Here is a 53,702-nt window from a genome sequence, read left to right on the forward strand (position 1 = left end):
GCTGTGGAGCCGTCCCAAGAAGGACGTCACGACCGAGCAGTACGAAGAGTTCTACAAGAGCATCAGCCACGACTTCGAGGCGCCGCTGGCCTGGAGCCACAACCGCGTCGAGGGCAGCACCGAGTACACGCAGCTGCTCTACATCCCCGCCAAGGCGCCGTTCGACCTCTGGAACCGCGAGAAGAGCGCGGGCGTCAAGCTCTACGTGAAGCGCGTCTTCATCATGGACGACGCCGAGGCGCTGATGCCCAGCTACCTGCGCTTCGTCAAGGGCGTGATCGACTCGGCCGACCTGCCGCTCAACGTGAGCCGCGAGCTGCTGCAGGAAAGCCGCGACGTGAAGGCGATCCGCGAAGGCAGCACCAAGCGCGTGCTCGGCATGCTCGAGGACCTGGCCAGGAAGCAGAAGACCGGACCCGAGAGCGGCGAGGGCCGCATCGACGTGGGCTCGGGCGAATCGGTGCCCACGCCCGAGCCGACCGAGGCCGTGACGGACGTGGTCGACAAGAACGCGCCGACCGCGGCCGAGACCGCCGCCGCGGCGGCCGACGACGCGGGCAAGTACGCCAGGTTCTACGCCGAGTTCGGCGCCGTGCTCAAGGAAGGCCTGGGCGAGGACTTCGGCAACCGCGAGCGCATCGCCAAGCTGCTGCGCTACGCCTCGACCACCACCGATGCCGTGAGCGTGAGCTTCGCCGACTACAAGGCGCGCATGAAGGACGGCCAGGACGCGATCTACTACATCACGGCCGACACGCTGGCCGCCGCCAAGAACAGCCCGCAGCTCGAGGTCTTCAAGAAGAAGGGCATCGAGGTGCTGCTGATGACGGACCGCGTCGACGAGTGGGCGCTCAACTACCTCAACGAGTTCGACGGCACGCCGCTGCAAAGCGTGGCCAAGGGCGCGGTCGACCTCGGCAAGCTGCAGGACGAGGACGAGAAGAAGGCAGCCGAGGAGGCCGCCGAGTCGTTCAAGCCGCTGCTCGAGAAGCTCAAGGAAGCGCTCAAGGACAAGGCCGAGGACGTGCGCGTCACCACGCGCCTGGTCGACTCGCCGGCCTGCCTCGTGGTGCAGGACGGCGGCATGAGCACGCAGCTCGCGCGCATGCTCAAGCAGGCCGGCCAGCCCGCGCCCGAGCTCAAGCCGGTGCTCGAGGTCAATGCCGAGCACGCGCTGGTCAGGAAGCTCGAGGGCTCGGCCCACTTCGACGACCTCGCGAACATCCTGTTCGACCAGGCGCTGCTCGCCGAGGGCGGCCTGCCGGCCGATCCCGCGGCCTACGTGCGGCGCGTGAACGCGCTCCTGGTGTGAACACGCGGCCGCGCACCCGCATCGCGGCCGCCGGCCTTCCGGCCGGCGTGCTGCTCGCTCTGCTGGTGAGCGGCTGCTCGCACTACCGCATCGGCATTCCGATCGCGCCCGGCCTCGCGATCGGCCTGGGCGCCACCAAGGACGGCAACTTCTCGGTCGGCCTCAACACCGGCTTCGGCCCGCTCGGCGCGGGCGTCGCGGTGCACAACAGCGGCGTGGTCGCTGGCTCGGTCGGCATGGGCGCGGGCATCGGCCCCGCCGGTGTCGGCGTGGGCCAGAGCGTGGTGCTGCACGATCCCAACGCGGGCCAGGCCAATGCCCTGCCCACCGCGCCCGTGACCAGCATGAGCGCGGGCGTCGGTGGCGCCGGGCTCGGCATGGGCGTGACGAAGACGCTGCCGCCGGGCGATGGCTCGCAGCCCGCGGCCGAGCCGCTGCCCTTGCCCTCGACCGCCACCGCGTCGACGGCCCTGCCTGCCGCCGCCTCGGTGCCGGCCGTGCGCGGCCGTGGCAACGGCGTGGTCGTTCGCCGCGGCACCGGCGGCGCATCCTCCGCGGCGGCGCCGCCGGTGCGCATCGTCCACAGGCCGCCCGAGGCCGTGGCGTCCGCGCCCGCGGCCTCGGGCGCCGGCCCGGCGCGCGAGATCGTCCCCGCGCTCGGTTCCCCGGCCAACCCGATCGCGCCCTGAAGCGATGGCATCGAACGCGGCACGCACGGCATCGGCGCGGTCCGCGGAATCGACGGCGATCGACCCATGCCGCCGCCGCGCGGCCCTCGCGATCGGCCTCGCGCCCGCCTGGCTGCTGGCCGGCGTGCCCGCCACCGCGCATGCCCAGCGCGAATTCCCCGAGCGGCCGATCCGCTGGATCGTGCCCTACCCCGCCGGCGGCGGCTCCGACTTCCTCACGCGCATCGTCGGCCACCAGCTCGCGATCGACACCGGCCAGCCGGTGGTGGTCGAGAACCGCACCGGCGGCAACACCGCGCTCGGCGCCGCCGAGATCCTGCGCGCGCCGGCCGACGGCTACACCGTGCTGTCGGCCGACAACGGCACGCTGGTCTTCAACCCGCTGCTCTACCGCAACCTCGGCTACAACCCGCAGCGCGACTTCGCGCCGGTCACGCTGCTCGGCCGCTTCCCGATGGTGCTGCTGGTCGGCCCCGCGAGCGGCGTGCGCGACGCGCGCGCCTTCCTCGAGGACGCGCGCGCCTACCCCGGCAAGCTCAGCTTCGCCTCGGCCGGCACCGGCAGTCCGCACCATCTCGCGATGGAGCTGCTCGAGCGGCAGGCCGGCCTGCGCATGCAGCATGTGCCCTACCGCGGCGCCGCGAACGCGGTGGCCGATCTCGCCGGCGGCCAGCTGCAGACCATGATGTGCGACCTCGCCGCGGCGCTGGGCTTCATCCGCAGCGGCCGCGTGCGCGCGCTCGCGGTCGCCGACAGCGTGCGCCTGCCGCAGCTGCCCGGGGTGCCGACCTTCGCCGAGCTCGGCATCGCGGGCGTCGAGGCCGCGGCGCTGGTCGGCGTGGTGGCCTCGGTGCGCACGCCGGCCGAGCTGGTGGCGCGGCTGCAGCAGGCGATCGCGAGCGCGATCCACAACCCCGCGGTGCATCGCCGGCTCGCGGCCTACGGCATCGAGCCGGTGGGCGGCACGCCGGCGCAATTCGCCACGCTGTTGCATCAGGAATCCGAGCGCTGGGACGGCCTGATCCGCGAGCTCAACCTGACGCTCGACTGAACCGCCCGCGTACTTTGCGTGCCGTTCACGCACGGCGCGCGCTTTACGCGGCCTTTGCATGAACTTTGCGCGCGCGGGACGCGCGGCTCACCGCCCGCTAAGAGTGCGGTCCTAGATTGGCGCCTCCACCTCAGCCACCGGCCGGCGAGGCGGCCCGCAGGGCCTCCGGCACCGACCGTCCCACGCCATGCCAGCACGCCGGTTCCACCAGGTCATCTTCGCGGACGATCTCTTCCGCTCGCCCGCCAACGGGCTCAACCACTTCCCCGCCAACCGCCGTTTCCTCAAGGGCTTCTTCGGCTCGGCGCTCGGGCGGCTCGGCCTGCCGATGCGCGAGATCGCGCCACGCTCGCACGGCGGCGCGATCGACGTGGCGCGCGCGATGGCGCTCCTGGGCCTGCCGGCCACGCCGGCGGGCTGGGCCCGCGCCTGCATCGCCGACCTCGCGCCGCTGCGGGAGCTCGAGGGCTGGCCCGCCTTCGGCCCCGGCTGCCTGGTGATCGGCTGGGGCCTGACGCCCGCGCTGCAGCACGCGATCGACCGCGGCGGCGCGAGCTACCTCGACATCGAGATCGACCCGCGCCGCTTCACCGAGCACCTGCACTTCTGCGCGCGCACCAACGACGCGCGCATCCGTGCCGCGCTCGAGGCCCGCGCCATCGGCGAGGAGCTGTTCTGGAACCACGCGGCCTCGCTGCAGGGCTTCTTCGCGCGCCGCGGCACGGGCGCGCTGTTCGATCCGCGCCTGCGCGTGGGCGTGTTCTTCGGCCAGAGCCTGGTCGACCTGTCGCTGGTGAGCGGCGGGCGCAGCCAGCATCCGTCGGCCGTGATCGGCGCGCTGCGCACGCTGGCGCAGGAGGTCGACCTGCTGGTGGTGAAACCGCATCCCTACGAGCCCGCGCTGCACGACCTCGCGCCGATCGCGCGCGCCATTCCCAACGTCGCCTGGACGCGCGAGAACAGCTATGCGCTGCTGTCGGCCGACAACGTGCGCTTCGTCGCCGGGCTGTCGTCGAGCGTGCTGACCGAGGCGCGCTACTTCCTCAAGCCCACGCGCGCGCTGATCCGTGCCGACCGCAACGCGCCCGAATGCCTGCCCGCGGGCTGCTCGCCGTGGATGCCGGTGGGACCGGAGCTCGGCTCGCTCGACTTCGTGCTGGAGGCCTGCCAGGCGCCCGAGTCGCAGGGGCTGATCGCGGCATCGACCGGCGATGCCGGCGCCTGGCCCGCGGATGCGATCGAACGCGCCTTCTCCACGCGCTGGGGCCTCGACGACGACAGCCCGGGCCTGCAGCCGCTGCCCGAGCTCGTGCTCGGCCGCGACTACGCCTTCCGCACCGGCAATCCGGCCACGGCCTGGCTGGCCCATGGCTGGGCGGCACCCGACGACGTCGACACCTGGAGCGAAGGCGCGCTGGCCTGCCTGGCGATCCCGCTGCCGCCCGCGGCCGTGTTCGCGCACCCGCTGCAGGCGCCGGCGCAGCGCTTGCGCGTGCGCATCGACTACCGCTGCGAAGCCAAGGGCACGCGCGTGGTGGCGCTGCTCGACGGCGCGATGCTGCCGGGCCAGCGCACGACGGGCGCATGGCGGCGCAGCCTGGTGTTCGAGCTCGTGCCCTCGCCGCAGCGCAAGTGCCTGGTGCTGCAGTTCTTCGTCGGCGAGGCGGCCGGCGCGGAGGTGGCCGACGGCACGCAGGCGCCGGTGGTGCGCTCGGGCTTCACCTTGCGCCGGCTGCGCGTGTCGATGAACGCGACCGGCACGGGCGGGGTCGCGGCGCTGCCGCAGCCCGAGGCCTCGACGGCGGCGCCCGGTCGCGTGCTCGACCGGATGCTGCGCGTCTTCCTTCAGTCCGGCCGGCGCGCGGCAGGCTAGGAGTCTGCGCGGGCCGGGGCGGCCTGCGTGGCCAGCTCCAGCAGCAGCTGGCGCCACGGCTGCAGCCGCTCGAGCGCCGCTTCACGGCCCTGCGCGGCGGTGGCCTCGGTGCGCGCGCCCAGCTCGCGCGCCGCGGCCGCCACGTCGTTCGCGAACGCGGCCGCATCGCCGCGCCACACCACCGTGCGGTGATGCAGCCCGAGTTGCGCGGCGCGCTCGGCATTGCTCGCCTGCTCGGGCTGGTCGGTCAACAGCAGCAGGATCGGCTTGCGGTAGACCTGGGCCACCGACAGCGCCGCCATGCCCGGGGCCGAGACGATGAAGGCGCTGCGCGCCGCGCTGTCGATCCAGTGCGCGTCCTGCGGCTGCCAGCCGGCGCGCCCGGCATAGCCCTCGCCCACGCAATGCGCGTTCAGGCCCGCGGCGGCCAGGCCGCGTTCGAGGCCGTCGGCCAGCGCCGTGTCCCTGAAGTGCGGGTTGAGGTAGACCGCGGCTCGCGGGGCAACGGGCCCGGCCTCCTCGCCCGAGGCCACGGCCACCGGCGTCGAGAGCCGGTGCGTGCCATGGCCCTCGTGCGCCGGCGCTCCCTGCGCGAAGTCGTGCGCGATGCGCGCGCGGCTGCGCCCGATCTGCCAGGCCACGATGCGGCCGAAGGCGCGCGCCGTCCAGCCCGGCAGCCGGCCGCTGAAGTTGCCTTCGAGCGCGCGTCGCAGGCTCGCGCCGTACACGTGCACCACCTTGTGCCGCCACGGCGGCAGCGCGCCCATGAACAGCAGCGCGGGATGAAAGGAGTCGTTGACCACCAGGTCGGCATCGCGCAGCCGGCCGTGCAGCCGCACGATGTCGCGCAGCATGCGGCCGGGCCGGAACACGTAGTGCGCCACGTTGCGGTCGGTCTCGCGGCGCAGCATGTTCTGCCGCGCGTCGAACTGCACCGCGTAGTGGCGCGAGAGCACGGGCGCCTCGATGCCGAAGCCGGCGAGGAAGAGCGCGCCCTCGTCGGAGGTGGTCAGCACCTGCACCTGCGCGCCGGCCGCGCGCAGCGCGTGCGCGAGCAGCTGCGAGCGCATCAGGTGGCCGCGCGCGTCCGCGGTCGCGAGGTAGAGGATGCGCGGCATGGCTCAGCCGACGCTCAACCCGCGTGCGGCGCGAGCCGCAGCGCCGCGCCCGCGCACCACATGCCGAGCGCGCCCGTGACGCCGAAGCCGCGCTCGATGGCGCGCACCTCGTCCATCAGCCGCGCGAGCCGCGCGCGCTCGTGCGGCGCCACGCAGCGCCGCAGCGTGTGGCTGCACAGCCGCACATGGCGCTGCTCGTCGGCCCACACGCGCGCGAGCAGCGGATGCAGCGCATGCGCGGGCCCGATCAGCGCGCAGTGGCGCTCGAGGATGCGCGAGGCCATCTGCTCGGCCGCGAGGCCGATCGCATAGGCCGGCACCAGTCCGCCATGCGCGAAATGCGGCGCGTGGCGCCGGATCAGCGCCTGCCAGCGCGCGAGCTTGCGCCGGCTGAACCAGTCGGGCCGCGGCTGCTCGCCATCGAGGGCACCGGCCCGTGCGCGCCCGCCGCGTTCGGCGATGGCCTCGGCGAACAGCCGCGCATGCAGCTGCTCGTCGGCCAGGTGCTGGTCGAGCTGGCGCGCGAGCCAGTCGGGCGCGGCGGCGCGCAGTTCGCGCTGCAGCGCCTGCTCCGACGATTCCTCGCCCACGAGGTAGAAGCGCAGCAGCAGCGCCTCGCCCGCGCGGCTGGCATGCAGTTGCCGCAGCGCGGCGCGCTTCACGCGGTGCACCAGCGCGGCCTGCAGCGCGGGCCAGCCGCGCAGCGATGGCGGCGCGAGGCTCTCGAAGCCCGGGGCTTCGGTCTCGGCCTGCGCGTACGGCTCAGCGGCCATTCGGCCGCGCCTTCGCGTCCAGTGCCACGGGCTGCAACTGCTGTTGCTGCCAGCCGAGCACCAGCCCCAGGAAGCTGCCCTGCAGGAAACCGCGCGCCGTGGCGTCGGCGCCCGCGAACTCGCGCTGCTGCCCGTCGTAGCGCACGAAGCCCTTGCCGCCGGCGGCACCGATCGCGAGCGTCTCGTTCTTGCGGAAGCCGCGCTGCAGCAGCGGCTGCAGCAGCGACTGCGATTCGAGCCCGTAGAGGAACAGGTCGCGCTGCACCACCTGGCGCGGGATCCGGCCGCTGAGCGCCTGCAGCTCGAGCGACCAGTTGCCCTCGCGCATCGCCTCGGCCAGCGGCTGGTTGCGCGTCGTGGCGAAGCGCGTGCGCGCCACCCACTTGACGGCCTTCGACACGCCGAGCCCGACCGTGATGTCGGCGTCGCGCGCGGCGCTCTCGCGGTTGTCGCGCACCTGCACCAGCTCGTCGGCCAGGCGCGCCGTCAGCGAGGGCCTGGCGAGCGCCTCCATGACCTGCGCGCTGCTGAACAGCACGCGCTCGCCGCCGGCCTCGCCGACCACGAGCTGCCAGGGATCGATGCGGATCTCGGAGAACTCGCCGCGCACCGGCGCATGCGCATGGCTGCTGAACGACCAGTCGTTGCCCGAGCGGCTCAGCAACGCATGGAAGCTCAGCGGCACGCGCTGGCCGTCGGCCGTGCGGCCCGAACCCTGCAGCACCACGTCGCCGACGATGCGCTTGCTGTCGTAGCCGAAGCCATTCGAGAAGCGCAGCGTGTGCGTCGCCTCGTCGAGCGTGGCGCGCGTGTGCTCGTCGTCGAGCGCGAGCCGGTTGCAGTCCTCGCCGCCGTTGGCGAGAGGGCAGCCGCTGCCCGAGCGGAAGGCGAAGACGCCGCGGCCCGAGAACTCGGCCGAGGCCGCGAGTCCGGGGGCGAGCAGCGCGAGGGCGGCGAGAACGAGCATGCGTGCCATGGTCGCGGGCCTCAGGGGCGGTGGTATGACAGCGCCTGCGCATCGGCATGCGCGCGGCCCGTGGTGTGCAGGCCGATGCCGCGCGCGAAGGCGCCGAGCATGTCGACGGCCGAGAAGCCCAGGATCAGCAGCACGCCGAGCGCCCAGCGCGCGCCGCGCAGCGGCGGCAGGTCCTGCCGGTTGAGCGCGCGCAGGCTGAAGCCCAGCCGCGTGACGAGCACGCACAGCGGGCCGATCGGACCGCTCTTCGCGAGCCATTGCCAGCGCGGCGAGACGTAGCTGCGCAGCAGGTGCGGCGTGAGCGAATACGTGTCCTGCCCGCGCATCCAGCGCAGCTTGAGCGCCTCGCGCCGCGTGTCGGGCAGGCGGTGCTCGGTGTGGGCGCGCGCCGCGTAGTGCAGCGGGATGCCGGCCGCGCGCAGCCGCATGCCGAGCACCTGGCAGTGGGCGCGGTACACGCCGTCGAGCGCCTGGTAGCCGTGGGTGTCGAAGACCTCGCGCCGGAACGCCACGTTGTTCGCGTAGAAGTTGCTCGTCGCGCCCGCGTGCTCGTTCGGGAAGTACATGAAGTCGATGGTGGTGAGCGCGGTGCCCACCACGTTGGCCGCGTAGCTGGTGCGGCCCGCCACCACGGCCGGCGCGTCGGCGCGCGCGAAGGGCGCGAGCAGCTCGCGCAGCCAGTCCTCGTCGGGCAGGCAGTCGGCATCGGCGAACACCACCCAGTCGCAGCGCGCCGCGTCGGTGGCCGCGAAGCCGGTGTTCTTGGCGTCGTAGTAGCCGGTGCTGGCGTCGATGCGCACGAAGTCCACGGGCCGCTGGGCCAGTCGCTGCACTTGCTCGCAGGTGGCGGCATCGAGGCCGTCGTGCGTGATGACCACCTGGGCCAGCGTGGACAGCGGCTGCTTCTGACGCGCGAGCAGCGCGATGAGCCGCTGCAGGCTGGCGGCGGCCCTGGCCTGCGCATCGGCGCCGCCGCGCAGGTTGTTGGTCTCGAGGACCAGCGCGGTGCGTGCCGCCACGCGCGCGATGGCGCCGTCCGTTCCGGGAGGAACCGCAGGAGTGGATTGCATCCCGCCTTTATCGCACAAGGCGGGAACGGCGGGGGCTTCAGCGCGCCGGCGTGTCCGCCTCGCGCGGCAGGAAGGCATCGCCCGGCGTCAGCGGCGCATGCCGGTAGCTCGCGGGCGTGCGGCCCAGCTTCACGGGTGCACCGATGCCGCGATAGCCTCCTTCGAGCTCGACCACCATGCCGCGGTGCGCCGTGTGCGGATGCTCGAGCGCGGCGGCCACGGGCAGCACGGGCGCGGCCGGCACGCCCGCTGCCATGAGCTGCTCGACCAGCACGCGGCCGTCGAAGGCGGCCATGGCGGTCTCGAGTTGCTGCTTGAGCGCGTCGCGGTTCACCGAGCGCGCGCCCGCGGTGGCGAAGCGCGGATCGGTGGCCAGCGCGGGCAGGCCGATGCAGCCGCACAGGCTCGCGAACTGGCGGTCGTTGCCGACGGCGACGAACACGGGGTCGGTGCCGGTGGCGAGGGCGTCGTAGGGATAGATGTTGGGATGGGCGTTGCCGGTGCGGCGCGGCGCGCTGCCGTCCATGAACCAGTTGGCGGCGTGCGGATGCAAGAGCGAGATGCCGCTGTCGTAGAGCGCGGCCTCGACGAACTGGCCGCGTCCGCTGCGCTGGCGTTCCTGCAGCGCGAGCAGCACGCCGATGACGGCGTTGAGGCCGGTCACCATGTCGACCACGGGCAGGCCCACGCGCAGCGGCCCGCCCTCGGCCTCGCCGTTGACGCTCATGATGCCGGTCATGGCCTGCACGGCGGCGTCGTAGCCGGGCAGCGCACCGAGCGGACCGTCGGCGCCGAAGCCCGAGACGCGGCACCAGACCAGGCGCGGAAAGCGCTGCGACAGGGTCTCGTAGCCGATGCCCCAGCGTTCCATGGTGCCGGTCTTGAAGTTCTCGATCAGCACGTCGGCCTCGGCCACCAGCGCGAGCAGGGCGGCGCGGCCTTCCTCGGTCGAGAAGTCGAGGTGCTGCACGCGCTTGTTGCGGTTGAGGCCGTGGTAGTAGGAAGCCACGCCATCCTTGAACGGCGGGCCCCAGGTGCGCGTGTCGTCGCCCTGCGGCGGCTCGATCTTGAGCACGTCGGCGCCATGGTCGCCGAGGATCTGGCCGCAGTAGGGGCCGCCGAGGATGCGGGAGATGTCGAGCACGCGGATGCCCGCGAGTGCGCCTTGTGTCATTTCTTGTTCCCTTTGTCTTGTCGTTCGGGGCACGTGCGGCGGATCGGTTGCGGATGCGCTAGTCGAGTTGCGCGCCCGACTTCTTGACCACGTCCTTCCACTTCGCCGACTCGCTCGCGATGAACTGGCCGAGCTTCGGCGGCGAGGTGTCGGCGCTGGCCTCGAGGCCCTGGGCCGCGAACATCTGCTTGACCCTGGGCGAGTTCAGCACCTCGGCGAAGGCATGGTTGAGCTTCGCCACGCGATCGGCCGGCGTGCCCGCGGGCGCGACGATGCCGAAGAACACGCTCACGTCGTAGCCCTTGTAGCCCTGCTCCGAGATCGTGGGCACCTCGGGCAGCGCCTGCGAGCGCGCGAGGGTGGCCACGCCCAGCGCGCGCAGCTTGCCGGCCTTGACGTAGGGCAGCGCGGTGAGGATGTCGGTGAAGGTCATGCTGACCTGGCCGCCCAGCAGGTCGTTGAGCGCGGGGCCGGTGCCCTTGTAGGGGATGTGCTGGAAGTCGGTGCCGGCAATCGAGTTGAACAGCACGCCCGCGAGGTGCGAGGAGGCACCGTTGCCCGAGGAGGCATAGCTGAGCTTGCCGGGGTTGGCCTTGGCATAGGCGACGAGCTCGGGCACGGTCTTCACCGGCAGCGCGGGATTCACCACCAGGATGTTCGGCAGGTAGCCGACCTGGATCACGGGCGTGAAGCTCTTGACCGGGTCGTAGTTGATCTTGCGGTAGAGACTGGCGTTGATCGCGAGCGGGCCCGAGGTGCCGAACAGCAGCACATGGCCATCGGCCTCGGCGCGCGCCACGTACTCGGCGCCGATGTTGCCGCCCGCGCCGGCGCGGTTCTCCACGATCATCGGCTGGCCCATGCGGTCCTTCATCTCGGCCGCGAGCGTGCGCGCCATCGCGTCGGTGGGACCGCCGGGCGGGAAGGGCACGACCAGCATCATCGGCTTGGACGGGAAGGCGGTGTCGGCCTGCGCGGCGGGGGCCGCGGCCAGCAGGCCGGCGCAGGCGGTGGCCAGCGCGAGGACGGAAGCGAGGTGTTTCATAGAGGAGGTCTCCGTTCTTTGTTCGAGGGAAGGGCTCAGGCCGCGGTCCAGTCCGCGGGCAGCGCATCGGGCGCGAGCGGATCGCGCGGCAGCACGCGGTGCAGCAGCGCGAGCTGCGACCAGCGCAGCCGCGCGGCCGAGCCGGTGCGCGCGGCCTCCCAGGCCATCGCGCTCGCACTGGTGCAGTGGTAGAGCGCCGAGGCGGCCTGGCGCGCGAGCACGTCGCCGCCTTCGCGCGCGGCCGTCTCGGCCAGCGCGGCGGCGCGCGCCAGCGCATCGCGCAGCGCCTGGGCGAAGGCCGGGGCCGGTTCGGCTTCGGCGATCAGCTTTTCGCAATGGGCGCGCAGCACCGGCAGCGAGCCCTCGCGCTTGACGGCGCGGATCACGTCGAGCGCGACGATGTTGCTCGTGCCCTCCCAGATCGAGCCCAGGTGGGCATCGCGCACCAGCCGTGGATCGCTCCATTCCTCGATGTAGCCGCAGCCGCCGCGCACCTCCATCGCATCGCCCGTGACCTTGCGCGCATCGCGGCAGGCGCGGAACTTGATGAGCGGCGTGAGGATGCGCAGGAGCGCGTAGGCATCGGGCTCGCCGGCATCGGAGCGCGCGAGCGCCAAGGCGGTCTGGCAGACCATGGTGCGCGCCTGCTCGGCCGGCACGCGCAGCTTGTCGAGCTGGCGCTGCATCAGCGGCATCCGGTCGAGCGTGCGGCCGAAGGCCTGGCGCTCGGCCGCGATGTACTCGGCCTCGGCCACCGCGCGGCGCATCAGGCCCGCGGCGCGCACGCCGTTCGACAGCCGCGAGTTGTTGACCATGTCGGCCATCTGCACGAAACCGCGGCCTTCCTCGCCGACCAGGAAGGCGAGCGCGCCCTCGAGCCGGATCTCGCCGCTGGCCATCGAGCGCGTGCCGAGCTTGTCCTTGAGCCGGATGATCCGGTAGTGGTTGAGGCTGCCGTCGTCGAGCCGGCGCGGCAGCAGGAACAGCGACACGCCTTTCATGCCGGCCACGCCGTCCTCGGCGCGCGCGAGCACCATCGCGAAGTCGGCGTCGGGGTTCGAGCAGAACCACTTGTCGCCCGTGAGGCGCCAGCTGCCGTCGGCCTCGCGCCGCGCCAGCGTGGCGGTGGCGGCGATGTCGGAGCCCGCGGCCTGCTCGGTCATGAACATCGCGCCCTGCGCGAGTTCGTCGAAGTCGAGCGAGGTCAGGCGCGGCAGGTACTTCTGCACCAGCGCGGGCGCGCCGAACTTCTTGAGCGTGCGCGTGAGCGAATCGGTCATCGAGACCGGGCAGCACAGGCCGAACTCGGCCTGCACGAACAGGTAGGTCAGCGCGTATTTCACGAGCGGCGGCATGCGGCCCTTCCAGCCCAGCGTCTCGTCGCGATGCGAGATCGCGGCCAGGCCGAATTCGCTGAGCGCGAGGCGCTCCATCTCGACGTAGGCCGGATGCTTGATCACCTGCTGCTCGTCGAGCCCGATGCGCGTGCGCTGCATCAGGGTGGGCGGGTTGCGGTCGGCGGTGCCGGCCAGCTCGTCGAGCCTGCCGCCCGCGAGGCCGCCGAGGCGCTCGAGGTGTGGCCGCAGGTGGCGCAGCAGGTCCTCGGGCAGGTAGAGCGCGAGCAGCGACTGCAGCTCGGTGTCGACGCTGTAGAGGTTCTGACCGTGGCGGTCGGGGATGGGGTGAACGGCGGGCGCTGCAGGCACGGCAGACGTCTGGGGCATGGCTTGTCTCCTGGATTCGCGCCATTGTTCAAGCCGTGACGATCCGTGTCTAATATCGTTTGGGTCTTGCTCGATTCGATTTGCCTATTCATGGAACTGCGTCACCTGCGCTATTTCTCCGTGCTCGCCGAGGAGCTGCACTTCGGGCGCGCGGCGCGCCGGCTCTCGATCTCGCAGCCGCCGCTGTCGGTGGCGATCCGCCAGCTCGAGGACACGGTGGGCGCGCGCCTGTTCGAGCGCAACAGCAAGGAGGTGCGGCTCACGCCCGCGGGCGATGCGCTGCGCGTGTCGGCGCGCCGGCTGCTGCAGCAGGCCGAGGAGGCCGCGCTCGAGGCGCGCGATATCGCGCAGGGCTCGGCCGGCCGGCTGCGCATCGGCTTCGTCGGCGCGATGCTCTACCGCGGCCTGCCGCAGGCGCTGCGTGCGTTCCAGGCCAAACATCCGGCGGTGCGCATCACGCTGGCCGAACTCAACTCGGGCGTGCAGATCGCCGAGCTGATGCACGACCGGCTCGACCTCGGCTTCGTCCACACCGCGCGCATGCCGCCCGAGCTGCAGCACCGGCTGCTGCTGACCGAGCCTTTCGTCTGCTGCCTGCCCGCGGGCCATGCGCTGGCGCGGCGGCGCGCGCTCGCGCCGGCCGAGCTGCGCGGCGAACCCTTCGTGCTGTTCTCGCGCGAGGCCTCGCCCGACTACCACGAGCGCATCCTCTCGATCTGCGCCGACGCGGGTTTCCATCCCGAGGTGCGGCACGAGGTGCGGCACTGGCTCGCGGTGGTCTCGCTGGTGTCGCAGGGCATGGGCGTGGCGCTGGTGCCGCAGGCGATGCGGCACTCGGCGTTGAGCGGTGCGGTGTTCCGTCCGCTCGACCGCGAGGTCACGCCGTCGGAGGCCTACGGCGTGTGGCGCGCGGGACCGCCGAACATGCTGGTGCAGCGGTTGCTCGACGGGCTCGCGAAGAGTCTGCGCGAGAGCGCGAAGCGCTGAACGCGGACGCCGTTCTGCACCGTCTTCGTGGCAGGGCCGTGACCATGCGGGGCATCGACCCCGCGCCGCGCCGGGCTACCGGAACCGGTGATGCCCAAGGCCTTGCGAAGGCTTTAGTATTCCCGCCAACCTCGCCGTGGCCCGGGCCTTCAAGAGCACGCCAGAAAAAAGGGGTGCCGCCAGGGGGTTCAGATCAACGACATGGCCGAGTCGACGCCAGCATGCCCAAAGGTATCCCCAATTCCGCCGCCATGTACGGCATCTTCACCCGGCCCTGGGGCTACGAGGTCTCCGTCATGCGCAACGGAACCCGCCATTACCGGCAGTTCGGCCGGGCGAGCTACGGCGGCGCCGAACAGGCGCTCGCGCATGCGCAGGACTGGCGCGACGCCATCGTGCGGCAGCACCCGCCGATCGCGCGCCGCGCGCGGGCCGAGCAGCCGCGCGCCAACAACAGCACCGGCGCGCCCGGCGTCTACAGCCGCGTCGCGCCCGACGGCCGCGTGCGCGCCTGGCTCGCCAAGACCTACATCGCCGAGGACCAGATCCTGCAGACCTATTTCTCGGTCGATGGCGCCGACCGCGCGGCCCATGCGGCGGCGCTGGCCGAGCGCGCGCGCCAGCTCGCGCAGATGACCGGCCTGGCGCACGTGCACCCGGCCGAGGAAGCGATCCGCCGCGAGACCGATGCCGCGCCGCGCGCGCGCACGGCGCGGCTCTCGCGCGCGGAGATCGTGCGGCGCAACAACTCGAGCGGCACCAGCGGCGTGCAGTTCAAGTCGCCGCGGCCCGACCATCCGGGCTACTGGATGGCGATCACCTTCATCGCCGGGCGCGGCACCGTCAGCAAGGCCTTCTCGGTGAAGACCCATGGCGAGCAGGCGGCCAAGCGGCTCGCGATCGCCGAGCGCGAGACGCAGCTCGCGCTCAAGCGGCAGCTCGACGGCGCGGAGCTGGCGTCCTGATGGCGGCGCGTGCGTGCAGGGCCGGGCCGGCGGGCACGGCCGGGGCGGTGCTGCCATGAGCCTCAAATCGTTGAACCGGCTGCTGCGCGTGGCCTCGCACCTGCTCGACCAGGCCGCGGCCGACGTGCGGGCCTGCGGCCTCGAGCCGGCCACCGAGCAGGTGCACCGCATCGGCCGCGCGATGGTCGAGCTGATCGAGGTGCAGCGCCGGATCTATGCCGAGCAGCCCGAGCTGCAGCCGCGCACGCTCGCGGCCTCGCGCCGCGAGGCCGATGCCAACCGGCTGTTCACGCAACTGATGCTCGAGGCGCTGGACCTCGAGGACGCGGGCAACGTCGCGGCCGCGCTCGAGAAGTACACGCAGTTCATCGGTCTCTCGCCCTCGCACCATCACCGCGAGATCGTGCGCGAGGAGATCCGCCGGCTGTCGGCGCCGACGGTTCAGGCGTAGATCGGGTCCTCGGCCATCGCCTCGCACTGGTCCTGCAGCATCTGGACCTGGCCCTTCCAGTAGTCGCTGCTGCCGAACCAGGGGAAGTTGATCGGGAAGATCGGGTCTTCCCAGCGCCGCGCGAGCCAGGCGCTGTAGTGGATCAGGCGCAGCGTGCGCAGCGGCTCGATCAGCGCGAGCTCGCGGCGGTCGAATTCGCGGAACTGCTCGTAGCCGTCGAGCAGCCCGGAGAGCTGCGCGGTGCGCTGGGCGCGCTCGCCCGACAGCAGCATCCACAAATCCTGCACCGCGAAGCCGGTGCGCGCGTCGTCGAGGTCGACGAAGTGCGGGCCGCCGTGGGGGCGGTCGGTCGGCGTCCAGAGGATGTTGCCGGGGTGCACGTCGCCATGCAGGCGCAGCTTGCGCGGCCCGTCGCCAGCGGCGGCCGAGCCTGAAAGCGGGGTCGCGGCGATCATCTCGAGCGCCTCGTTGCAGGCCTTCTCCCAGTCGCGCTGCACGTCGAGCGGCAGCTTGTCGTGCGCCAGCAGCCAGTCGCGCGAGGCGGTGCCGAAGTTCCGCAGGTCGAGCGCGGGCCGCGCCTCGAAGGGGCGCGCGGCGCCCACGGTGTGGATGCGCGCGAGAAAGCGTCCGACCCATTCGAGCACCTCGAAGTCGTCGAGCTCGGGCGCGCGGCCGCCGCGGTAGGGGCTCACGCTGAAGGCGAAGCCGGCATGGCGGTGCAAGGTGGCGCCGCCGAAGGCCAGCGGTGGCACGGCGGGGACCTCGGCCGCGGCGAGTTCGAGCGAGAAAGCGTGTTCCTCGAGGATCTCGGCCTCGCTCCAGCGGCCGGGCCGGTAGAACTTGACCACCACGGCCGGGTGCGGCTGCGGGTCCTCGAGGTGCACCTGGTAGACCCGGTTCTCGTAGGAGTTGAGCCCGGTGAGCCGGCCGTCGCCGTGCAGGCCGAGGCCCGCGAGCGCGTCGAGCACCACGTCGGGCGTGAGGCTCTCGTAGGGATGGGCAGGGTGGCCGGCGGGCGCCGCGGGGGAATCGGGAATCATGCGGCGATTGTCGTCGCCCGCACCCCGCGCGTTTTTCAGAGGCCGCCGGGGTGCGCGTGCAGCGACAGGATGTGGCCGGTGCGCGGATCGCCCTTGCCGGCCAGCACCTGGGCATAGGCCGCCTGCGCGGCCGCGCCGCCGTGGTGGTGCTCGGCGCGCAGCCAGGGGCTCGCGGCATCGGTCGCGCGTGCGGTGAAGGCCTGCCAGGCCGCCACCATGCGGCGGCTGAATTCCTCGGCGCCCCATTCGGCGGTGCGCTTCTTGATCTGCGCGGGCGCGAAGAACAGCGTGGCGCGCGGGCCCGCGAGCTCGCGGGTGGCGCCCTTGGAGGCCAGTTCCTCGACATGCGTGCCGCCGATCGCGCAGCTGTAGCGCAGGCCGGTGAAGCGCGCATGGATCGCCTCGCGCAGCGCGCCGTTGCCCGCGAAGTCGATGTAGACGCAGGGCGTGTCGGCGGGCAATTCGTCGAGCGCGTCGTAGCGCAGCACGCGGTGGTAGCAGCCCAGGCTCTCGCAGTAGCCGACGTTGGCGGCCGAGGTCAGGCCGACCACCTCGATGCCTTCGCGCTGATGCAGCTGGAACGCGGTGCCGTAGGCCGTCTTGCTCGAGGCGCTCGACAGCAGCATGGTGCGCGCGCCGAAGAAGTCGTTGTCGGCCATGAAGTCGTCGATCAGCCAGGAGGTGATGAACAGCGGGCGCAGCAGCGCCTGCGTGTCCTCGCTGTCGGCGGTGTAGAGCGGGTCGGCATTGCAGCGGAAGTACTGGTTGTAGACCGCCGGCAGCTCGGCGCGGTGCGCGGCGCCGTCGGCGAGGCGCTCGGGCGACAGCCGCGTGGGACTGAGCACCGCGCTCGTGGCCATGGGCCAGTAGCCGTAGAGGCGCTCGCCCACGGCCACGCCCGGATGCAGCGACTGCACCACGCTCGCGAAGCCCCACACGGGGATGTTGCCCCAGGCCTCGTCGCCGGTGGGGAAGAAGCGCCAGTAGCTCATGGCGTCGCCGAAGGCGGCGTAGGTGATGTTGTTCGAGGTCAGCGCGAAGCTGTCGATGCGCACGCGCACCTGGCCGTCGGCCAGCGGGGTGTCGGTGCTGTCGTCGAGGCGGGTGTCGCCCAGTCGGCTCTTGCGGATCTGCAGGCTGAGGGTGGTGCTCATGGCGTGTCGAGGCTCCGTGGCTGCGCGGCGTTCCGGCCGCTGGGGTGGCAAGGGGTGCGTCCACGTGACATTAGCCAAGCTTCGTGAAAGGCGCCATCGCGCAGGTCGCCGGCGCGTCACGCGCGGGACAAGCGCGCGCACGCAAAAAAGCCCCGCGAGCGGGGCTTCGTCATGGAGCGCGGGAGGCTCAGGCGATCGTCAGTTCGACGTCGATGTTGCCGCGCGTGGCGTTCGAGTACGGGCAGACCTGGTGGGCCGTGTCGACCAGCTTCTGCTTCTGTTCGGCGTCGAGGCCGGGCAGCGTGATCGCGAGCTTGACCGCGATGCCGTAGGCGGCGCCGCCATTCGTCGGACCGAGGGAGACGCTGGAGTCGATCGCCACGTCGTCCGGCACCTTGACGCCGATCTTCGGGCCCACGGCCTTCATCGCGCCGATGAAGCAGGCAGCGTAGCCGACCGCGAACAGCTGTTCGGGGTTGGTGCCGGGCTTGCCCGAACCGGGCGAGCTCAGCTGGACGTCGATCGCGCCGTCGCTGGATTTGCCGGCGCCGTCGCGGCCGCCCGTGGTGTGGGCCTGGGCGGTGTAGAGCACTTTGTCGAGCTTGGTGGTCATGGTGATGTTTCCTTGGTCGAAGTGGAACGGTGGTTGAAGAAAGCCGTCGTGGTCCGGAATGGCACGCGGCGGGAGAAACCTGTTGTAGTGATTGAAATGGCTTGCTTGCTCAGGCGGCCTTGCGGATGCGGTCGCGCAGCGCTTGAATCTGGTGGGTGAGGTCCACGAGCTCGGGCACCGAGCATTCGGAGGCCGCGAGCAGGCATTCGGGCACGTGGCCCGCGCGCGCCTTGAGGCGACGGCCCGCGGCCGTGAGCGTGATGTGCACGCGGCGCTCGTCGGCCACGTCGCGCACGCGGGCCACGAAGCCGTTGGCCTCGAGGCGCTTGAGCAGCGGGGTGAGCGTGCCCGAGTCGAGCGAGACGCGCTCGCCGAGCTCGGAGACCATGGGACCGTCTTTTTCCCACAGGGCGAGCATCACCAGGTACTGCGGGTAGGTGAGGCCGAGCTTGTCGAGCAGGGGCTTGTACAGGCGGGTCATGGCCAGCGAGGCGGAGTACATGGCGAAGCAGAGCTGGTTGTCCAGCTTCAGGAGTTCGTCTTGCGTCAAGGAGGGCATGGGCGAATTATGGCACTCAATTAAATTGTGTGCAAAGTATTTCGTGACGCGGGGTTTTCAGGCGCCCTCTCCCGGCGGGAGAGGGGAGGAAAAATCAGGGGCGCTTCATCAGCGCATCGGCCACCGCGGCGAAGCCCGGCAGCGTCAGCGGGTCGTTGCCGGCATTGGCGGCGATCGGGTGCGCCGCGTAGCGCACGATCACCATCTGTGCCGCCGGGTCCACGTAGATGCTCTGGCCGTGGATGCCGCGCGCCATGTAGGCGCCGTGCGCGTTGTTCGACACCCACCACATGTTGCGGTACGACCAGCCCGGCAGCAGGCCGTAGCCGGCCTTCGCGAACTTGGCGGTGTCGCCGCCGCGGCGGATGTCGTCGACCACCGCCTTCGGGAACACCTGCTGCCCGTTGGGCGCGCGGCCGCCGTTGCGCAGGGTCTCGCCGAAGCGCGCGAGGTCGCGCAGCGTGGTGTTGAGGCCGCCGCCGCCCGATTCGGTGCCGATGCTGTCGACCATGAAATAGGCGTCCTGCTCGGCGCCGATGCGGCGCCAGATCTTCTCGCTGAGCAGGTCGGCCAGCGACTGGTTGCTGGCGCGGCGCAGGATCCAGGCCAGCACCTCGGCATTGATGGTCTTGTAGCCGAAGGCCTCGTCGTGCGCGCCTTCCTTCTTCTGCAGCGCGAGGAACTCGTAGAAGGTCTTCGGGCCGCTGTAGCCGGGCGCGCGCGGGATGAAGCCGCCGGCGCGCGAGTAATCCCAGATCTCGGCCTTGGGGTCGGCGTAGTTCTCGGAATAGCGCACGCCGATGGTCATGTCCATCACCTGGCGCACCGTGGCGTCGCCATAGGCGCTGTCCTTGAGCTCGGGCACGTATTGGGTCACGGGCGCCGCGGGGTCGAGCTTGCCCTCGTCGGCGAGGATGGCCGCGAGCGTGCCGACGAAGGACTTGGTGACCGACATCGCGAGGTGCGGCCGCTCGGGCGTGAGCGCGCCGAAGTACTTCTCGTACACCACCTGGCCGCGGTGCAGCACCAGGAAACCGTCGGTGTAGGTGTTGGCGATCATCTGGGCGACGGTGCTGTCCTCGCCCGACAGCGACTTGAAGCGGATGCCCTCGATCTGCTCGGGCGTCACGCCCGTGGCGGCCGGCAGCGGGCTCGCGGCGCCGCTGCCGCGCCACACGTTGGCGGTGGGCACGACCTCGCGCACGTGCGAGAAGGTCCAGCGGTTGCGCGGGAAGGCGTTGCCGGCGGGGTTCTCGAAGGTGATCAGCTTGTCGGGCGGCGGCGGGAAGCCGCGCATCCAGCCGAGCGCGTCGACGGAGGTGGCCGCGGGATCGGGCAGGGCCGCGGGCGCGGCCGGTGCCTGGGCGTGGAGGGAGGTGTTCACGGCGGAGAGGGTCAGGGCGGCCAGGGCCGCGCGCAGTCGCAGGGTCATGGTGAGAGGGGAAGAAGAGGGGAGGAACGGGGGCGTTCGTCAGCGCCCGCTGAAGCGCGCGGGCCGACGCTCGATGAAGGAGCGCACGCCCTCGGCCGCGTCCTCGCTGTTCGACAGCCGCTTCTGCGTCTCGATGAACTCGCCGACCGCGGCCAGCGGTCCGTGCTCGATCGCCTTGAGCACGTTGAGGCGCGTGGCCACCACCGCCAGCGGCGCCTGCGCGGCGATGCGCTGCGCGATCGCGAGCGCCTCGTCGAGCTCCTGGCCCGCGGGCACCACCTTCTGCACGAAGTTCAGGCGATAGGCCTCGGCGCTGCCGAACTCGTCGGCCGTCAGCAGGTGCAGCATCGCGTTGCCGAGGCCCGCGCGCTCGGCCATGCGCAAGGTGGCGCCGCCCGTGGCCATGATGCCGCGCTGCACCTCCATCTGCGAGAAGCGGCAGTTGTCGGCCGCCACCACGATGTCGGCGCCGAGCATCAGCTCGATGCCGACCGTGAAGCAGATGCCCTTGACCGCCACCACCATCGGCTTGGTGCGCCGGCGATAGCCCTCGAGGCCGAAGTCGTGCGGCTCCACCAGGCCCTGCGGGATCGCCTTCTCGCCGCGCTTCATGTAGTCGGCCACCGCGGGCAGGTCGAGGCCGGCCGTGAAGTGGTCGCCGAAGGCATGCAGCACGCCCACGCGCAGCTTCGGGTCGTCGTCCAGACGCGTGTAGGCCTCGGCGAGCTGGCGGAACATCGGCGGCGTCCAGCCGTTGCGCTTGGCGGGCCGGTTGATGCCGATCAGCAGCACGTGGTCGAGCACCTGGGTGTCGATGCAGCCTTCGGTCGGCGGGGTGGTGGGCGTGGCGGTCATGGCGTTCCCGGTCTCCTCGTTCTTCGGCGCGTCAGTAGGTGTAGACGCCGCGGCCGGTCTTGCGGCCCAGCTGGCCGGCGGCGACCATTTCCTTCAGCAGCGGGCAGGGGCGGTATTTGGAGTCGCCGAACTGGTCGAGGTAGACCTCCATCACCGCGAGGCAGACGTCCAGGCCGATCATGTCGGCCAGCGCCAGCGGGCCGATCGGCTGGTTGCAGCCCAGCTTCATGCCGGCGTCGATGTCCTCGGCGGTCGCGATGCCCTCGGACAGCACGAAGAAGGCCTCGTTGATCATCGGCACCAGGATGCGGTTGACCACGAAGCCCGGCGCGTTCTTCACCGTGATCGGCGACTTGCCCAGGCGCTCGGCCAGTTCCTTCACCGTGTCGTGGGTGGCGTCGCTCGTGAGGTAGCCGCGGATCAGCTCGACCAGCGCCATCATCGGCACCGGGTTGAAGAAGTGCATGCCGATGAAGCGGTCGGCGCGCGAGGTGGCGGCGGCCAGCTGCGTGATCGAGATCGAGGAGGTGTTCGAGGCGATGATGACCTCGGGGCCCACGAGCTCGTCGACCTGCTTCAAGATCTTGAGCTTGAGCGCGTGGTTCTCGGTCGCGGCCTCGATCACGAGCTGCGCGCCCTTGAGGTCATCGTAGTTGGTCGAGCCCTGGATCAGTGCCAGCGCGGCGGCCTTCTGCTCGGCGGTGAGCTTTTCCTTCTTGATCAGCCGGTCGAGGCTGCCCGAGACGGTGGCCAGGCCCTTGTCGACCGCCGCCTGCGCGACGTCGATCATCACCACCTTGACGCCCGCCACCGCACAGGCCTGCGCAATGCCGTTGCCCATCGTGCCGGCGCCGATGATGCCGACGGTCTGAATCGCCATGAGAAATGCTCCTTGAGAAAACGAAAGGGGAAGAAAAGAGAAGGCGGGCCAGCCGCCGTGCCGTCCATTGTGGATCAGCCCCGCCGGCGCGTCGTTGCCGCGGGCGACACGGGTGGCTTACAGTGCGCGCTCGCGCTTTTCCCCTCTTTTTCTTCCCTCCCGAACCGACAGAAGCCGCCATGACCACCCTCGGCACCCCCCTCTCCCCCTCGGCAACCCGCGTGATGCTCCTCGGCTCCGGCGAACTCGGCAAGGAGGTGCTGATCGCCCTGCAGCGCCTGGGCGTCGAGACCATCGCCGTCGACCGCTACGAGAACGCACCCGGCCAGCAGGTGGCCCACCATGCGCGCACCATCGTCATGAGCGACCCCGCGCAGCTGCAGGCGCTGATCGAGGCCGAGAAGCCGCAGCTCGTGGTGCCCGAGATCGAGGCCATCGCCACGCCGATGCTGCAGCAGCTCGAGGACGCGGGCACGGTGCGCGTGATCCCCACGGCCCGCGCCGCCCGCCTCACGATGGACCGCGAAGGCATCCGCCGCCTGGCCGCCGAGACCCTGGGCGTGCCCACCAGCCCCTACAAGTTCTGCGACTCGCTCGCCGAGCTGCAGGCCGCGATCGACGCGGGCATCGGCTACCCCTGCATCGTGAAGCCCGTGATGAGCAGCTCGGGCAAGGGCCAGAGCAAGATCGACGGCCCGGCCGATGTGCAGAAGGCCTGGGACTACGCCATGGCCGGCGGCCGCGTGAGCCATGGCCGCGTGATCGTCGAGGGCTTCATCGACTTCGACTACGAGATCACGCTCTTGACCGTGCGCGCCAAGGACGCCGGCGGCGCCGTGAGCACCCGGTTCTGCGAGCCCATCGGCCACGTGCAGGTCAGCGGCGACTACGTCGAGAGCTGGCAGCCGCACCCGATGGCGCCCGCCGCGCTGCGGAAGGCGCAGCAGATCGCCGAGGCGGTCACGGCCGACCTCGGCGGCCAGGGCCTGTTCGGCGTCGAGCTGTTCGTCAAGGGCGAGCAGGTCTGGTTCAGCGAGGTCAGCCCGCGCCCGCACGACACCGGCATGGTCACCATGGCCACGCAGTGGCAGAACGAGTTCGAGCTGCATGCGCGCGCGATCCTCGGCCTGCCGGTGGACACCACGCTCAAGAGCCCGGGCGCCAGCGCGGTGATCTACGGCGGCGTCGATGCCCAGGGCATCGCCTTCGACGGCGTGGCCGAGGCGCTGCAGGTGCCGGGCGTGGACCTGCGCCTGTTCGGCAAGCCCGAGAGCTTCGTCAAGCGCCGCATGGGCGTGGCGCTGGCGCATGCCGCCGACGTGGAGACCGCGCGCGCCAACGCCAAGGAAGCGGCTTCGCGCGTGAAGCCGCGCCAGGCCTGAACGCTGCGGCCGCCCGGTTGCGCGCGCGACAGCGGTAGCCAGTTTTCGCAAGCCGCGCCGCGCAGGCGCAGGCATGGTGCCGGGGCTGACGAAAGACGCCGGCCCTGGGGAGGGATGCGGGTGCATGCGGATACCGTCCGCGCGCGCCGCGCTCCACACTGGGTCGATCGATCGATCCACCGGAGACACCATGCTGCATCCCCAGGCCCGCGCGCTGCTCGACTTCATCGAGGCGCGCGGCATCCCGCCGACCCACACGCTGTCGCCCGCCGACGCGCGCGCCTTCTACCGCGAGCGCCGCGCCGCCACCCAGCCGCTGCCGGCCGAAGTGGCCGAGGTGCGCGACCTCGCGGCCGACGGGCCGCACGGCCCTATTCCCGTGCGCATCTACCGGCCGCTGGCCTCGGGCGCCGGCCCGCTGCCGGTGCTGGTGTATTACCACGGCGGCGGCTGGGTCATCGGCGACCTCGACACGCACGACGTGCTGTGCCGCGAACTGGCCAACGGCGCCGGCTGCGCGGTGGTGGCGGTCGACTACCGCATGGGCCCCGAGCACCGCTTCCCGGCCGCGGTCGACGACGTGCTGGCCGCCACGCGCTGGGTGCGGCGCGAGGCCGCGGCGCTGGGCGTGGACGCGAGCCGCATGGCGGTGGGCGGCGACAGCGCCGGCGGCAATCTCGCGGCGGTGGTGGCGATCGCCGCGCGCGACAGCGCCGACCTGCCGCTCGTCTTCCAGCTGCTGATCTACCCGGCCACCGACATGCGGCGCGGCCATCCGTCGCACCAGACCAACGGCCAGGGCTACCTGCTGACGCGCGACACGATGACCTACTTCCACGACCACTACATCACCGATGCGAAGCACGACCTCGACTGGCGTGCCTCGCCGCTGCTGCACGGCGATCTGTCGCGGCTGCCGCCGGCGCTGGTGCTCACGGCCGGCTACGACCCGCTGCGCGACGAGGGCCTGGCCTATGCCGAGGCGCTGACCGCGGCCGGCAACAGCGCGAACTACGTCTGCTTCGAGCGCCAGATCCATGGCTTCGTGACCATGGGCAAGGTGCTCGACGAGGCCAACACCGCGGTCGCGCTTTGCGCCACCGAGTTGCGTCGCGCGTTCGCGGCGCCACGGCCGCAGGCCTAGGGAAAGTCCCCGCGCAAATCGGTGCCGCGCCGCGCGCGTGCCCCGCTACGATCAGCCCCACAACGACGCCGACCCAGGGCCCGTGCCCTGGCCCAGGCCCCCGAATGCAGGAGACAGACACCATGCAGGGAACGAGGATGGCGCCGTCGACGCAAGGCGGTGCCCGCGAGGGTCGCGGCCAGGGCGAACGCCTGATGTGGCTCACCACGCAGCGCGTGTTCTACGCCGGCCTGCTGGGCCGTGCCGCCGTGCGCACCATGGGCGGCCATGGCGTCTATATCTCTCCCGCGGGTGCACCGCCCAACCGCCTGCGCGTGGGCGGCGGCGCCTGGCAGAGCGGCGAACTGCTGGTGGTGCCGCCGCAGGTGCCGATCGAGATCGAGAGCGCGCATCCGCTGATCCTCAACCTGCTGATCGAATCGGAGTCGGTCGATCCCGCGCGCATGCCCGACTGGCTGCAGCACTGCGGCCCGGTGCAGGCACCGGCCTTCGTCCAGCGCGTGCGCGAGAGCCATGCCCAGCTGCTGGCCGCCTCGGCGCGCGGCCAGCGCTTCGACGGCCTCGACTTCGACCGCCAGTTCTTCGGCGCGCCGCTCGCGCCGCGCGCGCTCGATGCGCGCATCCGCAAGGTCATCGACACGATCAACGCCGATCCCGCGGCCGCCACCTCGGCCGAGGAATGCGCGGCCTCGGTGCACCTCTCGTTCTCGCGCTTCCTGCACCTGTTCAAGCAGGAGACCGGCATGGCCTTCCGCGCCTTCCGCGCCTGGAAGCGCGCGCGCAGCCTGCTGCGCTACGTGCGCCAGACCGCCACCCTGACCGACATCGCGCTCGAGGCCGGCTATCCCGACTCCACCCATTTCAGCCATTCGATCCGCCAGGTCTATGGCCTGAAGCCCAGCGACATCCTGGCCGGCTCGCGGCGCCTCGCGCTGCACGACGCCGCCGGCGCGGCCTACCGCCCCTTCACGTCCCCGTTCCGTCACCTGCGCCAGTAAGGCCAAGGAGGTTCCCGTCGTGCAGATCCTCCAGCTCCTGCTGTCGGGCATCGCGCAAGGCTGCATCTACGGCCTGATCGCGCTCGGCTTCGTGCTGATCTACAAGGCCACCGAGACGGTGAGCTTCGCGCAGGGCGACCTGATGATGCTTGGCGCCTTCGCCGCGTTCGCGGGCATGTCGCTGTTCGGCATGCCGTTCTGGCTCGCGGCCGTGCTCGCCATCGCCGCGATGGCGGCCTTCGGCGTGCTGCTCGAGCTGGTGGTGATCCGCCCGATCCTCGGCCAGCCGCAGTTCTCGATCGTGATGCTCACCATCGGCATCGCCTACGTGGCGCGCGGCCTGGTCACCATGGTGCCGGGCATCGGCACCGAGACCCATGCGCTGGCCGTGCCCTACAAGGACCGGATCTGGAAGCTCGGCGAGCTGGTGGTGAACCTCGAGCAGCTCGTGATCATCGTCGCCACCGCGATCCTCTGCGGCCTGCTGTTCGCGATGTTCCGCTACAGCAAGCTCGGCATCGCGATGCAGGCCTCGTCGCAGAACCAGCTCGCGGCCTACTACATGGGCATTCCGGTCAAGCGGCTCAACGGGCTGGTGTGGGGGCTGGCGGCCGCGGTCGCGGCCATCGCCGGCATGCTGCTCGCGCCGATCACCTTCGTGCACGCCAACATGGGCTTCATCGGCCTCAAGGCCTTTCCGGCGGCGGTGGTCGGCGGCTTCGGCAGCCTGCCCGGCGCGATCGTCGGCGGGCTGGTGATCGGCATCGTCGAGTCGTTCGCGGGCTTCTACCTGCCCGACGGCTTCAAGGACACGGCGCCGTACATCGTGGTGCTCTTGATGCTGATGATCAAACCGAACGGTCTGTTCGGCGAGAAGCTGCGCAAGAAAGTCTGAACATGCGCTACATCTTCAAGACTTCCTACGACCAGGACATCCGGCTCGCCAAGCATGGCGGCCAGGTCTTCTGGTATGGCCTCTTGTGCATCTTCCTGCTGGCCGCGCCCTGGGTCATCGACGAGTACTGGCTCGCGCAGCTGACCTTCGTGCTGATCTACGGCATCGTCGGCCTGGGCCTGATGCTGCTCGCGGGCTTCACGGGCCAGTTCTCGATCGGCCACGCGGCCTTCCTCGGCACCGGTGCCTACACGCAGGGCGTGCTGACCAACCTCGGCGTGCCGTTCCCGCTCGCGCTGGTCGCGGCCGCGGCGCTGTCGGCCGGCGTGGGCGTGGTGGTGGCGCTGCCGGCGCTGCGCGTGAAGGGCATCTACCTGGGCATCGCGACGCTCTCGTTCGGCTTCATCGTCGAGGAGGTGTTCGCGCGCTGGGAGAGCGTGACCGGCGGCAACGCGGGCCTGCACGTGAAGTCGCCGCAACTCTTCGGCTGGTCGCTGGGCTCGGGCGACGGCTTCTACTTCCTGTGCCTGCTGGTGGCGGTGCTCAGCACGCTGGGCATCCTGAACCTGCTGCGTTCGCCGACCGGCCGCGCCTTCGTGGCGATCCGCGACTCGGAGATCTCGGCGCAGAGCATGGGCATCCATCTCGCGCGCTACAAGACGATGTCGTTCGCGATCTCGGCCGCGCTCGCGGGGCTCGGCGGCGCGCTCTATGCGCACAAGCTGAGCTTCATCTCGCCCGACCAGTTCAACATCCTGCAGTCGATCGACCTGCTGCTGATGGTGGTGATCGGCGGGCTCGGCTCGGTGCACGGCGCCTTCCTCGGCGCGATCTTCCTGATCGCGATGCCGCAGCTGATCTCGATGGGCAAGGACTGGCTGCCCGCGGTGATCGGCCAGGCGCCGGGCCTGCAGGGCTTCGTCTACGGGGTGGTGCTGATCGTGTTCGTGCTGTTCGAGCCGCTGGGCCTGTACGGGCGCTGGCTCAAGGTGCGCACCTACCTGCAGCTGTTTCCGTTCTACCGCAAGGGCCTGTTCAAGCGGCAGAAGTCCTTCACCAAGTCGGATCGCCTGAGATGAGCGGCGGCGACATCCTTCTCTCGGCCCGGGACCTGAGCGTGCGCTTCGGCGGCGTGCTCGCGGTCAACAAGGTCAGCTTCGACGTGCGGCGCGGCGAGGTGTTCACGCTGATCGGGCCCAACGGCGCGGGCAAGACCACGGTGTTCAACCTGATCAGCCGCATCTACACGCCGACTTCGGGCCAGATCACCTGGCATGGCGAGGCCGGCGGCGCGGTGGCGCTGACCAGCCAGGCGCCGCACGCGATCGCGGCGCTCGGCATCGCGCGCACCTTCCAGAACATCGAGCTGTTCGAGCATGCGACGGTGCTGCACAACCTGCTGATCGGCCGCCACACGCACCGGCGCAGCGGCTTCTGGCGCGAGCTGTTCTTCACGCCGGCCACGCGGCGCGCCGAGATCGAGGCGCGCGAGAAGGTCGAGCAGGTGATCGAACTGCTCGACCTGCAGCACCACCGCGACGCGATGGTGGCGGGCCTGCCCTACGGCGTGCGCAAGGTGGTGGAGCTGGCGCGCGCGCTGTGCACCGAACCCAAGCTGCTGCTGCTCGACGAACCCTCGTCGGGCCTCAACGTCGAGGAGACGGCCGACATGGCGTTCTGGATCCAGGACATCCAGCACGAGCTCGGCGTGTCGGTGCTGATGGTGGAGCACGACATGTCGCTGGTGTCGAAGGTGTCGGACCGCGTGCTCGCGATGAACCAGGGCGAGGTGCTGGCCACGGGCTCGCCGCGCGAGGTGCAGGCCGATGCGCGCGTGGTGGAGGCTTACCTCGGCACGGTCGACGACGTGAGCAGCCTGCGGAGGGTTCGAGCATGAGCGACGTGGTTCTTCAGTTGCTCAACGTCGAGAGCGCCTACGGCCCGATCAAGGCCATCCGCGGCGTGAGCCTCCAGGTGCGCCAGGGCGAGATCGCGACCGTGCTGGGTTCCAACGGCGCCGGCAAGACCACCATCCTCAAGACCATCTCGGGAATCATCGATCCGCGCAAGGGCAGCATCGAGTTCCAGGGCCGCGACATCACGGCCAGGGACCCGGCCCACATCGTGCAGCAGGGCCTGAGCCACGTGCCCGAAGGCCGCGAGGTGTTCCCGCTGCTGTCGGTGCGCGACAACCTGCTGATGGGCGCCTACACGCGCCAGGACCGCGACGGCGTGGCGCGCGACATCGAGACCGTGTTCGGCTACTTCCCGATCCTGCGCGAGCGCGCCACGCAGGACGCCGGCCTGCTCTCGGGCGGGCAGCAGCAGATGCTCGCGATCTCGCGCGCGATCATGGCGGCGCCGCAGCTGATCCTGCTCGACGAGCCCAGCCTGGGCCTGAGCCCCAAGCTCACCAAGGAGATCTTCGAGATCGTGGTGCGCATCAACCGCGAGCGCGGCACCACCATCCTGCTGGTGGAGCAGAACGCCAACATGGCGCTCAACGCGGCCGACCACGGCTACGTGCTCGAGAACGGCCGCATCGTGATGGAGGACAGCTGCGAGCGGCTGCGCGAGAAGGAGGACATCAAGGAGTTCTACCTCGGCGTGAAGGACGAGGGCGTGCGCGGCGAGCGGCGCTGGAAGAAAAAGAAGACCTGGAGGTAGCACCGATGAGCAGCACCTTCACACTGCGCGCGCCGGCCGGCCTCTGGGACCTCGCGCACCTGCAGCCCCGCACCGAGGTGGTGGTGCCGGGCGACACCATCCCGGCCGTGTTCTGGAAAGCGGTCGAGTTGCGCCGCGACAAGGTCTGGATGCGGCAGAAGGAGTTCGGCATCTGGCGCAGCTGGACCTGGGGCCAGACCGCCGAGGCGGTGCGCGAGATCGCGGGCGGCCTGATGGCGCTGGGCTTCGCGGCCGGCGAGTGTGCCTCGGTGCTGTCGAACACCGTCATCGAATGGGTGCTGGCCGACGTGGCGGTGCTCAGCTGCGGCGGCGTCTCCAACGGCATCTACCCGACCGACGCGGCCTCGCAGGTGCAGTACCTGTGCGAGGACTCGCGCACCACGGTGCTGTTCGTCGAGGACGACGAGCAGCTCGACAAGGCGCTCGAGGTGCGCGCCGCGCTGCCGCTGCTGCGCAAGGTGGTGGTGTTCGACATGGAGGGCCTGCGCGAGCTCGACGATCCCGACGTGCTGAGCCTGGAGGCCCTGCGTGCCCTGGGCCGCGCGCACCTGGCCGCGCATCCGCGGGCGCTCGAGCAGCGCGTGGCCGCCTGCCGCGCCGAGGACCTCGCGATCCTGGTCTACACCTCGGGCACCACCGGCAAGCCCAAGGGCGCGATGCACAGCCACGGCGGGCTGGTCTACACCATGCGCGGCTACAACACGCTGCTGGCACAGGACGAGAGCGACGAGCGCATGTGCTTCCTGCCGCTGTGCCACATCGCCGAGCGCATGGGCGGCGAGTACTTCGCGATGTACACCGGATCGATCCTCAACTTCGTCGAGAACCCCGAGACCGTGCCCGAGAACGTGCGCGAGATCGCACCCACGGTGTTCACGGCCGTGCCGCGCGTGTGGGAGAAGTTCTATTCGGGCGTGATGATCGCGCTCAAGGAGGCCAGCCGGCTGCAGCAGGCGGCCTACGGCTGGAGCATCGGCGTGGGCCAGCAGATCGCGCAGCGGGTGCTCGAGGGCCGGCCGGTGGGCGCGGGGCTGCGCCTGAAGTTCCGCCTGGCGCGCTGGCTCGCGCTCGACAACGTGCGCAAGCTGATCGGCATCCACCGCGCGCGCTTCCTCGTGACCGGGGCCGCGCCGATCTCGCCCGAGCTGGTGCGCTGGTACCTCGCGCTCGGCGTGCCGATGCTCGAGGTCTGGGGCATGACGGAGTCGTGCGGCGCCTCCACCGGCGTGCCGGTCACGCGCATCATGCCGGGCTCGATCGGCCCGGCGGCCGGCTACAACGAGGTGCGCCTCGATCCGCAGACCGGCGAGATCCTGGTGCGCGGCCCGAACGTCTTCATGGGCTACCTGAACCTGCCCGAGAAGACCGCCGAGACCATCGACGCCGAGGGCTGGCTGCACACCGGCGACGTCGGCACGGTCGACGCGGAAGGGTATTTCCGCATCACCGACCGCATGAAGGACATCATCATCACGGCAGGTGGCAAGAACATCACGCCGAGCGAACTCGAGAACGAACTCAAGTTCAGCCCCTACGTCACCGACGCGGTGGTGATCGGCGACAAGAGGCCCTACCTGACGGTGATCGTGATGATCGACCAGGAGAACGTCGAGAAATTCGCGCAGGACAACGACGTGCCGTTCAGCAACTACGAAAGCCTCACGCGCACGCAGGAGGTGCTCGACCTGATCCAGGGCGAGATCGACCGCGTCAATGCGAAGTTCGCGCGCGTGGAGCAGATCAAGAAGTTCTTCCTGCTCGAGACGCAGCTGAGCGCCGAGGACGAGGAGCTGACGCCGACCATGAAGCTCAAGCGCAAGCTGGTGCAGACCAAGTACGCGCCGCGCATCGAGGCCATGTACCGATGAGCGCATCGAAGAACGTCCCGATCGCCACCCGATTTTTTCGCCAACCCGAGGAGACAAGCGCATGAAGCTCAAGACACCGACGATGCTGGCCGTGCTGGGCCTGGCCGCGACGCTCGCGTCCGCGCAGCAGGGCGTGACCAAGGACGAGATCCGCATCGGCACGATCCAGGACCTCTCGGGGCCGCTCGCCGGCTTCGGCAAGCAGGCGCGCAACGGCATGCAGCTGCGCGTGGACGAGCTCAACGAGCAGGGCGACGTCAACGGCCGCAAGCTCAAGCTCTACGTCGAGGACTCGGGCTACGACCCGAAGAAGGCCGTGCTGGCGGCGCAGAAGCTGGTGAACCAGGAGAAGATCTTCATCATGGCCGGCCACATCGGCACGGCGCAGAACATGGCGGCGATGCCGGTGCAGTTCGACAAGAACGTCGTCAACTACATGCCGATCACCGCGGCGCGCGAGATGTACGAGCCGCTCAACCGCCTCAAGTACTCGTTCGCCGCCACCTACTACGACCAGATCCGCCTGGCGCTGCCGAAGATGGTGAAGGACAAGGGCGCGAAGAAGGTCTGCACCATCTACCAGGACGACGAGTTCGGCCTCGAGGTGCAGCGCGGCGCCGAGGCCGGCCTCAAGACCGTGAACATGGAGCTGGCCGAGAAGACCTCGTTCAAGCGCGGCGCCACCGACTTCAGTTCGCAGGTTGCGAAGATGAAGGCCGCCAACTGCGACCTGGTGGTGCTCGGCACCATCATCCGCGAGACCATAGGCACGGTGGGCGAGGCGCGCAAGACCGGCTTCAACCCGACCTTCCTGGGCTCGAGCGCGGCCTACACCGACCTGATCCACAAGCTCGGCGGCAAGGCCATGGACGGCATCTACGCGACCATGACGGTGCAGAACCCCTACACCGACGAGCAGTCGCAGCCGCTGCGCTTCTGGGCCAACAAGTACAAGACCAAGTTCAACGAGGACCCGACCGTGTTCTCGGTCTACGGCTACGTGATCGTCGACTCGTTCATCAAGGCGGCGCAGAAGGCCGGCCCGAACCTCACGACCGACAGCTTCATCAAGGCCATGGACAGCATCACCTTCGAGCCCGACATGTTCGGCAGCCCGAAGAGCACCTACACCGCCACCAAGCGCCTGGGCAACGACCAGTCGCGGCTGTCGCAGATCAAGGACGGCAAGTGGGTGGTGGTGTCGGACTACGTGGCACCCTGAGGCCGGGCCCCGGCGGCGGGGCGGGCGGCTATATTGCGCGGCATCCCATCCTCGCGAGAACGCCATGCCCCAGTACTGGCTGATGAAATCCGAGCCCGACGAGGTCTCGATCGACGATGCGCTGGCCGCGCCCGACGCCACCGTGGCGTGGACCGGCGTGCGCAACTACCAGGCCCGCAACTTCATGCGCGACGGCATGAAGGTCGGCGACGGCGTGCTGTTCTATCACTCGAGCTGTCCCGAGCCCGGCATCGCCGGCCTCGCGCGCGTGGCCTCGGGCATCAAGCCCGATCCCACGCAGTTCGACCCGAAGTCGCCCTACTACGACGCGGCCTCGAAGCAGGACGATCCGCGCTGGCTGCTGGTGGACGTGCAGGCGCTGCGCAAGACGCGCCTGCTGGCGCTGCCCGAGCTGCGCGCGAAGCCCGAACTGGCCGAGCTCACGATCCTGCGCAAGGGCAACCGGCTGTCGATCACGCCCGTGGAGCCGGCGCACTGGAAGATCATCGAGAAGATGCTGGGCTGAGCCGGCCCGCATCCGGTCGCGCTACTTGGCGAGGATCGGGAACAGCTTGCCCAGGCCGTCGGTCATCACCTCGACCGCCAGCGCCGCGAGGATCAGGCCCATGAGCCGGGTCATGATGTTGATGCCGGTCTTGCCGAGCACGCGCGCTATCGGCTGGGCGAGCGAGAAGGCGATGGCCGTGGCCAGCGCCACCACCACGCCGTAGCCCACGAGCACCGCGAGCTCCCACAGGTGCCTGGCCTTGTCGGCGTAGATCACCACGGTGGAGATGGTGGCCGGGCCGGTGAGCAGCGGGATGGTCAGCGGCACCACCGCGATCGAGGCGCCCATCGAGGCCTTGACCTCGGTGGCGCGCAGCTCCTCGACGTTGGTCTTGCTCTCGGCCGGCTGCGCGTTGAGCATCGACAGCGAGCTCATCAGCAGCAGCAGGCCGCCGCCGACCTGGAAGCTCGCGATCGAGATGCCGAAGAAGGACAGGAGCTGCAGGCCGATCAGCGCGCTGACCGCGATCACCACGAAGGCGCTGAAGGCCGACATGCGCACCGTGCGGCGGCGCTGCGCGTCGGAGTAGCCCTGCGTGTAGTGGATGAAGAAGGGCACGATGGCCAGCGGGTTGACGATCGCCACCAGCGTGACCAGCGGCTTGATCAGGTCCATCGAGGTGCTCATCAGCGTCCTCCCGAGACGTCGAGCAGGGCCATGGTGGTGTAGCTGGCCTCGTCGGACAGCAGCCACACGATCGCGTTCGCCACCTCTTCCGCGCTGCCGGGGCGCTTCATCGGCACCGAGGCGGCGAGGTCGAAGGCCCGGTCGGGCATGCCACCCGAGGCATGGATCTCGGTGTCGATCAGGCCCGGGCGCACCGCGTTGACGCGGATGCCTTCGTCAGCCACTTCCTTGGCCAGGCCGAGCGTGAAGGTGTCGATCGCGCCCTTGCTCGCGGCGTAGTCCACGTACTGCTCGGGCGAACCCAGCCGCGAGGCGGCGCTCGAGAGGTTGACGATGACGCCGCCCGTGCCGCCGTGGCGCGTGCTCATGCGGCGCACCGCCTCGCGCGCGCAGACGAAGCTGCCGATCACGTTGATGCGGAACATGCGTTCCAGCCGCGCCGCGCTCATCTCGTCGACGCGCGCGCGCACGTCGACCACGCCGGCGCTGTTGACCAGCGCGGTGAGCCGGCCGAGCCTGGCGTCGACCTGCTCGAACATGGCCATCACCTGCGCTTCGTCGCCGACATCGGCCTGCACCGCGATCGCCTTGCCGCCCGCGGCGCGGATCGCGCGCACGACTTCGTCGGCCGCGAGCGAGTTGCTCGCGTAGTTGACCGCCACGGCATGGCCGCGCCGCGCCGCCAGCAAGGCGGTGGCGGCGCCGATGCCGCGTCCGCCCCCCGTGACCAAGAGCACCTGCTGGTTCAATTCCGATCTCCTGCACAAAAGCTGCGCGTCAGTTAAAACCGTCGGTCCGGATTACATCACCGAGGGTGGCTCGCAAGTCGCGGGCCTTACCCGCAGTACCGGGATGTTCCGGCGGCGCTTCGTGCGCGGAGGTGAAATTCATGAGCAAGACCATCGACTACTACTTCCCCCCCCAAAGCCCCTGGACCTACCTGGGCCATGCCCGCTTCGCCGCGATCGCGGCCGCGGCCGGCGCCACGGTGCGCGTGCGACCGGTGGACATGGGCAGCATCTTTCCGGTCTCGGGCGGGCTGCCGCTGGGCAAGCGCGCACCGCAGCGGCAGGCCTACCGGCTGGTCGAGCTGGCGCGCTTCTCGAAGCACCTGGGGATTCCGCTGCATCCGAAGCCGAAGTTCTTTCCGGTCGCGGGCGACGACGCGGCGCGGCTGATCATCGCGGTCGATCTCAACGACGGCTGCGAGGCCGCGATGCGCATGTGCGCGGCGGTGTTCGGCGCGGTGTGGGCGCAGGAGCGCAACATCGGCGACCCCAAGGTGCTCGAGGCGCTGGTGGCCGAATGCGGCCTGCCGGCCAAGCGCGCCGAGCAGGCGCAGAGCCAGGCGGTGCAGGAACGGTACGAGGCCTACACGCAGGAGGCCATCGACATCCAGGTCTTCGGCGCGCCGAGCTACGTGATCGACGGCGAGATCTTCTGGGGCCAGGACCGGCTCGATTTCGTCGAACGCGCGCTGCGCGCGGGGCCGGCGGGCTGAACGCCGCCGACACGCACCGGACACGCACCGGACACGCATCCTCTCCATCCTTCCCATTGCCATCAAAGGAGCAACAACTCATGGGTCAATTCATCGATCTCACCGCCAAGGACGGCTTCGTCTTCCCCGCCTACGTGGCCGAACCCGCCGGCACGCCGCGCGGCGCCGTCGTCGTGGTGCAGGAGATCTTCGGCGTCAACTCGCACATCCGCTCGGTGGCCGACGGCTACGCGGCCGCGGGCTACCTGGCCGTCGCGCCCGCGACCTTCCACCGCGTGAAGCCCGGCGTCGAGCTCGGCTACAGCGAGGACGACATGAAGACGGGCTTCGGCCTGAAGACGGCCGTGGAGGCGCTGCCCGCGCCCGGCGTGCTGCAGGACATCGAGGCCGCCGTGGCCTACGCGGCCAAGGCCGGCAAGGTCGGCATCGTCGGCTACTGCTGGGGCGGCCTGCTGACCTGGCGCGCCGCCGCGCTGGTGCCCGGCCTCTCGGCCGCCGCGCCCTACTACGGTGGCGGCATGACCTCGCCCGAGGAAACCGCGCGTCAGCCCAAGGTGCCGGTGCAGGCCCACTTCGGCAACCAGGACCACTGGATCCCGCTCGACACCATCGAGAGCTTCAAGAAGGCCCATCCCGAGGTCGAGGTGCACGTGTACCCGGTGGGCCACGGCTTCAACTGCGACCAGCGCGGCTCGTACGACGCCGACGCGGCCAAGCTGGCGCGCGAGCGCGTGCTGGCCTTCTTCGCGCAGCACATCGGCTGAGCACGCTCGCTTCGTCGCATGGGAGCCCGGCGCCGCCGGGCTTTTTCATTTCTTGAGGCCGGGCTTGTCGCCCACGCGGGTCTCGAGGAAGTCGAGCAGCGCGCGCAGCGCGGCGCTGTTGTGGCGCCGCTGCAGGTAGACGGCCGACAGCCACATGTCCTTGCGCGCATAGTCCTGCAGCACCGGCACCAGCTCGCCCTGGTCGATGTGCGACTGCACCAGGATCGAGGGCAGGTAGATCACGCCGAAGCCGCGCATCGCGATGCGGATCAGCGGCGCGCCCTCGGTGCAGTCCATGCGGCTCCTGACGTGCACGTCGAGCGGCTCGCCGCCGTCGTCGAAGCGCCAGACCGGCTGGGCGCCGAGCAGCGAGTGGGTGAGCGCCTCGTGGTCCGCCAGGTCGCGCGGATGCTCGGGCTTGCCGTGCTTCTTCCAGTAGACCGGCGAGGCGCACACCACCATGTTCATGAGCCGCAGCTTGCGCATGATCAGGTTGGCGTCCTCCACCGGGCCGCTGCGGATGTCGACGTCGATGCCTTCCTCGGCGAGGTCGACCGTCCGGTTGGTCAGCTGCAGGCTGATGCGCACGTCGGGGTAGTGGCGCATGAAGTCGGCCAGCAGGTTGGGGAACTCGCCGTTGCCCATGCCGTGCGGCGCCGAGATGCGCAGCCGGCCGCCGGGCTGGCTCGCGCGCTCCTGCAGCTCGGCCTGCGTGAGCTCGACCATCTCGAGCACCGGCGTGCTGCGCTCCAGCAGCAGCTGGCCGGCGTCGGTGAGGCTCACCGAGCGCGTGGAGCGGTTGAGCAGGCGCACGCCGAAGCGGGTCTCGAGTTCGGCGACATACTTGCTGACCGTGGCCTTGGACATGTCGAGCCGCTTGGCCGCCTGCGAGAAGCTGCCATGCGCCGCGACTTCGCGAAAGGTTCTGATCAGGTCGAGGCTGTCCATGGATGTCGTGCCGGTAGCGCTGGGCGATGGCGCGATTCTCAAGGGTTTTTCTTAGCATGGCCGCGCGGCACTTTCGTGGCGCGCCGCGACTCGCACGCAGGCAAGGATGCATTCGATGACACGTACTTTTCGATTCCATGCGGCCCTCGCGCCGGCGATGCTGGCACTGGCGGCCCTGTGGCTGCCGGCCGGCGGGGCGCTCGCCCAGGCCTTTGATCCGATCCGGCCGATCGGCCCCGGCGCGGACCGCGCCGCGCTGGCCGCCGAAGCCGCCGCGGCGGCGCGCGCCGGCAATGCGTATGGCGACGTGGAGGCCGAGCGGCCGCTCGCCGCGCCGCGCACCGGCGGGCGCGACCGCGCGGCGGTACGCGCCGAGGCGGTGGCGGCCTCGCACGACCCGAGCCTGAACCTCGACCGCCGCGCCTTTGTCAACAGCGAGATCCCGCCGCAGATCAAGGCCGTGCCGGGCACGCCGCGTACCGGGCGCTGAGCATGCGGCGGGGCGGAATGGCCCGCTGCGCGCCCAGGTTAATGACTGAACGGTCGACCTGACATTGTTTCAATACCGGAAACACCGTGTCTCTGAACCGGGTGTTTTCCCGAACGATTTCGCCTTGAAACTCGCCGCACAGGCGAGCCGATTCGCGCGCCTGGTGGCTAAACCCTCCGACGTACCGTATCAAGGACAAACGAAATGAAGACCTCGCACATCATCGCCGCCGCCGCTCTGGCCCTCGTTGCCGCCGCTGGCGCCCAAGCCGAAACCTATGAAGGCGTGACCCAGGCCGTCTCGACCAAGAGCCGCGACGAAGTCAACACCGAAGCCGTGCGCGCCGCCGCCGCTCCGAACCAGAACGTGACCCGCGGCTCGCGCGGCCCGGAAACGGTCGCCGTGTCGAAGGACCGCGCCCTGGTCGAAGCCGAAGCGATCCGCACCGCCGCCGCTCCCGACCAGAACGTGACCTCGGGTTCGCGCGTGAACAGCAAGGTCATCTCGACCATGCAACACCCGCTCGACGCACGCGTCCAGGCCCAGCAAGGCACCGGCGCCACCGCCAAGTAAGCTGTCGCACGGCACCGGGCGGCCTTCGGGCCGTTCGCATCCGGACGAGAAAAAGCCACGCGGAGATCGCTCCGCGTGGCTTTTTTTCATGCGCGTTCGGTCAGCGCGTGCGCGCGAGGTAGCGCTTGCGCCAGAAGATCAGCACCAGCAGCACCGCGATCGCGAGCATCGAGCCCATGGCGATCCAGAAGCCGTCGGCCTTGTGCACCAGCGGGATGAACTCGAAGTTCATGCCGAAGATGCCGGCGATCAGGTTCAGCGGCAGGAACACGGCGGTGAGCACCGTCAGCACCCGCATGATGTCGTTGGCCCGGTGGCCCTGCACGCTGAAATGCATCTGCACCGCGGTCTCGGCGTTCTGCTCGAGCCGGCGCACGTGGTGCACCACGCGCTCGATGTGCTCGAGCACGTCGCGGCTGCGGATCATCACCAGCTCGCGCTCGCGCCCCTCGGCCGCGTCCTTGGGCGGCGGCAGGGTCTCGAGGTTGTCGAGCCAGTCCTGCATGGCGGCGCGCTGGTCCTCGCAGATCTCGTCGAGGTGGTGCAGCGACTGGCGCGATTCCATCAGCGCGCCCCAGTTGGTGAAGCGGCTGCGCGGGTCGATGAGCTCGGCCTGCCAGTGGTCGAGCTGCTTCGTGAGCTCGCGCCGCAGGTCGAGGTAGCCGTCGACGATCTGGTTGATGACGCGCAGCATCAGGTCGGCCGGGCTGGTGGGCACGCGGTTCGTGACCGCGCGCACGTCGAGCGCCGGCGTGCCGCGGTCGCCGGGCGCGGCGGCCGCCAGCAGGCGCGCGGCGAAGACGTCGCGCACCGCGCCGTCCTCGGGATGCACCGACAGCAGCACGCGGTCGAACACGGCGAAGCCGACCGGGCGGGTGTCGATGCGGCGCAGCACGGGCGGGCCGCCGCGCGGGCGCGGGGCCGGGGCGGCGGCGGGTGGCGCGGTCGAAGCGGGCGGCGCCGGCTGGCCGTTGCCGCTCGCGAGCCGGCGGAACACCAGCACGTCGTACTGCGAGGTGTAGTCGCTGTGCGAGGGCAACTGGTCGTTCAGCAGGTCGGCCACGTGCAGGTCGACCAGCTGGGTCTGGCACAGCGTCTGCAGGATCTGCTGCACCTCGGGCAGCGAGGCGCGGAATTCGTCGCGCGTGAGCGAGATCCAGAGATAGCTGGCGGCGCTGCAGGAGCCGGGCAGGGCCAGCGGCGCCAGCGCGGCATGCTCGCTGACCTGCGAGCTGTTGATTTCGAAGATTCGCATCGCGCGCCCCCGTGCTTGCTCAAGATGGCCCGAACCGAAGGCCGGGCGGCCCCATTGTGCTACTTAGTTTGTAGCAGGCGGGCAGCGTCGAGCGCGAAGTAGGTGAGGATGCCGTCGGCGCCCGCGCGCTTGAAGGCCAGCAGGCTCTCGAGCACCACGGCGTCGTGGTCGAGCCAGCCGTTCTGGGCCGCGGCCTTGAGCATCGCGTACTCGCCGCTCACCTGGTAGGCGAAGGTCGGCACGCGGAACTCGTCCTTCACGCGGCGCACGATGTCCAGGTAGGGCATGCCGGGCTTCACCATCACCATGTCGGCGCCCTCGGCGATGTCGATTCCCACCTCGCGCAGCGCTTCGTCGCTGTTGCCCGGGTCCATCTGGTAGACCTTCTTGTTGCTCTTGCCGAGGTTGGCGGCCGAGCCGACCGCGTCGCGGAACGGGCCGTAGAAAGCGCTCGCGTACTTGGCGCTGTAGGCCATGATCCGCGTGTGCACGTCGCCGCGCGCTTCGAGCGCCTGGCGGATCGCGCCGATGCGCCCGTCCATCATGTCGCTGGGCGCCACGATGTCGACGCCGGCCTGCGACTGTGTGAGCGCCTGCTTCACCAGCACTTCGACCGTGGGGTCGTTGAGGATGTAGCCGCTGTCGTCGAGCAGGCCGTCCTGGCCGTGGCTGGTGTAGGGGTCGAGCGCGACGTCGGTCATCACGCCCAGTTCGGGAAAGCGCGCCTTGAGCGCCGCCACCACGCGCGGGATCAGGCCGTCGGGGTTGAAGGCCTCGTCGCCGGCCGGGGTCTTGAGGCTCGCGTCGATCACCGGGAACAGCGCCATCACCGGGATGCCGGCCGTCACGCACTGCTCGGCCACGGGCAGCAGCAGGTCGAGGCTCAGGCGTTCCACGCCCGGCATCGAGGCCACCGCGTCACGCCGGCCGCTGCCTTCCTGCACGAACACCGGGTAGATCAGGTCGTGCGTGGTGAGGGCGTTTTCCCGCACCAGGTTGCGCGTGAAGGCGTCGCGGCGAAGGCGGCGCGGGCGCCCGGCGGGGAAGGCGGCGAAGGAGGAAAGGGTGGAGCTCATGCGGAAAATTGTGCCCGAACTAAAGTTCCTGACCTGTTGTCGCGGATGGGACCAGTTGTCCGACAACTACGGAAATTAGTAGTACCAAAGTAATAAATTTTTACCCGAGAATGTTAATTAAAGCGCAGCAGTCGCTTGAAACCTTGTTTCGTCTTTGTTAAATTCTGCCCCGGACGGCTTGCCGTCCCCCGCTTTTCCTCCCTGAGCGGGTGCCTTGATGTGTGACAGCAAAAGGGCTTCCCAGCCCGACGTGAAGACGTCGGGCTTTTTTTTGTCCGCCGCTTTCGTGGGGGCCGCCGAAACCGGGTGCCTGGGGGCGGGGAGCGGCCACTAAACTGGCCGCCATGCTCTGGGTCAAGTCCTTCCACATCGTCTTCATCGCCAGCTGGTTCGCCGGCCTGTTCTACCTGCCCCGGATCTTCGTCAACCTCGCGATGGTGCCGCCCGAGTCGCTCGCCGAGCGCGAGCGCCTGCTGCTGATGGCGCGCAAGCTGCTGCGCTTCACCACCTTCCTGGCCGTGCCGGCGCTGGGCTTCGGCCTCTGGCTGTGGCTGGGCTACGGCATCGGGCGCGGCCCGGGCAACGGCTGGATGCACGCCAAGCTGGCGCTGGTGCTGGTGGCGATCGGCTACCACCACGGCTGCGCGGTGCTGCTGCGTCGCTTCCTGGCCGGCGAGAACCGGCGCAACCATGGCTGGTACCGCTGGTTCAACGAGCTGCCGGTGCTGCTGCTGCTGGCGATCGTGATCCTGGTCGTGGTCAAGCCCTTCTGACGGCGGTGGCGACGCAGCACAAGTCCGCAGCGCTGCCCCTTGCGCTGGCCTATGCGGCGCTGATCGTCTACGCGAGCCTCTATCCCTTCGCCGACTGGCGCGACCAGGGCATCGCGCCCTGGGCCTACCTGTGGGCGCCCTGGCCCAAGTACTGGACCGGCTTCGACTTCGCGATCAACGTCGCGGGATACGTGCCCTTCGGATTTCTCTGCGCGCTGTCGGTGCTGCGCACCCGCAGCACGGCGAGCAACGGCCGCGCCGTGCTGCGCGCCACGCTGGCGGGCGTGGCGGTGTCCTTCGCGATGGAAACACTGCAGAGCTACCTGCCGGTGCGCATTCCCTCGAACGTCGACCTGGGCCTGAACAGCGCCGGCGCGCTGCTGGGCGCCGTGCTGGCGGTGGCGCTCGAGCGCTTCGGCGCGGTCGCGCACTGGGGGCGGGTCCGGGCGCAATGGTTCGGCGACGACGCCCGCGGCGCACTGGTACTGCTCGCGCTGTGGCCGTTCGCGCTGCTGTTCCCGGCCGCCGTGACCTTCGGCCTGGGCCAGGTGTTCGAACGGCTCGAGGCGGCGATCTCCGAATGGCTGCTCGACACCCCGTTCATCGACTGGCTGCCGGTGCGCCAGTTCGAGCTCGAGCCGCTGGTGCCGGCGGTCGAGCTGTTGTGCGTGATGCTGGGCGCGCTGGTGCCCTGCCTGCTCGGCTATCTGGCGGCGCGCACGGTGGTGCAGCGCGCGGTGCTGCTGCCGCTGATCCTGCTGACGGGCGTGGCGGCCTCCGGGCTGTCGGCCGCGCTGAGCTACGGCCCCGACCATGCCTGGGCCTGGCTCGGGTTGCCGGCGCAGGTCGGCATCGCGGCGGCGCTGTTCGCCGGGGTGGCGCTGCTGTTCGCGCCGCGGCGCCTGTGCGGCGCGCTGCTGCTGGTGGCGCTGGTGCTGCAGCTGAGCCTGCTGAACCAGGCGCCCGAGAGCGCCTATTTCGCGCAGACGCTGGCGACCTGGGAGCAGGGGCGCTTCATCCGCTTCCACGGGCTGGCCCAGTGGCTGGGCTGGTTCTGGCCGTTCGGGGTGCTGGCCTACGTGATCTTCCTGCTGTCGCGGCGCAGCCGGGCGCCGGCCGCCTGAGGGGGAAGGTCCGGGCGCGCGGGCGGCGGTCCTAGAATCCGCCGATGTCCACCCCCGCCAGCCACGCCGCGCCTTCGGGCTACTACGGCCGCCACATCTTCTTCTGCCTCAACGAACGCAAGAACGGCGAGGATTCCTGCGCCATGCACAACGCCCAGCAGGGCTTCGACCGCTGCAAGTCCAGGGTCAGGGAGGAGGGGCTCTCGGGGCCCGGCAAGGTGCGCGTCAACAAGGCCGGCTGCCTCGACCGCTGCGCCGGCGGCCCGGTCGCCGTGGTCTATCCCGAGGCGGTCTGGTACACCTTCGTCGATGCCGACGACATCGACGAGATCGTCGACTCGCACCTGAAGAAGGGCGAGATCGTCGAGCGCCTGCTGCTGCCGCCCGACGTCGGGCGCTGAACTTTTCGCCCGGGCCTGCGCTCGTACCGTGCTCGCCGCAGGCACCCCTCTCACTGTCGGCCTGCCGGCCCGTTCCACTCTGAGCCTCATGAATTCCCAGACCGAAAAGATCAGCCTCCAGGGCGCCGCCGGTGCCATCGAGGTGCAGCGCGACCAGCCGGCCGAGGCCGCGCGCGGCATCGCCGTCATCGCCCATCCCCATCCGCTGTTCGGCGGCACCATGGACAACAAGGTGGTGCAGACCCTCGCGCGCGCCTTCATCGCCTGCGGCTGGACCGCGGTGCGCTTCAACTTCCGCGGCGTCGGCGCCAGCCAGGGCGTGCACGACGAGGGCCGCGGCGAGCTCGAGGACATGCTGAACGTCGTCGGCCAGCTCGCGCCCGAGGGCCCGCTGGCGATCGCCGGCTTCTCGTTCGGCGCTTTCGTCGCGAGCGGCGCGGTCGAGAAGCTCTGGGCAGCGCGCGACGTGCGGCAGATCGTGCTGGTCGGCACCGCCGCCGCGCGCAACACCGTGGCCGTGCTGCCGCCCGAGGCCCACGAGCGCACGCTGGTGGTCCACGGCGAGGCCGACGACACGGTGGCGCTGTCGGCCGTCATGGACTGGGCGCGGCCGCAGTCACTTCCTGTCACAGTCGTCCCCGGGGGCGGCCATTTCTTTCACGGACAATTGCCGCTGCTCAAGAGCCTGGTCTCGCGCCATCTGCGCGCGGACAACCCGGCCGCCTGAAAGCCTGGCTTGCAGGCACGTCTTCGTTTCTTTCCCATCGCTCCCATGAATCGCTTCCTCCACGGTGCCCGCGCGCTGTTGCTCGCCGCCGCCGCTTCCGTCTGCCTGATCGCCGCCGCCCAGGTGCCCGCACCCCCCGAGATCGCCGCGCGCAGCTACCTGCTGCTCGACGTGACGGCCAACCAGATCCTCGCGCAGAAGGACATCGACAGCCCGGTCGAGCCCGCATCGCTGACCAAGCTGATGTCGGCCTATATCGTGTTCGACGCGCTGCGCGCCAAGAAGATCACCCTGACGCAGACGATGCCGGTCAGCCCGCGCGCCTGGAAGATGCCGGGCTCGCGCATGTTCATCGACCCGAAGATGCAGGTGCCGGTGGAAGACCTGATCAAGGGCCTGATCGTGCAGTCGGGCAACGACGCCACCGTGGCGCTGGCCGAGGGCGTGGGCGGCACGGTCGAGCATTTCGTCGAGATGATGAACGCCCAGGCCAAGGTGCTGGGCATGAAGAACACCACCTACAAGAACCCCGAGGGCCTGACCGCGCCCGGCCACACCACGACCGCGCGCGACCTCAGCATCCTGGCGACCCGGCTGGTGCGCGACTTCCCCGAGGAAGCCAAGTACTACGCGATCAAGAAGTACCGCTACCCGGGCACGCCCTCGACCAACGACACCAACCGCAACCTGCTGCTGTTCCGCGATCCGACCGTCGACGGACTGAAGACCGGCCATACCGAAGCCGCCGGCTACTGCATGATCGCCACCGCCAAGCGCGACTTCCCGAACCTGACCGGCGGCCGCCGCCTGCTGTCGATCGTGCTCGGCACCTCGGGCGAGACCGTGCGCGCCAATGAATCGCAGAAGCTGCTGAACTGGGGCTACACCGCCTACGACGCCGTGCGCCTGTTCGACGGCGGCCAGCCCGCGGCCACGCCGGCGGTCTGGAAGGGCAAGCAGAACGTGCTCAAGCTCGGCCGCCCCGAGCCGATCGTGGTCGCCGTGCCCGCGGGCACCGCCAGCAAGCTCAAGACCCAGATCGCGCGCCCCGACCCGCTGGTGGCGCCGTTCACCAAGTACCAGCCCGTGGGCACGCTCAAGGTCACGCTCGACGACCAGCCGGTGGCCGAGGTGCCGCTGGTGGCGCTGGAGCCGGTCGAGCAGGCCGGCATGCTGGGCCGCGCCTGGGATGCGGTCCGACTCTGGATCAAGTAACCGGCAGGGCAGGGAGCCGGCGGTTTCAGGCCGGCGGCAGGGGGCGGAATGCCTCCAAAGCCGGCTGACTTTGCCGTTTCACGAGCCCGCTGCTATACTCGTGGGCTTTTCGGAAAATTCCGAAGGGATTCACGTTTGCGTCATCTCCCGGTTCCTGAGTCACGATCAGGGCGCCGCAAGGCAGTTCCGGGGTATTTCTCGTTTTGGGACTAATTCATTCATGCCAACCATCAATCAACTGGTGCGTCAGGGCCGGACGGTCGAAAAGATCAAGTCCAAGAGCCCTGCCATGCAGAACTCGCCGCAACGTCGCGGTGTCTGCACCCGGGTCTACACCACGACTCCCAAGAAGCCGAACTCGGCACTTCGTAAAGTTGCCAAGGTCCGCCTGACCAACGGCTTCGAAGTCATCTCCTACATCGGCGGCGAAGGCCACAACCTGCAGGAACACAGCGTCGTGCTGGTTCGCGGCGGTCGTGTCAAGGACTTGCCCGGTGTGCGCTACCACATCGTGCGCGGTTCGCTCGACCTGCAAGGCGTGAAAGACCGCAAGCAGTCGCGTTCCAAGTACGGCGCGAAGCGTCCCAAGAAGGCCTGATCAGGTTCTTCTTTCAGTAGTTGTTTCATCGGTGTTCGAGTGCCTTGGCGGGCATGTCGAGCGTAGTGACCCGAAGTTGGGTCGAGTAAGTGAGGGTCCGAGTCGACTCTCGCGGTGCCGGAGACGGTGCCAACTGAAGCAAAGAGGTTAAGAAAATGCCACGTCGTCGCGAAGTCCCCAAACGTGAAATCCTGCCGGATCCCAAGTACGGCAATGTCGAGCTGTCGAAGTTCATGAACGTGATCATGGAAGGCGGCAAGAAGGCTGTTGCCGAGCGCATCATCTATGGCGCGCTCGACTTCATCGAGAAGAAGAACCCGGACAAGGACCCCCTCGAGGCGTTCACCGTTGCCATCAACAACGTGAAGCCGATGGTCGAAGTGAAGTCGCGCCGCGTCGGCGGTGCGAACTATCAAGTGCCGGTCGAAGTCCGTCCCGTCCGCCGCCTCGCCCTGTCGATGCGCTGGATCAAGGAAGCCGCCCGCAAGCGTGGCGAGAAGTCGATGGCCCTGCGTCTGGCCAACGAACTGATGGAAGCCACGGAAGGCCGTGGCGGCGCGATGAAGAAGCGCGACGAAGTGCACCGCATGGCGGAAGCCAACCGGGCGTTCAGCCACTTCCGCTTCTAAAAACCAAACTTCGCTTGGGCGTTGGGTGTCGGGTGTCGGGCGTATAGCCCGCCCCGGGGCCCAGCGCTCAACGCATTTCAACCCGAAAGTAAATCATGTCCCGCAAGACCCCCATCGAGCGCTACCGCAACATCGGCATCTCCGCGCACATCGACGCTGGCAAGACCACGACGACGGAACGTATCCTGTTCTACACCGGTGTGAACCACAAGATCGGTGAAGTGCACGACGGTGCCGCCACGATGGACTGGATGGAGCAGGAACAAGAGCGCGGCATCACGATCACCTCGGCTGCCACGACCTGCTTCTGGAAGGGCATGGCCCAGAATTTCCCCGAGCACCGCATCAACATCATCGACACCCCCGGCCACGTGGACTTCACCATCGAGGTGGAGCGTTCCATGCGCGTGCTGGACGGCGCCGTGATGGTCTATGACGCCGTCGGCGGCGTGCAGCCCCAGTCGGAAACCGTCTGGCGCCAGGCCAACAAGTACAAGGTTCCCCGTCTCGCGTTCGTCAACAAGATGGACCGCACCGGCGCGAACTTCCTGCGCGTGCGCCAGATGATGATCGACCGCCTGAAGGCCAACCCCGTCGTGATCCAGATCCCGATCGGCGCCGAAGACAAGTTCCAGGGCATCGTCGACCTCGTGAAGATGAAGGCCATCATCTGGGACGAGGACAAGGGCGTGACCTTCACCTACGGTGAAATCCCGGCCGACCTGGTCGACGTCTGCAACGAGTACCACGAGAAGCTGGTCGAAGCAGCCGCCGAAGCGAGCGAAGAGCTCATGAACAAGTACCTCGAAGGCGAGAAGCTCTCCGAAGAGGAAATCAAGAAGGCCCTGCGCCAGCGCACCATCGCCGGCGAAATCCAGCCGATGCTGTGTGGCTCGGCCTTCAAGAACAAGGGCGTGCAGGCCATGCTCGACGCCGTGATCGAGTACATGCCCGCTCCGACGGACATTCCCCCGGTTGCCGGCACCGACGAAAGCGACGCACCGGTGGTGCGTCAGGCCGACGACGAAGAGAAGTTCTCGGCGCTCGCCTTCAAGCTGATGACCGACCCGTTCGTGGGCCAGCTGACCTTCGTGCGCGTCTATTCGGGCGTGCTTTCGAAGGGCGACAGCGTCTACAACCCGGTGCGCGGCAAGAAGGAACGCATCGGCCGTATCGTGCAGATGCACGCGAACAACCGCGAGGAAGTCAGCGAAATCCGCGCCGGCGACATCGCCGCCTGCGTGGGCCTGAAGGAAGTGACCACCGGCGAGACGCTGTGCGATCCCGATTCGGTCGTGACCCTTGAGCGCATGGTGTTCCCGGAGTCGGTGATCTCGCAGGCCGTCGAGCCGAAGACCAAGGCCGACCAGGAAAAGATGGGCATCGCCCTGCAGCGCCTCGCGCAGGAAGACCCGTCGTTCCGCGTCAAGACCGACGAGGAATCGGGCCAGACCATCATTTCGGGCATGGGCGAGCTCCACCTCGAAATCATCGTGGACCGCATGAAGCGCGAGTTCGGCGTGGAAGCCAACGTGGGCAAGCCGCAGGTGGCCTACCGCGAAACGATCCGCAAGACCGTCGAGGAAGCCGAAGGCAAGTTCGTTCGCCAGTCGGGCGGCAAGGGCCAGTACGGCCACGTCGTGCTGAAGATCGAACCCCAGGAAGCCGGCAAGGGCTTCGAGTTCGTCGACGCCATCAAGGGCGGTGTGGTTCCTCGCGAATACATCCCCGCGGTGGAAAAGGGCGTGGTGGAAGCGCTGACGCAAGGCGTGCTGGCGGGCTACCCCGTCGTGGACGTCAAGGTCACGCTGCACTTCGGCTCGTACCACGACGTGGACTCGAACGAAATGGCGTTCAAGATGGCCGCGATCTTCGGTTTCAAGGAAGGTGCCCGCAAGGCCAACCCCGTGATCCTCGAGCCGATGATGGCCGTGGAAGTCGAGACGCCCGAAGACTACGCCGGCAACGTGATGGGCGACCTGTCGTCCCGCCGCGGCATGGTGCAGGGCATGGACGACATGGTCGGTGGCGGCAAGGCCATCAAGGCCGAAGTGCCGCTGTCGGAAATGTTCGGCTACTCGACCACGCTGCGCTCGATGTCGCAAGGCCGCGCCACGTACACGATGGAGTTCAAGCACTACGCCGAAGCTCCGCGTAACGTCGCCGAAGCCATCGTGGCTGCCCGCGCGAAGTAAGCGTTTCAGGAATGCAGGGCCGCGCAGTGCGCGGCCCTTCTTGTCTGCGATCCGGTGCCGTCTCGTTCCCGTGCGAGGCGATCCAGCAATCGGATGCAGACATAAAACCAATACACGGGACTGCTCTTTCAAGGATTGAAAAATGGCAAAAGGTAAATTCACCCGCACGAAGCCGCACGTGAACGTGGGCACGATCGGTCACGTTGACCATGGCAAGACGACGCTGACGGCCGCGATCGCGACGGTGCTGTCGTCGAAGTTCGGCGGCGAAGCGAAGGCCTACGACCAGATCGACGCTGCGCCCGAAGAAAAGGCCCGCGGCATCACGATCAACACCGCGCACGTCGAGTACGAAACGGCCAACCGCCACTACGCACACGTCGACTGCCCCGGCCACGCCGACTACGTGAAGAACATGATCACCGGCGCCGCCCAGATGGACGGCGCGATCCTGGTGTGCTCGGCCGCCGACGGCCCGATGCCCCAGACGCGTGAGCACATCCTGCTGGCTCGCCAGGTGGGCGTGGGCTACATCATCGTGTTCCTGAACAAGTGCGACATGGTCGACGACAAGGAACTGCTCGAGCTGGTCGAGATGGAAGTCCGCGAACTCCTCGACAAGTACGAATTCCCCGGCGACGACACCCCGATCATCCATGGCTCGGCGAAGCTGGCCCTGGAAGGCGACAAGGGCGAGCTCGGCGAAGGCGCGATCATGAAGCTGGCCGAAGCCCTGGACACGTACATCCCGACGCCCGAGCGCGCCGTGGACGGCACGTTCCTGATGCCCGTGGAAGACGTGTTCTCGATCTCGGGTCGCGGCACGGTGGTGACCGGCGCTGTCGAGCGCGGCGTGATCAAGGTCGGTGAAGAAATCGAAATCGTGGGCATCCGCCCGACGGTCAAGACCACCTGCACCGGCGTGGAAATGTTCCGCAAGCTGCTGGACCAGGGTCAAGCTGGCGACAACGTGGGCGTGCTGCTGCGCGGCACGAAGCGCGAAGAAGTCGAGCGCGGCCAGGTGCTGTGCAAGCCCGGTTCGATCAAGCCGCACACGCACTTCACCGCCGAGGTGTACGTGCTGTCGAAGGACGAAGGCGGCCGTCACACGCCGTTCTTCAACAACTACCGTCCGCAGTTCTACTTTCGCACGACGGACGTGACCGGCGCGATCGAGCTGCCGAAGGATAAGGAAATGGTCATGCCTGGCGACAACGTCAGCATCACCGTGAAGCTGATCAACCCGATCGCGATGGAAGAAGGCCTGCGCTTCGCCATCCGCGAAGGCGGCCGTACCGTGGGTTCGGGCGTCGTGGCCAAGATCCTCGACATCTAAGCCGAACGCAAAGGAAACACCATGGCAACCAAGCAAAAAATCCGCATCCGCCTGAAGGCGTTCGACTACAAGCTGATCGACCAATCGGCCGCCGAGATCGTTGACACCGCGAAGCGCACCGGCGCGATCGTCAAGGGCCCGGTGCCCCTGCCGACTCGCCTGAAGCGTTTCGACATCCTGCGCTCGCCGCACGTCAACAAGACCAGCCGCGACCAGCTCGAGATCCGCACGCACCAGCGCCTGATGGACATCGTCGACCCCACCGACAAGACCGTGGACGCGCTGATGAAGCTCGACCTGCCGGCCGGCGTCGACGTCGAGATCAAGCTGCAGTAAGCAGCATCGAACGAAGCCCGCTCGCGCGCCGAGCGCGGCATCGCTCCTCGAGGCCCGTTCACAGAAATGTGAGCGGGCCTTTGTCATTTGCGCGTCGTCTGTGGCATCCTCGCGCACCACCGGCCATCGATGCGTTGGCCGGAGCTGAATGAGGGCAGCACAAGCTATGAGCCACAGGATTCTTTCTGGTATCGGTTCGGCGTCGATTGCCGCGGCGCTCCTCGCGGGTTGCGGTGGAGGCGGCGGTGGTGGCGGTGGTGGCGGCGGTGGAATCCCGATCGGTTTTCCGCCCCCGGTAATCGGTGGGGTCACGCTCAGCGGCAAGGCCACCTACGACTCGGTGCCCAACAACAGCGGGCCGCTGGTCTATTCGGCCACCGTCGCGAAGCCGGTGCGCGGCGCCTTCGTCGAGGTGCTCGATGCACTGTCGAACCAGGTCGCGGTGACGGCCACCGACGCCAACGGCAACTATTCGGTGTCGGTGCCGGCGAACAGCACGGTGAGCGTTCGTGTCCGAGCCCAGCTCCAGACCGCGGCATGGGACGTCAGCGTGCGGGACAACACCGGCGCCAACACACCGCTCTACTCGATGCAGTCGGCCGCCTTCGCGACCGGCTCCGCGGCGCTGACGCGCGACCTGCGCGCGGATTCGGGATGGGGCGGCTCGAGCTATACCGGGCCCCGCGTATCGGCACCGTTCGCGGTGCTCGATACGGTCTACACCTCGATGCTGAAGGTGCTGTCGGTGGCGCCCGCGACGAACTTCCCGCCGCTGAAGGTGTTCTGGAGCCCGAACAACGTGCCGAGCGGCGGCAGCCTCGCGCTCGGTCAGATCGGCAGCACCTTCTTCACCAACCGCAGCACCGGCCGCGAGATCTACGTGCTCGGCAAGGAGAACGTGGACACCGACGAGTTCGATGCGCCGGTGATCGCGCACGAGTGGGGGCACTACTACCAGTCGTCCTTCAGCCGGGACGATTCGGTCGGTGGATCGCACGACCTGAGCGACCGCCTCGATCGCCGCGTGGCCTTCTCCGAAGGCTGGGGCAACGGCTGGTCGGGCATTGCGCTCGGCCGCAGCAACTATGTCGATTCCCGCGGCGAAGGGCAGGTCGCGCCCGACGTCAGCGTGTCGGTCAACCTGGCGGCGGGGCCATCCAGCAATCCGGGCTGGTACCGCGAGCGCTCGATCCACTCGGTCTTCTGGAATCTCAACCAGCAGGTGGGCTTCAAGCCGATCCACGATGCGATGACCAGCGCGCAGTTCAGGGGCGGCGCCGCCGTGACCTCGATCCATCCGTTCACCGCGGCCTTCAATGCGGCGGCGCCCGGCAGCGCGTCCGCATTGGCGGGCCTCCTGAGCGCGCAGAACATCAGCGCCGGTGCCAACGATCCGTTCGGGGAAGCCGAGGGCAACGGCGGTGGAACGCCGAGCGTGCCGAACGCACTGCCCCTGTACGGCAGCGCCGTGGTGGGCTCGCTCGCCAATGCCTGCGTCTCGACCGTGGCGGGACGCGGCAACAAGCTGGGCAACTACGCCTACCTGCGCTTCGTGGCACCCACCACGCGCGAGTACCAGATCTCGGTGGCGTCGAGCGCGCCGACGGTGAATCCGGATTTCGCCGTGTTCCGCGCCGGCCAGATCCCGCGGTCGGGCAACAAGGTCAGCCTGCCGGCCGGCGAGTACGTGCTGGCCGTCACCGATCTCAACAGCTCGGGCGCGAACTGCATCAGCGTCGCGATCCAGTAAGAGGAATGATGGCCATGACGATTCGCTCGAACACACGGACCGCCATCGCGGCGCTCTCGCTGGCGGTGCTGACGACCTGGGCGCTGGCCGACGGCACGCCGGACTCGCGCGTGCACAAGCGCATGCCGCACAAGGCGGCGGCGGCACCCATGACCACGGCCGTGCAGAAGTCAAACGGCGCCGGTGTCGCGGTGCAGTACCGTGTCGACGGAGTGCCGCGGGCGGGGAGCGCCACGTCGGTGGTGCTGCAGTTCGACGACGTGACCGATCCGCAGGGCGCGTCGGTGCGCTTCACCGCGGACCCCGGCCTGACGCTGCGAAACGGCGCGCCGCTGACGCTTCCCGCCGGCCAACGCAGCACCGCGACGCTGTCGGTCATCGGCGAATCGGACGGGCTGCGCTACCTGAACGTGTTCGTGACCCAGGGCGGCGCGAGCAGCGCCATCTCGATCCCGATCCAGACCGGAGCGGCACCGTTGATGAAGACGCAGGGCGACACCCAGACCACCAAGGAAGGCGACAGCATCGTCACGATGCCCGCCAAATAGGCAAAAAGCGGCCTCCAGGAGCCGTTGCAGCCGCCCCGAAAGGGGCCTTTTCCAGCACTTGCAACCCGCGCAGGACGCGGGCTATAATCGCTGGCTCTGCCCTTGTTGCGTCCGCAAGGTACGTGCAGGTCGGAGATTTATCAACCTTCCCCCGTTGCCGCGAGTCGGTCATACGACTTCGGTCAAACGCTGTCGCCAATTGAAGTGGCAGCGGCGGGAGAAGCTTCCATTTTTTGGAGAAAACACATGAGTCTGAGCAACTCCCTCGGGTTGCTGGGCCGCAAGGTGGGGATGATGCGTCTCTTCACCGATGACGGGGACGCAGTTCCTGTCACGGTGGTGGATGTGTCGAACAACCGCGTGACCCAGATCAAGTCGCAAGAGACCGATGGCTACGTCGCACTGCAAGTGACGTTCGGTTCGCGCAAAGCATCGCGCGTGACCAAGCCCGAAGCCGGCCACCTCGCCAAGGCGGGTGTCGAAGCTGGCGAAATCATCCAGGAATTCCGCGTCACCGCAGATACCGCAGGTCAGCACCAGGCTGGCGGCGTGATCGCGGCCGGCAGCGTGTTCTCCGTGGGCCAGAAGGTGGACGTGCAAGGCACCTCCATCGGCAAGGGCTACGCCGGCACGATCAAGCGCCACAACATGAGCTCGCAGCGCGCGTCGCACGGTAACAGCCGTTCGCACAACGTGCCCGGCTCGATCGGCATGGCGCAGGACCCCGGTCGCGTGTTCCCCGGCAAGCGCATGACGGGCCACCTCGGCGACGTCACCCGCACGACGCAGAACCTGTCGGTGTTCCGCATCGACGAAGCGCGTCAACTGCTGCTCATCAAGGGCGCGATCCCGGGTTCGAAGGGTGGCTTCGTCACCGTGCGTCCCGCCGTCAAGGCCAAGCCGCAAGCGGCTGAAGGAGCGAAGTAATGGAACTCGAACTCCTGAACGAGCAAGGTCAGGCCGCGTCGAAGTACGACGCCCCCGAAACCGTGTTCGGCCGTGACTACAACGAAGACCTGGTCCACCAGATCGTCGTCGCATTCCAGGCCAACGCCCGCCAAGGCACGCGCGCCCAGAAGGACCGCGAACAGGTCAAGCACTCGACCAAGAAGCCTTTCAAGCAAAAGGGAACGGGCCGCGCCCGTGCCGGTATGACGTCCTCGCCGCTGTGGCGCGGGGGTGGCCGGATCTTCCCGAACATGCCTGACGAAAACTTCTCGCAGAAGATCAACAAGAAGATGTACCGCGCCGGCATGGCGTCCATCTTCTCGCAACTCGCTCGCGAAGGCCGTCTGGCCGTGGTCGATTCGATCAAGGTCGACTCGCCCAAGACCAAGCCGCTGGCGGCCCGCTTCAAGGCGATGAATCTCGACTCCGTGCTCGTGATCGCCGAAGAAGTCGACGAGAACCTTTACCTTGCCTCGCGCAACCTGGTGAACGTCCTCGTGGTCGAGCCGCGCTACGCAGACCCGGTGTCGCTGGTGCACTACAAGAAGGTGCTGGTCACCAAGGGTGCCGTCGACAAGCTCAAGGAGATGTTCGCATGAGCCGCGTGAACCCCACCCCTGCTCAACGTCAGTTCGACGAAGGCCGTCTCATGAACGTGCTGGTCGCCCCGATCGTGTCCGAAAAGGCCACGATGGTCGGCGAGAAGTCGAACGCTGTCACTTTCAAGGTGTTGCAAGACGCCACCAAGCCCGAGATCAAGGCCGCCGTCGAACTGATGTTCAAGGTCGAAGTCAAGGGCGTGTCGGTTGCCAACATCAAGGGCAAGACCAAGCGCTTCGGCAAGTCCGTCGGCCGCCGCGACCACGTTCGCAAGGCCTACGTCACGCTGAAGGCCGGTCAAGAGCTCAACCTCGTCGGGGAAGGCGCTTAATCATGGCCGTCATCAAGATGAAACCCACTTCGCCGGGCCAACGCGGCGCGGTGAAGATCTCGCGTGACCACCTGTACAAGGGTGCTCCGCTCGCATCCCTGCTGGAACCCCAGTTCCAGAAGGCCGGCCGCAACAACAACGGCCACATCACGACCCGTCACAAGGGCGGCGGTCACAAGCACCACTACCGCGTGGTGGACTTCCGTCGCAACAAGGACGGCATCCCGGCGAAGGTCGAGCGCATCGAGTACGACCCGAACCGCACCGCCCACATCGCGCTGGTCTGCTACGCCGACGGCGAGCGCCGCTACATCATCGCCCCGCGCGGTCTGGAAGCCGGTGCAACGCTGCTGTCGGGTTCGGAAGCTCCGATCCGCGCCGGCAACACGCTGCCGATCCGCAACATTCCGGTGGGTTCGACGATCCACTGCATCGAACTGCAGCCCGGCAA

Annotated in this window: 56 protein-coding genes (2 of these 56 only partly in view); 37 read left to right on the forward strand and 19 right to left on the reverse strand. The window is 69.2% G+C overall.

Features of this window, described 5'->3' with window-relative positions:
- From htpG to ACODT0_RS11870, 4 genes are all read left to right on the forward strand, one after another.
- Window positions 1–1,312: the 3' portion of a molecular chaperone HtpG gene (htpG, locus tag ACODT0_RS11855; RefSeq protein WP_057593543.1), read on the forward strand. It extends 725 nt beyond the left edge of the window; only the last 1,312 of its 2,037 coding nucleotides appear in the window; its start codon lies off the left edge, out of view; its stop codon occupies window positions 1,310–1,312.
- A complete protein-coding gene (locus ACODT0_RS11860) occupies window positions 1,309–2,001 on the forward strand; it encodes a hypothetical protein (protein WP_489041362.1) in 693 nt (230 codons plus the stop codon). Before htpG ends, ACODT0_RS11860 begins: the two co-directional genes overlap by 4 nt.
- A 4-nt stretch (window positions 2,002–2,005) precedes the next feature.
- Complete coding sequence (locus ACODT0_RS11865) at window positions 2,006–3,052, forward strand: Bug family tripartite tricarboxylate transporter substrate binding protein (RefSeq protein ID WP_479671384.1); 1,047 nt, start codon at window positions 2,006–2,008, stop codon at window positions 3,050–3,052.
- 187 nt (window positions 3,053–3,239) lie between these two features.
- Entirely contained in the window at window positions 3,240–4,925 is a 1,686-nt protein-coding gene (locus ACODT0_RS11870; protein ID WP_489041363.1) for a hypothetical protein, read from the forward strand.
- Here ACODT0_RS11870 and ACODT0_RS11875 read toward each other — a convergent pair.
- The 7 genes from ACODT0_RS11875 to ACODT0_RS11905 are packed head-to-tail and all read right to left on the reverse strand — an operon-like array spanning window position 4,922 to window position 12,805.
- Window positions 4,922–6,043 (reverse strand): glycosyltransferase family protein, encoded by a 1,122-nt coding sequence (locus tag ACODT0_RS11875; RefSeq protein ID WP_489041364.1) that lies wholly within the window; start codon window positions 6,041–6,043, stop codon window positions 4,922–4,924. The two genes, ACODT0_RS11870 and ACODT0_RS11875, sit on opposite strands and share 4 nt — an antisense overlap.
- A gap of 14 nt (window positions 6,044–6,057) precedes the next feature.
- A complete protein-coding gene (locus ACODT0_RS11880) occupies window positions 6,058–6,816 on the reverse strand; it encodes a hypothetical protein (RefSeq protein ID WP_057595137.1) in 759 nt (252 codons plus the stop codon).
- Window positions 6,806–7,792, reverse strand: a complete 987-nt coding sequence (locus tag ACODT0_RS11885; protein WP_057595136.1) for a hypothetical protein — start codon at window positions 7,790–7,792, stop codon at window positions 6,806–6,808. The genes ACODT0_RS11880 and ACODT0_RS11885 overlap by 11 nt, the downstream gene beginning before the upstream one ends.
- Before the next feature lie 11 nt (window positions 7,793–7,803).
- Window positions 7,804–8,862, reverse strand: coding sequence for a glycosyltransferase family 2 protein (locus ACODT0_RS11890; RefSeq protein ID WP_489041366.1), 1,059 nt, complete (start codon window positions 8,860–8,862; stop codon window positions 7,804–7,806).
- Between the two features lie 37 nt (window positions 8,863–8,899).
- A complete protein-coding gene (locus tag ACODT0_RS11895; protein ID WP_261215207.1) occupies window positions 8,900–10,036 on the reverse strand; it encodes a CaiB/BaiF CoA transferase family protein in 1,137 nt (378 codons plus the stop codon).
- Window positions 10,037–10,094: 58 nt separating this feature from the next.
- Window positions 10,095–11,081 (reverse strand): Bug family tripartite tricarboxylate transporter substrate binding protein, encoded by a 987-nt coding sequence (locus ACODT0_RS11900; RefSeq protein WP_489041367.1) that lies wholly within the window; start codon window positions 11,079–11,081, stop codon window positions 10,095–10,097.
- Between the two features lie 35 nt (window positions 11,082–11,116).
- Entirely contained in the window at window positions 11,117–12,805 is a 1,689-nt protein-coding gene (locus ACODT0_RS11905) for an acyl-CoA dehydrogenase family protein (protein WP_489041368.1), read from the reverse strand.
- Between the two features lie 90 nt (window positions 12,806–12,895).
- On the opposite strand from ACODT0_RS11905, the gene ACODT0_RS11910 reads away from it, so the two are divergent.
- The 3 genes from ACODT0_RS11910 (at window position 12,896) to ACODT0_RS11920 (ending at window position 15,208) form a co-directional block, all read left to right on the forward strand.
- Complete coding sequence (locus tag ACODT0_RS11910) at window positions 12,896–13,792, forward strand: LysR family transcriptional regulator (RefSeq protein WP_057595131.1); 897 nt, start codon at window positions 12,896–12,898, stop codon at window positions 13,790–13,792.
- Between the two features lie 221 nt (window positions 13,793–14,013).
- Complete coding sequence (locus ACODT0_RS11915) at window positions 14,014–14,757, forward strand: AP2 domain-containing protein (protein WP_261215212.1); 744 nt, start codon at window positions 14,014–14,016, stop codon at window positions 14,755–14,757.
- Window positions 14,758–14,812: 55 nt separating this feature from the next.
- Complete coding sequence (locus ACODT0_RS11920; RefSeq protein WP_057595129.1) at window positions 14,813–15,208, forward strand: hypothetical protein; 396 nt, start codon at window positions 14,813–14,815, stop codon at window positions 15,206–15,208.
- Here ACODT0_RS11920 and ACODT0_RS11925 read toward each other — a convergent pair.
- The 7 genes from ACODT0_RS11925 to ACODT0_RS11955 form a co-directional block, all read right to left on the reverse strand.
- Window positions 15,199–16,248, reverse strand: a complete 1,050-nt coding sequence (locus tag ACODT0_RS11925) for a serine/threonine protein kinase (protein ID WP_413761715.1) — start codon at window positions 16,246–16,248, stop codon at window positions 15,199–15,201. The genes ACODT0_RS11920 and ACODT0_RS11925 overlap by 10 nt on opposite strands.
- A 35-nt stretch (window positions 16,249–16,283) precedes the next feature.
- On the reverse strand, window positions 16,284–17,402 hold the full coding sequence (locus tag ACODT0_RS11930; protein WP_489041369.1) for a DUF2855 family protein: 1,119 nt from the start codon (window positions 17,400–17,402) through the stop codon (window positions 16,284–16,286).
- A 187-nt stretch (window positions 17,403–17,589) separates the two neighbouring features.
- Window positions 17,590–18,015, reverse strand: a complete 426-nt coding sequence (locus ACODT0_RS11935) for an organic hydroperoxide resistance protein (RefSeq protein WP_057595126.1) — start codon at window positions 18,013–18,015, stop codon at window positions 17,590–17,592.
- Window positions 18,016–18,124: 109 nt separating this feature from the next.
- Complete coding sequence (locus ACODT0_RS11940; RefSeq protein WP_057595125.1) at window positions 18,125–18,574, reverse strand: MarR family winged helix-turn-helix transcriptional regulator; 450 nt, start codon at window positions 18,572–18,574, stop codon at window positions 18,125–18,127.
- 94 nt (window positions 18,575–18,668) lie between these two features.
- Window positions 18,669–20,006: a serine hydrolase domain-containing protein gene (locus tag ACODT0_RS11945; protein ID WP_489041370.1), complete on the reverse strand. Its 1,338-nt coding sequence runs from the start codon at window positions 20,004–20,006 to the stop codon at window positions 18,669–18,671.
- A 39-nt stretch (window positions 20,007–20,045) separates the two neighbouring features.
- Window positions 20,046–20,861, reverse strand: coding sequence for a crotonase/enoyl-CoA hydratase family protein (locus ACODT0_RS11950; RefSeq protein WP_057595123.1), 816 nt, complete (start codon window positions 20,859–20,861; stop codon window positions 20,046–20,048).
- A gap of 31 nt (window positions 20,862–20,892) precedes the next feature.
- Window positions 20,893–21,741 (reverse strand): 3-hydroxybutyryl-CoA dehydrogenase, encoded by an 849-nt coding sequence (locus tag ACODT0_RS11955; RefSeq protein ID WP_093355279.1) that lies wholly within the window; start codon window positions 21,739–21,741, stop codon window positions 20,893–20,895.
- Window positions 21,742–21,920: 179 nt separating this feature from the next.
- Between ACODT0_RS11955 and purT the strand changes: the two genes are divergently transcribed.
- From purT to ACODT0_RS12005, 10 genes are all read left to right on the forward strand, one after another.
- Window positions 21,921–23,123: a formate-dependent phosphoribosylglycinamide formyltransferase gene (purT, locus tag ACODT0_RS11960; protein WP_489041371.1), complete on the forward strand. Its 1,203-nt coding sequence runs from the start codon at window positions 21,921–21,923 to the stop codon at window positions 23,121–23,123.
- A gap of 190 nt (window positions 23,124–23,313) precedes the next feature.
- Window positions 23,314–24,267 carry an alpha/beta hydrolase gene (locus tag ACODT0_RS11965; protein ID WP_422099707.1) on the forward strand — a complete coding sequence of 318 codons (954 nt, stop codon included), beginning with the start codon at window positions 23,314–23,316 and terminating at the stop codon, window positions 24,265–24,267.
- A gap of 122 nt (window positions 24,268–24,389) precedes the next feature.
- Window positions 24,390–25,265: a helix-turn-helix domain-containing protein gene (locus tag ACODT0_RS11970; protein ID WP_057595119.1), complete on the forward strand. Its 876-nt coding sequence runs from the start codon at window positions 24,390–24,392 to the stop codon at window positions 25,263–25,265.
- Between the two features lie 19 nt (window positions 25,266–25,284).
- Window positions 25,285–26,160, forward strand: coding sequence for a branched-chain amino acid ABC transporter permease (locus ACODT0_RS11975; protein ID WP_057595118.1), 876 nt, complete (start codon window positions 25,285–25,287; stop codon window positions 26,158–26,160).
- 2 nt (window positions 26,161–26,162) lie between these two features.
- Window positions 26,163–27,239 (forward strand): branched-chain amino acid ABC transporter permease, encoded by a 1,077-nt coding sequence (locus tag ACODT0_RS11980; protein WP_489041372.1) that lies wholly within the window; start codon window positions 26,163–26,165, stop codon window positions 27,237–27,239.
- Window positions 27,236–28,057 (forward strand): ABC transporter ATP-binding protein, encoded by an 822-nt coding sequence (locus ACODT0_RS11985; RefSeq protein ID WP_203203899.1) that lies wholly within the window; start codon window positions 27,236–27,238, stop codon window positions 28,055–28,057. Before ACODT0_RS11980 ends, ACODT0_RS11985 begins: the two co-directional genes overlap by 4 nt.
- A complete protein-coding gene (locus ACODT0_RS11990; protein ID WP_093355294.1) occupies window positions 28,054–28,827 on the forward strand; it encodes an ABC transporter ATP-binding protein in 774 nt (257 codons plus the stop codon). Before ACODT0_RS11985 ends, ACODT0_RS11990 begins: the two co-directional genes overlap by 4 nt.
- Window positions 28,828–28,832: 5 nt before the next feature.
- Window positions 28,833–30,716 carry an AMP-dependent synthetase/ligase gene (locus tag ACODT0_RS11995; RefSeq protein WP_479671398.1) on the forward strand — a complete coding sequence of 628 codons (1,884 nt, stop codon included), beginning with the start codon at window positions 28,833–28,835 and terminating at the stop codon, window positions 30,714–30,716.
- A gap of 61 nt (window positions 30,717–30,777) precedes the next feature.
- Complete coding sequence (locus ACODT0_RS12000; RefSeq protein ID WP_057595113.1) at window positions 30,778–31,938, forward strand: ABC transporter substrate-binding protein; 1,161 nt, start codon at window positions 30,778–30,780, stop codon at window positions 31,936–31,938.
- A gap of 64 nt (window positions 31,939–32,002) precedes the next feature.
- The gene (locus ACODT0_RS12005) at window positions 32,003–32,464 is read left to right on the forward strand and encodes an EVE domain-containing protein (RefSeq protein WP_057595112.1); all 462 of its coding nucleotides are present in this window, start codon (window positions 32,003–32,005) and stop codon (window positions 32,462–32,464) included.
- Between the two features lie 21 nt (window positions 32,465–32,485).
- On the opposite strand, the gene ACODT0_RS12010 is transcribed toward ACODT0_RS12005, so the two are convergent.
- Window positions 32,486–33,133 carry a MarC family protein gene (locus ACODT0_RS12010; RefSeq protein ID WP_413761709.1) on the reverse strand — a complete coding sequence of 216 codons (648 nt, stop codon included), beginning with the start codon at window positions 33,131–33,133 and terminating at the stop codon, window positions 32,486–32,488.
- Window positions 33,133–33,882, reverse strand: a complete 750-nt coding sequence (locus tag ACODT0_RS12015; RefSeq protein ID WP_261215237.1) for an SDR family oxidoreductase — start codon at window positions 33,880–33,882, stop codon at window positions 33,133–33,135. The genes ACODT0_RS12010 and ACODT0_RS12015 overlap by 1 nt, the downstream gene beginning before the upstream one ends.
- Window positions 33,883–34,022: 140 nt before the next feature.
- On the opposite strand from ACODT0_RS12015, the gene ACODT0_RS12020 reads away from it, so the two are divergent.
- Window positions 34,023–34,634, forward strand: a complete 612-nt coding sequence (locus tag ACODT0_RS12020; protein ID WP_413761707.1) for a 2-hydroxychromene-2-carboxylate isomerase — start codon at window positions 34,023–34,025, stop codon at window positions 34,632–34,634.
- An 80-nt stretch (window positions 34,635–34,714) separates the two neighbouring features.
- Window positions 34,715–35,398, forward strand: coding sequence for a dienelactone hydrolase family protein (locus ACODT0_RS12025; RefSeq protein ID WP_057595109.1), 684 nt, complete (start codon window positions 34,715–34,717; stop codon window positions 35,396–35,398).
- A 45-nt stretch (window positions 35,399–35,443) separates the two neighbouring features.
- Here the strand turns inward: ACODT0_RS12025 and ACODT0_RS12030 are convergent, their stop codons facing one another.
- On the reverse strand, window positions 35,444–36,346 hold the full coding sequence (locus ACODT0_RS12030; protein WP_057595108.1) for a LysR family transcriptional regulator: 903 nt from the start codon (window positions 36,344–36,346) through the stop codon (window positions 35,444–35,446).
- 115 nt (window positions 36,347–36,461) lie between these two features.
- On the opposite strand from ACODT0_RS12030, the gene ACODT0_RS12035 reads away from it, so the two are divergent.
- Window positions 36,462–36,836, forward strand: coding sequence for an alpha/beta hydrolase (locus ACODT0_RS12035; protein WP_261215248.1), 375 nt, complete (start codon window positions 36,462–36,464; stop codon window positions 36,834–36,836).
- A gap of 204 nt (window positions 36,837–37,040) precedes the next feature.
- Complete coding sequence (locus tag ACODT0_RS12040; protein ID WP_057597508.1) at window positions 37,041–37,409, forward strand: DUF4148 domain-containing protein; 369 nt, start codon at window positions 37,041–37,043, stop codon at window positions 37,407–37,409.
- A gap of 100 nt (window positions 37,410–37,509) precedes the next feature.
- Here the strand turns inward: ACODT0_RS12040 and ACODT0_RS12045 are convergent, their stop codons facing one another.
- Together ACODT0_RS12045 and hemB are read right to left on the reverse strand one after the other, a co-directional pair.
- Window positions 37,510–38,664, reverse strand: a complete 1,155-nt coding sequence (locus ACODT0_RS12045; protein WP_057597509.1) for a magnesium transporter CorA family protein — start codon at window positions 38,662–38,664, stop codon at window positions 37,510–37,512.
- A gap of 59 nt (window positions 38,665–38,723) precedes the next feature.
- On the reverse strand, window positions 38,724–39,740 hold the full coding sequence (gene hemB, locus ACODT0_RS12050) for a porphobilinogen synthase (RefSeq protein ID WP_261215251.1): 1,017 nt from the start codon (window positions 39,738–39,740) through the stop codon (window positions 38,724–38,726).
- 344 nt (window positions 39,741–40,084) lie between these two features.
- Between hemB and ACODT0_RS12055 the strand changes: the two genes are divergently transcribed.
- The 16 genes from ACODT0_RS12055 to rplB all read left to right on the forward strand — a co-directional run.
- Window positions 40,085–40,513: a CopD family protein gene (locus ACODT0_RS12055; protein ID WP_489041373.1), complete on the forward strand. Its 429-nt coding sequence runs from the start codon at window positions 40,085–40,087 to the stop codon at window positions 40,511–40,513.
- A 5-nt stretch (window positions 40,514–40,518) separates the two neighbouring features.
- The gene (locus tag ACODT0_RS12060; protein WP_057597512.1) at window positions 40,519–41,637 is read left to right on the forward strand and encodes a VanZ family protein; all 1,119 of its coding nucleotides are present in this window, start codon (window positions 40,519–40,521) and stop codon (window positions 41,635–41,637) included.
- 44 nt (window positions 41,638–41,681) lie between these two features.
- Window positions 41,682–42,038, forward strand: coding sequence for a (2Fe-2S) ferredoxin domain-containing protein (locus ACODT0_RS12065; RefSeq protein ID WP_489041374.1), 357 nt, complete (start codon window positions 41,682–41,684; stop codon window positions 42,036–42,038).
- Between the two features lie 88 nt (window positions 42,039–42,126).
- The gene (locus tag ACODT0_RS12070) at window positions 42,127–42,765 is read left to right on the forward strand and encodes an alpha/beta hydrolase (protein ID WP_413761704.1); all 639 of its coding nucleotides are present in this window, start codon (window positions 42,127–42,129) and stop codon (window positions 42,763–42,765) included.
- A gap of 45 nt (window positions 42,766–42,810) precedes the next feature.
- Entirely contained in the window at window positions 42,811–43,980 is a 1,170-nt protein-coding gene (locus ACODT0_RS12075) for a D-alanyl-D-alanine carboxypeptidase family protein (protein ID WP_057597515.1), read from the forward strand.
- 220 nt (window positions 43,981–44,200) lie between these two features.
- A complete protein-coding gene (rpsL, locus tag ACODT0_RS12080; protein WP_057597516.1) occupies window positions 44,201–44,578 on the forward strand; it encodes a 30S ribosomal protein S12 in 378 nt (125 codons plus the stop codon).
- Window positions 44,579–44,733: 155 nt separating this feature from the next.
- The gene (rpsG, locus tag ACODT0_RS12085) at window positions 44,734–45,207 is read left to right on the forward strand and encodes a 30S ribosomal protein S7 (RefSeq protein ID WP_007829591.1); all 474 of its coding nucleotides are present in this window, start codon (window positions 44,734–44,736) and stop codon (window positions 45,205–45,207) included.
- Between the two features lie 95 nt (window positions 45,208–45,302).
- A complete protein-coding gene (gene fusA / locus ACODT0_RS12090; RefSeq protein WP_057597517.1) occupies window positions 45,303–47,402 on the forward strand; it encodes an elongation factor G in 2,100 nt (699 codons plus the stop codon).
- Between the two features lie 142 nt (window positions 47,403–47,544).
- Window positions 47,545–48,738 (forward strand): elongation factor Tu, encoded by a 1,194-nt coding sequence (tuf, locus tag ACODT0_RS12095; protein WP_093356177.1) that lies wholly within the window; start codon window positions 47,545–47,547, stop codon window positions 48,736–48,738.
- A gap of 21 nt (window positions 48,739–48,759) precedes the next feature.
- The gene (gene rpsJ, locus ACODT0_RS12100; RefSeq protein WP_057596142.1) at window positions 48,760–49,074 is read left to right on the forward strand and encodes a 30S ribosomal protein S10; all 315 of its coding nucleotides are present in this window, start codon (window positions 48,760–48,762) and stop codon (window positions 49,072–49,074) included.
- Between the two features lie 166 nt (window positions 49,075–49,240).
- Window positions 49,241–50,824: a hypothetical protein gene (locus ACODT0_RS12105; protein WP_489041375.1), complete on the forward strand. Its 1,584-nt coding sequence runs from the start codon at window positions 49,241–49,243 to the stop codon at window positions 50,822–50,824.
- Between the two features lie 14 nt (window positions 50,825–50,838).
- Entirely contained in the window at window positions 50,839–51,372 is a 534-nt protein-coding gene (locus ACODT0_RS12110; protein WP_489041376.1) for a hypothetical protein, read from the forward strand.
- 246 nt (window positions 51,373–51,618) lie between these two features.
- Complete coding sequence (rplC, locus tag ACODT0_RS12115; RefSeq protein WP_057596145.1) at window positions 51,619–52,299, forward strand: 50S ribosomal protein L3; 681 nt, start codon at window positions 51,619–51,621, stop codon at window positions 52,297–52,299.
- Window positions 52,299–52,919, forward strand: coding sequence for a 50S ribosomal protein L4 (gene rplD / locus ACODT0_RS12120; RefSeq protein WP_057596147.1), 621 nt, complete (start codon window positions 52,299–52,301; stop codon window positions 52,917–52,919). The genes rplC and rplD overlap by 1 nt, the downstream gene beginning before the upstream one ends.
- Window positions 52,916–53,251, forward strand: coding sequence for a 50S ribosomal protein L23 (gene rplW / locus ACODT0_RS12125; RefSeq protein WP_057596149.1), 336 nt, complete (start codon window positions 52,916–52,918; stop codon window positions 53,249–53,251). Before rplD ends, rplW begins: the two co-directional genes overlap by 4 nt.
- A gap of 2 nt (window positions 53,252–53,253) precedes the next feature.
- Window positions 53,254–53,702, forward strand: the 5' portion of a protein-coding gene (rplB, locus tag ACODT0_RS12130; RefSeq protein ID WP_057596151.1) for a 50S ribosomal protein L2. 376 nt of this gene lie beyond the right edge of the window; the window shows 449 of its 825 coding nt (coding positions 1–449); it begins with the start codon at window positions 53,254–53,256; its stop codon lies beyond the right edge, outside the window.

This window comes from Variovorax sp. FG153 (assembly GCF_057809595.1).

What these genes read in the sequence shown, in the direction of transcription:
- ACODT0_RS11865 (WP_479671384.1), top strand. Translation starts at nt 2,006, where the DNA reads ATGGCATCGAACGCGGCACGCACGGCATCGGCGCGGTCCGCGGAATCG.
- ACODT0_RS11870 (WP_489041363.1), top strand. Translation starts at nt 3,240, where the DNA reads ATGCCAGCACGCCGGTTCCACCAGGTCATCTTCGCGGACGATCTCTTC.
- ACODT0_RS11875 (WP_489041364.1), bottom strand. Translation starts at nt 6,043, where the DNA reads ATGCCGCGCATCCTCTACCTCGCGACCGCGGACGCGCGCGGCCACCTG.
- ACODT0_RS11880 (WP_057595137.1), bottom strand. Translation starts at nt 6,816, where the DNA reads ATGGCCGCTGAGCCGTACGCGCAGGCCGAGACCGAAGCCCCGGGCTTC.
- ACODT0_RS11885 (WP_057595136.1), bottom strand. Translation starts at nt 7,792, where the DNA reads ATGGCACGCATGCTCGTTCTCGCCGCCCTCGCGCTGCTCGCCCCCGGA.
- ACODT0_RS11890 (WP_489041366.1), bottom strand. Translation starts at nt 8,862, where the DNA reads ATGCAATCCACTCCTGCGGTTCCTCCCGGAACGGACGGCGCCATCGCG.
- ACODT0_RS11895 (WP_261215207.1), bottom strand. Translation starts at nt 10,036, where the DNA reads ATGACACAAGGCGCACTCGCGGGCATCCGCGTGCTCGACATCTCCCGC.
- ACODT0_RS11900 (WP_489041367.1), bottom strand. Translation starts at nt 11,081, where the DNA reads ATGAAACACCTCGCTTCCGTCCTCGCGCTGGCCACCGCCTGCGCCGGC.
- ACODT0_RS11905 (WP_489041368.1), bottom strand. Translation starts at nt 12,805, where the DNA reads ATGCCCCAGACGTCTGCCGTGCCTGCAGCGCCCGCCGTTCACCCCATC.
- ACODT0_RS11910 (WP_057595131.1), top strand. Translation starts at nt 12,896, where the DNA reads ATGGAACTGCGTCACCTGCGCTATTTCTCCGTGCTCGCCGAGGAGCTG.
- ACODT0_RS11915 (WP_261215212.1), top strand. Translation starts at nt 14,014, where the DNA reads ATGCCCAAAGGTATCCCCAATTCCGCCGCCATGTACGGCATCTTCACC.
- ACODT0_RS11920 (WP_057595129.1), top strand. Translation starts at nt 14,813, where the DNA reads ATGAGCCTCAAATCGTTGAACCGGCTGCTGCGCGTGGCCTCGCACCTG.
- ACODT0_RS11925 (WP_413761715.1), bottom strand. Translation starts at nt 16,248, where the DNA reads ATGATTCCCGATTCCCCCGCGGCGCCCGCCGGCCACCCTGCCCATCCC.
- ACODT0_RS11930 (WP_489041369.1), bottom strand. Translation starts at nt 17,402, where the DNA reads ATGAGCACCACCCTCAGCCTGCAGATCCGCAAGAGCCGACTGGGCGAC.
- ACODT0_RS11935 (WP_057595126.1), bottom strand. Translation starts at nt 18,015, where the DNA reads ATGACCACCAAGCTCGACAAAGTGCTCTACACCGCCCAGGCCCACACC.
- ACODT0_RS11940 (WP_057595125.1), bottom strand. Translation starts at nt 18,574, where the DNA reads ATGCCCTCCTTGACGCAAGACGAACTCCTGAAGCTGGACAACCAGCTC.
- ACODT0_RS11945 (WP_489041370.1), bottom strand. Translation starts at nt 20,006, where the DNA reads ATGACCCTGCGACTGCGCGCGGCCCTGGCCGCCCTGACCCTCTCCGCC.
- ACODT0_RS11950 (WP_057595123.1), bottom strand. Translation starts at nt 20,861, where the DNA reads ATGACCGCCACGCCCACCACCCCGCCGACCGAAGGCTGCATCGACACC.
- ACODT0_RS11955 (WP_093355279.1), bottom strand. Translation starts at nt 21,741, where the DNA reads ATGGCGATTCAGACCGTCGGCATCATCGGCGCCGGCACGATGGGCAAC.
- purT (WP_489041371.1), top strand. Translation starts at nt 21,921, where the DNA reads ATGACCACCCTCGGCACCCCCCTCTCCCCCTCGGCAACCCGCGTGATG.
- ACODT0_RS11965 (WP_422099707.1), top strand. Translation starts at nt 23,314, where the DNA reads ATGCTGCATCCCCAGGCCCGCGCGCTGCTCGACTTCATCGAGGCGCGC.
- ACODT0_RS11970 (WP_057595119.1), top strand. Translation starts at nt 24,390, where the DNA reads ATGCAGGGAACGAGGATGGCGCCGTCGACGCAAGGCGGTGCCCGCGAG.
- ACODT0_RS11980 (WP_489041372.1), top strand. Translation starts at nt 26,163, where the DNA reads ATGCGCTACATCTTCAAGACTTCCTACGACCAGGACATCCGGCTCGCC.
- ACODT0_RS11985 (WP_203203899.1), top strand. Translation starts at nt 27,236, where the DNA reads ATGAGCGGCGGCGACATCCTTCTCTCGGCCCGGGACCTGAGCGTGCGC.
- ACODT0_RS11990 (WP_093355294.1), top strand. Translation starts at nt 28,054, where the DNA reads ATGAGCGACGTGGTTCTTCAGTTGCTCAACGTCGAGAGCGCCTACGGC.
- ACODT0_RS11995 (WP_479671398.1), top strand. Translation starts at nt 28,833, where the DNA reads ATGAGCAGCACCTTCACACTGCGCGCGCCGGCCGGCCTCTGGGACCTC.
- ACODT0_RS12000 (WP_057595113.1), top strand. Translation starts at nt 30,778, where the DNA reads ATGAAGCTCAAGACACCGACGATGCTGGCCGTGCTGGGCCTGGCCGCG.
- ACODT0_RS12005 (WP_057595112.1), top strand. Translation starts at nt 32,003, where the DNA reads ATGCCCCAGTACTGGCTGATGAAATCCGAGCCCGACGAGGTCTCGATC.
- ACODT0_RS12010 (WP_413761709.1), bottom strand. Translation starts at nt 33,133, where the DNA reads ATGAGCACCTCGATGGACCTGATCAAGCCGCTGGTCACGCTGGTGGCG.
- ACODT0_RS12020 (WP_413761707.1), top strand. Translation starts at nt 34,023, where the DNA reads ATGAGCAAGACCATCGACTACTACTTCCCCCCCCAAAGCCCCTGGACC.
- ACODT0_RS12025 (WP_057595109.1), top strand. Translation starts at nt 34,715, where the DNA reads ATGGGTCAATTCATCGATCTCACCGCCAAGGACGGCTTCGTCTTCCCC.
- ACODT0_RS12030 (WP_057595108.1), bottom strand. Translation starts at nt 36,346, where the DNA reads ATGGACAGCCTCGACCTGATCAGAACCTTTCGCGAAGTCGCGGCGCAT.
- ACODT0_RS12035 (WP_261215248.1), top strand. Translation starts at nt 36,462, where the DNA reads ATGACACGTACTTTTCGATTCCATGCGGCCCTCGCGCCGGCGATGCTG.
- ACODT0_RS12040 (WP_057597508.1), top strand. Translation starts at nt 37,041, where the DNA reads ATGAAGACCTCGCACATCATCGCCGCCGCCGCTCTGGCCCTCGTTGCC.
- ACODT0_RS12045 (WP_057597509.1), bottom strand. Translation starts at nt 38,664, where the DNA reads ATGCGAATCTTCGAAATCAACAGCTCGCAGGTCAGCGAGCATGCCGCG.
- hemB (WP_261215251.1), bottom strand. Translation starts at nt 39,740, where the DNA reads ATGAGCTCCACCCTTTCCTCCTTCGCCGCCTTCCCCGCCGGGCGCCCG.
- ACODT0_RS12055 (WP_489041373.1), top strand. Translation starts at nt 40,085, where the DNA reads ATGCTCTGGGTCAAGTCCTTCCACATCGTCTTCATCGCCAGCTGGTTC.
- ACODT0_RS12065 (WP_489041374.1), top strand. Translation starts at nt 41,682, where the DNA reads ATGTCCACCCCCGCCAGCCACGCCGCGCCTTCGGGCTACTACGGCCGC.
- ACODT0_RS12070 (WP_413761704.1), top strand. Translation starts at nt 42,127, where the DNA reads ATGAATTCCCAGACCGAAAAGATCAGCCTCCAGGGCGCCGCCGGTGCC.
- ACODT0_RS12075 (WP_057597515.1), top strand. Translation starts at nt 42,811, where the DNA reads ATGAATCGCTTCCTCCACGGTGCCCGCGCGCTGTTGCTCGCCGCCGCC.
- rpsL (WP_057597516.1), top strand. Translation starts at nt 44,201, where the DNA reads ATGCCAACCATCAATCAACTGGTGCGTCAGGGCCGGACGGTCGAAAAG.
- rpsG (WP_007829591.1), top strand. Translation starts at nt 44,734, where the DNA reads ATGCCACGTCGTCGCGAAGTCCCCAAACGTGAAATCCTGCCGGATCCC.
- fusA (WP_057597517.1), top strand. Translation starts at nt 45,303, where the DNA reads ATGTCCCGCAAGACCCCCATCGAGCGCTACCGCAACATCGGCATCTCC.
- tuf (WP_093356177.1), top strand. Translation starts at nt 47,545, where the DNA reads ATGGCAAAAGGTAAATTCACCCGCACGAAGCCGCACGTGAACGTGGGC.
- rpsJ (WP_057596142.1), top strand. Translation starts at nt 48,760, where the DNA reads ATGGCAACCAAGCAAAAAATCCGCATCCGCCTGAAGGCGTTCGACTAC.
- ACODT0_RS12105 (WP_489041375.1), top strand. Translation starts at nt 49,241, where the DNA reads ATGAGCCACAGGATTCTTTCTGGTATCGGTTCGGCGTCGATTGCCGCG.
- ACODT0_RS12110 (WP_489041376.1), top strand. Translation starts at nt 50,839, where the DNA reads ATGACGATTCGCTCGAACACACGGACCGCCATCGCGGCGCTCTCGCTG.
- rplC (WP_057596145.1), top strand. Translation starts at nt 51,619, where the DNA reads ATGAGTCTGAGCAACTCCCTCGGGTTGCTGGGCCGCAAGGTGGGGATG.
- rplD (WP_057596147.1), top strand. Translation starts at nt 52,299, where the DNA reads ATGGAACTCGAACTCCTGAACGAGCAAGGTCAGGCCGCGTCGAAGTAC.
- rplW (WP_057596149.1), top strand. Translation starts at nt 52,916, where the DNA reads ATGAGCCGCGTGAACCCCACCCCTGCTCAACGTCAGTTCGACGAAGGC.